At 33.7% G+C, this 57,671-nt stretch carries 55 protein-coding genes and 1 other annotated feature (1 of these 56 running past the window's edge); of the genes, 24 read left to right on the top strand and 31 right to left on the bottom strand.

Annotated elements, in window-relative coordinates; all coding sequences use genetic code 11:
- The 17 genes from RV15_RS09070 to RV15_RS08990 form a co-directional block, all read left to right on the top strand.
- On the top strand, positions 1 to 1,420 hold the 3' portion of the coding sequence (locus tag RV15_RS09070) for a hypothetical protein (RefSeq protein ID WP_071877733.1). Its footprint begins 308 nt before the window's first position; 1,420 of the gene's 1,728 nt are visible here — the last part of the coding sequence; its start codon lies off the left edge, out of view; it ends in the stop codon at positions 1,418 to 1,420.
- 157 nt (positions 1,421 to 1,577) lie between these two features.
- Entirely contained in the window at positions 1,578 to 4,172 is a 2,595-nt protein-coding gene (locus RV15_RS09065) for a SpaA isopeptide-forming pilin-related protein (protein ID WP_071877732.1), read from the top strand.
- A gap of 140 nt (positions 4,173 to 4,312) precedes the next feature.
- Entirely contained in the window at positions 4,313 to 4,627 is a 315-nt protein-coding gene (locus RV15_RS09060) for a YdcP family protein (protein ID WP_071877731.1), read from the top strand.
- Positions 4,628 to 4,636: 9 nt separating this feature from the next.
- Positions 4,637 to 5,005 carry a YdcP family protein gene (locus RV15_RS09055; RefSeq protein WP_139243004.1) on the top strand — a complete coding sequence of 123 codons (369 nt, stop codon included), beginning with the start codon at positions 4,637 to 4,639 and terminating at the stop codon, positions 5,003 to 5,005.
- Positions 5,006 to 5,017: 12 nt separating this feature from the next.
- Positions 5,018 to 5,800 carry a Mom family adenine methylcarbamoylation protein gene (locus RV15_RS09050; protein ID WP_071877729.1) on the top strand — a complete coding sequence of 261 codons (783 nt, stop codon included), beginning with the start codon at positions 5,018 to 5,020 and terminating at the stop codon, positions 5,798 to 5,800.
- 45 nt (positions 5,801 to 5,845) lie between these two features.
- Positions 5,846 to 7,210, top strand: a complete 1,365-nt coding sequence (locus tag RV15_RS09045) for an FtsK/SpoIIIE domain-containing protein (RefSeq protein WP_071877728.1) — start codon at positions 5,846 to 5,848, stop codon at positions 7,208 to 7,210.
- 177 nt (positions 7,211 to 7,387) lie between these two features.
- Positions 7,388 to 8,587 carry a MobT family relaxase gene (gene mobT / locus RV15_RS09040; protein WP_217265813.1) on the top strand — a complete coding sequence of 400 codons (1,200 nt, stop codon included), beginning with the start codon at positions 7,388 to 7,390 and terminating at the stop codon, positions 8,585 to 8,587.
- Complete coding sequence (locus RV15_RS09035) at positions 8,584 to 8,877, top strand: hypothetical protein (protein ID WP_071877726.1); 294 nt, start codon at positions 8,584 to 8,586, stop codon at positions 8,875 to 8,877. Before mobT ends, RV15_RS09035 begins: the two co-directional genes overlap by 4 nt.
- Positions 8,874 to 9,095 carry a hypothetical protein gene (locus tag RV15_RS09030; RefSeq protein ID WP_010818494.1) on the top strand — a complete coding sequence of 74 codons (222 nt, stop codon included), beginning with the start codon at positions 8,874 to 8,876 and terminating at the stop codon, positions 9,093 to 9,095. The genes RV15_RS09035 and RV15_RS09030 overlap by 4 nt, the downstream gene beginning before the upstream one ends.
- 204 nt (positions 9,096 to 9,299) lie before the next feature.
- Positions 9,300 to 9,848, top strand: a complete 549-nt coding sequence (locus RV15_RS09025; RefSeq protein ID WP_217265811.1) for a hypothetical protein — start codon at positions 9,300 to 9,302, stop codon at positions 9,846 to 9,848.
- 69 nt (positions 9,849 to 9,917) lie between these two features.
- The gene (locus RV15_RS09020; protein WP_217265810.1) at positions 9,918 to 10,412 is read left to right on the top strand and encodes an antirestriction protein ArdA; all 495 of its coding nucleotides are present in this window, start codon (positions 9,918 to 9,920) and stop codon (positions 10,410 to 10,412) included.
- Positions 10,413 to 10,445: 33 nt separating this feature from the next.
- A complete protein-coding gene (locus RV15_RS09015; protein WP_071877723.1) occupies positions 10,446 to 11,492 on the top strand; it encodes a hypothetical protein in 1,047 nt (348 codons plus the stop codon).
- 37 nt (positions 11,493 to 11,529) lie between these two features.
- Positions 11,530 to 11,922, top strand: coding sequence for a conjugal transfer protein (locus RV15_RS09010; RefSeq protein ID WP_071877722.1), 393 nt, complete (start codon positions 11,530 to 11,532; stop codon positions 11,920 to 11,922).
- Positions 11,906 to 14,356, top strand: a complete 2,451-nt coding sequence (gene tcpF, locus RV15_RS09005) for a conjugal transfer ATPase TcpF (RefSeq protein ID WP_071877721.1) — start codon at positions 11,906 to 11,908, stop codon at positions 14,354 to 14,356. Before RV15_RS09010 ends, tcpF begins: the two co-directional genes overlap by 17 nt.
- The gene (locus RV15_RS09000) at positions 14,356 to 16,389 is read left to right on the top strand and encodes a CD3337/EF1877 family mobilome membrane protein (RefSeq protein ID WP_071877720.1); all 2,034 of its coding nucleotides are present in this window, start codon (positions 14,356 to 14,358) and stop codon (positions 16,387 to 16,389) included. The genes tcpF and RV15_RS09000 overlap by 1 nt, the downstream gene beginning before the upstream one ends.
- Positions 16,386 to 17,396, top strand: coding sequence for a bifunctional lytic transglycosylase/C40 family peptidase (locus tag RV15_RS08995; RefSeq protein ID WP_071877719.1), 1,011 nt, complete (start codon positions 16,386 to 16,388; stop codon positions 17,394 to 17,396). Before RV15_RS09000 ends, RV15_RS08995 begins: the two co-directional genes overlap by 4 nt.
- An 18-nt stretch (positions 17,397 to 17,414) precedes the next feature.
- Positions 17,415 to 18,317, top strand: a complete 903-nt coding sequence (locus tag RV15_RS08990; RefSeq protein WP_071877718.1) for a conjugal transfer protein — start codon at positions 17,415 to 17,417, stop codon at positions 18,315 to 18,317.
- A gap of 104 nt (positions 18,318 to 18,421) precedes the next feature.
- Here the strand turns inward: RV15_RS08990 and RV15_RS08985 are convergent, their stop codons facing one another.
- From RV15_RS08985 to RV15_RS08935, 11 genes are all read right to left on the bottom strand, one after another.
- Positions 18,422 to 18,886: a thioredoxin family protein gene (locus RV15_RS08985; protein ID WP_071877717.1), complete on the bottom strand. Its 465-nt coding sequence runs from the start codon at positions 18,884 to 18,886 to the stop codon at positions 18,422 to 18,424.
- Positions 18,886 to 19,689 (bottom strand): hypothetical protein, encoded by an 804-nt coding sequence (locus tag RV15_RS08980; protein ID WP_071877716.1) that lies wholly within the window; start codon positions 19,687 to 19,689, stop codon positions 18,886 to 18,888. Before RV15_RS08980 ends, RV15_RS08985 begins: the two co-directional genes overlap by 1 nt.
- A gap of 274 nt (positions 19,690 to 19,963) precedes the next feature.
- Positions 19,964 to 20,479, bottom strand: coding sequence for a helix-turn-helix domain-containing protein (locus RV15_RS08975; protein WP_071877715.1), 516 nt, complete (start codon positions 20,477 to 20,479; stop codon positions 19,964 to 19,966).
- Positions 20,480 to 21,145: 666 nt separating this feature from the next.
- A complete protein-coding gene (locus tag RV15_RS08970; RefSeq protein ID WP_071877714.1) occupies positions 21,146 to 21,337 on the bottom strand; it encodes a helix-turn-helix domain-containing protein in 192 nt (63 codons plus the stop codon).
- A 68-nt stretch (positions 21,338 to 21,405) separates the two neighbouring features.
- A complete protein-coding gene (locus tag RV15_RS08965; protein WP_071877713.1) occupies positions 21,406 to 21,807 on the bottom strand; it encodes a LuxR C-terminal-related transcriptional regulator in 402 nt (133 codons plus the stop codon).
- Positions 21,808 to 21,827: 20 nt separating this feature from the next.
- A complete protein-coding gene (locus RV15_RS08960; RefSeq protein WP_071877712.1) occupies positions 21,828 to 22,283 on the bottom strand; it encodes a hypothetical protein in 456 nt (151 codons plus the stop codon).
- A 193-nt stretch (positions 22,284 to 22,476) separates the two neighbouring features.
- Entirely contained in the window at positions 22,477 to 23,223 is a 747-nt protein-coding gene (locus tag RV15_RS08955) for a DUF7006 family protein (RefSeq protein ID WP_139243003.1), read from the bottom strand.
- 66 nt (positions 23,224 to 23,289) lie between these two features.
- Complete coding sequence (locus RV15_RS19065) at positions 23,290 to 24,474, bottom strand: class C sortase (protein WP_071877710.1); 1,185 nt, start codon at positions 24,472 to 24,474, stop codon at positions 23,290 to 23,292.
- Between the two features lie 80 nt (positions 24,475 to 24,554).
- The gene (locus RV15_RS08945; protein WP_071877709.1) at positions 24,555 to 26,444 is read right to left on the bottom strand and encodes a SpaH/EbpB family LPXTG-anchored major pilin; all 1,890 of its coding nucleotides are present in this window, start codon (positions 26,442 to 26,444) and stop codon (positions 24,555 to 24,557) included.
- Positions 26,444 to 30,958 carry a SpaH/EbpB family LPXTG-anchored major pilin gene (locus RV15_RS08940; protein WP_139243002.1) on the bottom strand — a complete coding sequence of 1,505 codons (4,515 nt, stop codon included), beginning with the start codon at positions 30,956 to 30,958 and terminating at the stop codon, positions 26,444 to 26,446. The genes RV15_RS08945 and RV15_RS08940 overlap by 1 nt, the downstream gene beginning before the upstream one ends.
- Positions 30,959 to 31,531: 573 nt before the next feature.
- On the bottom strand, positions 31,532 to 33,028 hold the full coding sequence (locus RV15_RS08935; protein WP_071877707.1) for a helix-turn-helix domain-containing protein: 1,497 nt from the start codon (positions 33,026 to 33,028) through the stop codon (positions 31,532 to 31,534).
- A gap of 798 nt (positions 33,029 to 33,826) precedes the next feature.
- Here RV15_RS08935 and RV15_RS08930 point away from each other — a divergent pair.
- The gene (locus tag RV15_RS08930; RefSeq protein ID WP_071877706.1) at positions 33,827 to 34,024 is read left to right on the top strand and encodes a hypothetical protein; all 198 of its coding nucleotides are present in this window, start codon (positions 33,827 to 33,829) and stop codon (positions 34,022 to 34,024) included.
- An 82-nt stretch (positions 34,025 to 34,106) separates the two neighbouring features.
- Positions 34,107 to 35,297, top strand: coding sequence for a site-specific integrase (locus RV15_RS08925; protein WP_071877705.1), 1,191 nt, complete (start codon positions 34,107 to 34,109; stop codon positions 35,295 to 35,297).
- Positions 35,298 to 35,394: 97 nt separating this feature from the next.
- Here the strand turns inward: RV15_RS08925 and sufB are convergent, their stop codons facing one another.
- The 6 genes from sufB to RV15_RS08895 all read right to left on the bottom strand — a co-directional run bounded on the left by sufB (position 35,395) and on the right by RV15_RS08895 (position 42,533).
- A complete protein-coding gene (gene sufB / locus RV15_RS08920; protein ID WP_071877704.1) occupies positions 35,395 to 36,789 on the bottom strand; it encodes a Fe-S cluster assembly protein SufB in 1,395 nt (464 codons plus the stop codon).
- A gap of 266 nt (positions 36,790 to 37,055) precedes the next feature.
- Positions 37,056 to 37,523 (bottom strand): Fe-S cluster assembly sulfur transfer protein SufU, encoded by a 468-nt coding sequence (gene sufU / locus RV15_RS08915; protein WP_071877703.1) that lies wholly within the window; start codon positions 37,521 to 37,523, stop codon positions 37,056 to 37,058.
- Positions 37,510 to 38,745: a cysteine desulfurase gene (locus RV15_RS08910; RefSeq protein ID WP_071877702.1), complete on the bottom strand. Its 1,236-nt coding sequence runs from the start codon at positions 38,743 to 38,745 to the stop codon at positions 37,510 to 37,512. Before RV15_RS08910 ends, sufU begins: the two co-directional genes overlap by 14 nt.
- Entirely contained in the window at positions 38,742 to 40,028 is a 1,287-nt protein-coding gene (sufD, locus tag RV15_RS08905) for a Fe-S cluster assembly protein SufD (protein WP_071877701.1), read from the bottom strand. Before sufD ends, RV15_RS08910 begins: the two co-directional genes overlap by 4 nt.
- Positions 40,029 to 40,042: 14 nt before the next feature.
- Entirely contained in the window at positions 40,043 to 40,813 is a 771-nt protein-coding gene (sufC, locus tag RV15_RS08900; RefSeq protein WP_010763366.1) for a Fe-S cluster assembly ATPase SufC, read from the bottom strand.
- A 181-nt stretch (positions 40,814 to 40,994) separates the two neighbouring features.
- Positions 40,995 to 42,533 (bottom strand): TPM domain-containing protein, encoded by a 1,539-nt coding sequence (locus RV15_RS08895; protein ID WP_167364088.1) that lies wholly within the window; start codon positions 42,531 to 42,533, stop codon positions 40,995 to 40,997.
- 285 nt (positions 42,534 to 42,818) lie between these two features.
- Between RV15_RS08895 and hemH the strand changes: the two genes are divergently transcribed.
- The gene (gene hemH, locus RV15_RS08890) at positions 42,819 to 43,763 is read left to right on the top strand and encodes a ferrochelatase (RefSeq protein ID WP_071877699.1); all 945 of its coding nucleotides are present in this window, start codon (positions 42,819 to 42,821) and stop codon (positions 43,761 to 43,763) included.
- A 63-nt stretch (positions 43,764 to 43,826) separates the two neighbouring features.
- Here the strand turns inward: hemH and RV15_RS08885 are convergent, their stop codons facing one another.
- The 8 genes from RV15_RS08885 to RV15_RS08855 form a co-directional block, all read right to left on the bottom strand.
- Positions 43,827 to 44,375 (bottom strand): hypothetical protein, encoded by a 549-nt coding sequence (locus RV15_RS08885; RefSeq protein WP_071877698.1) that lies wholly within the window; start codon positions 44,373 to 44,375, stop codon positions 43,827 to 43,829.
- Between the two features lie 208 nt (positions 44,376 to 44,583).
- The gene (locus RV15_RS08880) at positions 44,584 to 45,435 is read right to left on the bottom strand and encodes a MetQ/NlpA family ABC transporter substrate-binding protein (RefSeq protein ID WP_071877697.1); all 852 of its coding nucleotides are present in this window, start codon (positions 45,433 to 45,435) and stop codon (positions 44,584 to 44,586) included.
- 35 nt (positions 45,436 to 45,470) lie between these two features.
- Positions 45,471 to 46,100 (bottom strand): methionine ABC transporter permease, encoded by a 630-nt coding sequence (locus RV15_RS08875; protein ID WP_071877795.1) that lies wholly within the window; start codon positions 46,098 to 46,100, stop codon positions 45,471 to 45,473.
- 49 nt (positions 46,101 to 46,149) lie between these two features.
- Positions 46,150 to 47,187 (bottom strand): methionine ABC transporter ATP-binding protein, encoded by a 1,038-nt coding sequence (locus RV15_RS08870; protein ID WP_071877696.1) that lies wholly within the window; start codon positions 47,185 to 47,187, stop codon positions 46,150 to 46,152.
- Between the two features lie 74 nt (positions 47,188 to 47,261).
- Entirely contained in the window at positions 47,262 to 47,411 is a 150-nt protein-coding gene (locus RV15_RS18720; RefSeq protein ID WP_167364087.1) for a hypothetical protein, read from the bottom strand.
- A 164-nt stretch (positions 47,412 to 47,575) separates the two neighbouring features.
- Positions 47,576 to 47,820, bottom strand: a binding site (T-box leader).
- 48 nt (positions 47,821 to 47,868) lie between these two features.
- On the bottom strand, positions 47,869 to 48,204 hold the full coding sequence (locus RV15_RS08865) for a glycine cleavage system H family protein (RefSeq protein ID WP_071877695.1): 336 nt from the start codon (positions 48,202 to 48,204) through the stop codon (positions 47,869 to 47,871).
- On the bottom strand, positions 48,204 to 48,560 hold the full coding sequence (locus RV15_RS08860) for an arsenate reductase family protein (protein WP_071877794.1): 357 nt from the start codon (positions 48,558 to 48,560) through the stop codon (positions 48,204 to 48,206). Before RV15_RS08860 ends, RV15_RS08865 begins: the two co-directional genes overlap by 1 nt.
- 18 nt (positions 48,561 to 48,578) lie before the next feature.
- Complete coding sequence (locus tag RV15_RS08855; RefSeq protein WP_071877694.1) at positions 48,579 to 49,763, bottom strand: FtsW/RodA/SpoVE family cell cycle protein; 1,185 nt, start codon at positions 49,761 to 49,763, stop codon at positions 48,579 to 48,581.
- A 509-nt stretch (positions 49,764 to 50,272) separates the two neighbouring features.
- On the opposite strand from RV15_RS08855, the gene RV15_RS08850 reads away from it, so the two are divergent.
- Both RV15_RS08850 and RV15_RS08845 read left to right on the top strand, forming a co-directional pair.
- Entirely contained in the window at positions 50,273 to 50,878 is a 606-nt protein-coding gene (locus RV15_RS08850; protein WP_071877693.1) for a hypothetical protein, read from the top strand.
- A 63-nt stretch (positions 50,879 to 50,941) separates the two neighbouring features.
- Positions 50,942 to 51,445: a hypothetical protein gene (locus RV15_RS08845; RefSeq protein ID WP_071877692.1), complete on the top strand. Its 504-nt coding sequence runs from the start codon at positions 50,942 to 50,944 to the stop codon at positions 51,443 to 51,445.
- Between the two features lie 104 nt (positions 51,446 to 51,549).
- On the opposite strand, the gene RV15_RS08840 is transcribed toward RV15_RS08845, so the two are convergent.
- The 6 genes from RV15_RS08840 to RV15_RS19170 all read right to left on the bottom strand — a co-directional run bounded on the left by RV15_RS08840 (position 51,550) and on the right by RV15_RS19170 (position 56,241).
- Positions 51,550 to 51,735 (bottom strand): hypothetical protein, encoded by a 186-nt coding sequence (locus tag RV15_RS08840; RefSeq protein ID WP_025868563.1) that lies wholly within the window; start codon positions 51,733 to 51,735, stop codon positions 51,550 to 51,552.
- A gap of 1,367 nt (positions 51,736 to 53,102) precedes the next feature.
- The gene (locus tag RV15_RS08830; RefSeq protein WP_071877690.1) at positions 53,103 to 53,450 is read right to left on the bottom strand and encodes a hypothetical protein; all 348 of its coding nucleotides are present in this window, start codon (positions 53,448 to 53,450) and stop codon (positions 53,103 to 53,105) included.
- Positions 53,451 to 53,702: 252 nt separating this feature from the next.
- Positions 53,703 to 54,203: an N-acetylmuramoyl-L-alanine amidase gene (locus RV15_RS08825; RefSeq protein ID WP_071877689.1), complete on the bottom strand. Its 501-nt coding sequence runs from the start codon at positions 54,201 to 54,203 to the stop codon at positions 53,703 to 53,705.
- A 626-nt stretch (positions 54,204 to 54,829) separates the two neighbouring features.
- The gene (locus tag RV15_RS18530) at positions 54,830 to 55,027 is read right to left on the bottom strand and encodes an ArpU family phage packaging/lysis transcriptional regulator (RefSeq protein ID WP_083429140.1); all 198 of its coding nucleotides are present in this window, start codon (positions 55,025 to 55,027) and stop codon (positions 54,830 to 54,832) included.
- A 945-nt stretch (positions 55,028 to 55,972) separates the two neighbouring features.
- Positions 55,973 to 56,131, bottom strand: coding sequence for a hypothetical protein (locus RV15_RS18865; protein WP_217265809.1), 159 nt, complete (start codon positions 56,129 to 56,131; stop codon positions 55,973 to 55,975).
- The gene (locus RV15_RS19170) at positions 56,128 to 56,241 is read right to left on the bottom strand and encodes a YopX family protein (protein ID WP_425429314.1); all 114 of its coding nucleotides are present in this window, start codon (positions 56,239 to 56,241) and stop codon (positions 56,128 to 56,130) included. Before RV15_RS19170 ends, RV15_RS18865 begins: the two co-directional genes overlap by 4 nt.
- Positions 56,242 to 56,404: 163 nt before the next feature.
- Here RV15_RS19170 and RV15_RS19165 point away from each other — a divergent pair, with 163 nt between their 5' ends.
- Together RV15_RS19165 and RV15_RS08810 are read left to right on the top strand one after the other, a co-directional pair.
- Complete coding sequence (locus RV15_RS19165) at positions 56,405 to 56,710, top strand: tyrosine-type recombinase/integrase (RefSeq protein ID WP_083429145.1); 306 nt, start codon at positions 56,405 to 56,407, stop codon at positions 56,708 to 56,710.
- Positions 56,711 to 56,914: 204 nt separating this feature from the next.
- A partial coding sequence (locus RV15_RS08810) for a transposase (protein WP_139243001.1) occupies positions 56,915 to 57,671 on the top strand: 757 nt, incomplete at its 3' end.

Below are 57,671 nucleotides of genomic sequence, written 5' to 3'. Positions count from 1 at the left end.
GCAAGAAGCTTATGATATTTTAAACGAGTTGGAAAAAAGTTTAAATAACCAAATTTGTAAAGAACTCCTTGAGTACGATAGAGAAACTTGCTTACAAACATTATATACATTTTCTGGTATATTGAGCTACGTCAGCTTACAGAATAAATACTGGGATGACGAATCAGCTATTGCTAAAAATCACCTAAACTTTGTTACCGAGTTATTTAATACTAAATATGCAGAAAAAAAATTTGAATTTGATAATTATACAGGTGAATTAAAAAAATCAATTGAATACGCTATCCATTTTGTTTTAAACTCAGAACAGAGTTTTAAAGATTCTAATAAAAAAAAGATGGATTTTCCTAAGTTGGCTGCCCTAATTATTTTATATATTGATAAAAAAGAATATAAATATTTAATTTCTCAAGTTTATAAAGAAGGAGGCTGTTTTGAGTTCACAGATAGAATCTTTTTATCAGAAAAAATGGCAGAAAAAATTAATCATTTAATGGCTAATAATAGTGAAGTGCTTTATCCTATAACTCGAAGTGAATCTTTAAACATTTATAATGCTTTTTCAAAGGAGTATGGATATTCTCCACAATTTTTAGAAGACTATTTATTTAATTACGATGCTAAGTTTTTAAATACATTAACAGTTATTAATCTAATAGAAGTTACAGCATTTATAAAAGATATTCAGAACAAAACCGGCCAAAATGAAGTTTATATCAAATCAATGCTTGATGAGATCACTCTATCCCCTATTGATATGAAAGATATTTACGCAGCAAGTTTTAGCCCTAAAAATAGGTTATTTCGAACTCCATTAATTAAAATTGGTGGTTATTATTTGCTTTCATATTGGATTTTAAGTGAAACTTCTCAATATTTCAAATATAGAATTTTAAAAAATCAACTTTCATTTACAATTTCAAAGAAAATTAGAAATATGATTACTAATGATTTTGATGAGTTTGAATTGATTACTTTAAAAGATATTATCAAAACTACAAATCTTCCAGGCGATATCAATTTCCAATTAAATAATAATGTTTTCACAAAAAAACTTTTTGAAAATAAAAAAAACCTTCCCCAAGAAATCGATTTTTACGTAATAAAAAATAAGAACCTTTATATTATGGAAATGAAAAATAATGATTTAAATAGAAGTTTAAAGAATGTTCAAAATGATATTCACAACGTTTTAAAAGGAGAAAAAGCATATTTGACTAAATTAAAAAACTTAAAAAAAGTGATGAACTGTAATAAACAATCTATGGTCCAAGCACTAAATGGGGATTTTGACAAGATCCATTTTTTCATAACATTCAATAATCCTCACTACTTAGCAAATGGCTATGACTTTGAAAACGATGTAACTGTGTGTTCAACCTCAGATTTCACTGCATTCATAAGTCAAATGTTATCCTAATCTTTTATACCAACTCCAAAATTAATGTATTTTAATAATACAAAATTTTTTCTGTCACTATTTAAATAAGTAAAGTCTATAGAATATACAGAAGACGTTCCATAATCGGAACGTCTTTTTCATTTGAACAAAATCAAAAATTAAGGAGACAAAATAAATGAATAAGAAAAACAACAAGGTGGTTACGCTGTTTAGTTTACTAACAGTCCTAATAGCTTTTTTTATTTCCCCAATTACCACATTCGCAGCTACTGTCAATTATGAAAAAGTTGCGAACTATATTTCTACATGGCACGTTAAATCATTAGGTGGCTTACACTGGACTGATGAAGGTATCCATATGATTAAAGCGGACAATCAACCTGCTTTCTGTATTGAACACGGAACGCTCCTCACCGGTGGTTCTGGATTCACCCCATCAGAACTAACTATCGCAGAAAAAGAACGCCTTTCATTAATTGCATACTATGGTTATCAAATAAACCCAACTATTGATAATTATGGAATTACTCAAAATATGATCTGGCTCGAATTTGGTGATGAATTACTAACCACAACTATTCCAAATTTTGAGAATCGAAAAAATGAAATATTAAATCAAGTCAAAAATCATAACATTAAACCGACTTTTAATAACCAAACCATCAATCTAAATGTTGGCGAATCTGTTACCCTAGAAGACAAAAACAATGTCTTGTCCAAGTATGTAAAGCAGCTTAGCAATTCCGCTAACCTCAAAATTGAGAAAAATGACAATAAACTAACATTGACTGCTACCAAAGATTCTAAGGAATCTGGAACGATTAAATATGGTATTGCTGATTCCAATTTAGTGGGTCAAAGCTTTGTTTATGCAAAACCTAATGAACAAAAAGTGGCCACCTTTAAACTTTCAAATGCGAGTGAATTCAACCTGAATGTCAAAGTGAAACTAAATGGAAATATCAAAGTAAAGAAAATCGATAAAGATACAGGAAAACCTTTACCAAATGCTAAATTGAAATTTGAGTACGACAATAAAACCAAAGAAGTGATGACAGATTCTAACGGACTTGCTCAAATAAATGATATTACTCAAGGTACAACCGTAACAATTAGCGAAGTGACTGCACCAGATGGTTTCTTCAATCAAGGCGAACTAAAAAAAGTGGTAGTAGAACCAAATAAAACCATTGAAGTAACTTTAGATAATAAACCTCAAAAAGGACAACTTTCCCTCATAAAAAAAGGAAAAGTACCTGTAGGTCTTGAAAAGAAAGAAACTGAATATGGTGATTTATATGAATTCAAATTTGATTACAGACCTCTTGCAGGTGTAACTTATGAAATTCAAGCGACAGAAGATATCAAAGTTGGAAGCACAACTCATGCTAAAAAGGGCGATACTATGGCTACTGTTGTAACAGGTGATGATGGAGAATTAATTGACATGCCTCTTCTCTACCTTGGTAAATACCAAGCTATTGAAAAATCTGCACCTGATGGATTCATTATTGATTCCACTCCGATTCCTTTTGAATTCACTTATCAAGGACAAACCATTGAATTAGTTTCTGAATCCTTAACCACTACAAATGAATTTCAAAAAATAAAATTAACACTTCATAAATCTGAAGAAGTCATCAAAGAATGGAAAGATAACCTCCCTGTTCTTGATGTCCTAGAAGCAAATGATAAAGTATTTGGTTTGTACACAGATCAATCAATGGCGTTTGCTGATCAAGAACTCCCTCAAGACTCTTTAATTAATTATGGAACGGTCAAAGAAGGTCTTTTAACGCTGGATGAGCTTCAGTATCCAGAAGGCAACTATTACTTTAAAGAGCTAGATTCAGGTGCGGATCACGACCTAAATCCCAACAAGTACCCTTTTAGCTTTAAAGCTGAAGACAATGATTCACTGAAAGAAATTACAATCTATGAATCTCCTACCGAAGAAGGTTCTGATATTCCAATCTTAAACAAACTACATTTTAATGAATTTCGTATTAAGAAAACTAATGAACTAGCGATATTAAAAAATAAAAATGGGTATGAATTTAATTATGATGGTCTAGGAACAGGTGCTGAATTTACACTTGAAGATGAAGATGGAAAAGTTTTACAAACCGTTTCGATCGACAAAGAATCCATAGGTACTTTTTCAAATGTTCCTGTAGGGTCGTTCTATCTGAAAGAAAAGTCCCCTTCTTCCGATCATTACCTCCCCCTTGATTCTATTATTCAAATAACTTCTACTAAAGAAGGCATTAAAGCAACCGATTCTGACGGAAAAGTGATAGGGGAACAACTTTCTGAAGATGAAGAAACAACTATTCTACTAGATATCAAAAATGATTTAATAAAAGGAAGTGCTGAATTAACTAAGAAAGATGTTTCTACTGGTGAAATTCTTCCGAACACAGATATCAGAATTCTTGATGAAGATAAAAACTGTATTATTGAAGGAAAAACCGATGAAAAAGGAACCTTCACCTTTAAAGAGTTACCAAAAGGAATCTACTATTTCCAAGAATTTGGTGCGCCACAAGGCTACCAATTAGATGAAACACCAGTGAAATTTGAAATCAAAGAACATGGAAAGGTTGTGAAATGTGAAATGACAAATAAAAGAATAGAAACAAATCCATTGCCACAAACAGGAGAATCACGCAGTTCTCTTCTACTTGGCATTGGGATTGCCCTATCTCTTGGTGCACTAGCTTTTATTGGCGTAAAGAAAGTAAAAAAATCAAAAGAAACTAACGACTAAACACAAGAATCTACTTTCTAAAAGATTCTTGTGTTTTTTATGTCTTCTAGGAGGCTAAGTATGAATCCTATTCGCTCACCAACAACAGACTATTAAAACCAAATAAATTTAAATCAACTAAAAGAAAGAGGTAACTAAAAATGGAATTAAAACACATTATCCCCAATATGGAAAAAACATTCGGTCGACTGGAATATGCTGGTGAAGGAACAGTTGAACAAAGAAGAATCAATGGAAAACCGACTGTACTCTCTCGTAGTTATAATCTTTACTCAACGATTCAACGCGCAGATGATATTGAAGTCATTTTACCTGCCGATGCTGGTGAAAAACATTTTGAAGTAGACGATAAAGTGAAGCTTGTGAATCCAAAAATCACAGCTGAAGGATACAAAATTGGAACGAGAGGATTCACAAATTACATCATGCACGCTGATGATATTGTGAAATTATAGGAGGAAAAAATTATGAGATTAGCTGAAGGAATTGTCATTGAAAAAGAAGAAACATTTGGTAAATTAAAATTTTCGGCATTGCGTCGAGAAGTACGTATCCAAAATGAAGATGGAACAGCTTCAAACGATATCAAAGAGCGCACTTACGATTTAAAATCAACAGGTCAAGGACGCATGATTCAAGTAAGCATCCCTGCTTCTGTTCCACTAAAAGAATTTGAGTATAATTCAGAAGTGGAATTAATGAATCCAATTGCAGATACAGTCGCTAACGCCACTTACCAAGGCGCAGATGTAGACTGGTATATTAAAGCCGATGATATTAAACTAAAGGAAAAAGTGCAAATATTAAAAAAAGAACCTACTAACGGGAAATAGGAAGTATGTTAGATGATTTCTAAATCGCTCGTGATAGAACCTATTCCTAGAGAACAGGCAATATCTTTTATTCGAAGATACCACTATTCAAAAGTGATTCCTAGATTGTGCAAATATTTTCTAGGAATCTATTGTGAAAAGGAATTGTTAGGTGTAATAGAGCTTGGTTGGGGAACTCAGCCACTACAAACGATTCGAAAACTTTTTCCTAAACAGAATTTAGTTACAAAGGATTATTTAGAAATTGGAAAAATGTGTTTTCTACCTAAAATGAATCAAACGAACTACTTTGGCAGTCTTGCTCTTTCCACGCTTGTTAAGTGGCTTAAAGAGAATACAGTCTGCCTCTTTTTATATACGTTAGCTGATGGGATTGAAGGGAAATGTGGCTATGTTTATCAAGCTGCTAATTTTTATTATGGCGGTTACTTCAAGACAAGTGTTTATCGTCATAGTATAACTTCCGAAAAAATCCATCCTCGAAGTGCGCGAATTTTGTTAGAAGAAAACGCCCAGTTTGATGGTGTATCTAAAAGAAATTGGTTAACTCACGACTTTTGTGAGTATAAAGGCATTGAAAAGATTAATGGCCGTATGTTTCGTTATCTTTATCCTTTAACAAAGGATGCTGAAAAACTCCTGAAATGCTCACCGAAATATATGAGAGGCAATTACCCAAAAGAAAATGAACTTCGATTTGAAAAGCGAATCGCTTATCGAAAATACGAAAGAATTCCCCAACCATCTTTTGATAAAAATTGTCATGCATATACCTCACAAAAGTTTACTCTTTAATGAAAGGAGACTCTCAAAATGAACTGAACTTATCGTGGAAAAAGAATTAGACAGAGTGATAAAAATTTACTTTATCATTTTACACTTGTTAGACTACTACCTCTTTTCTTTTTTATTCTTTTGTTGTTCTATCATAAACAACTTCTTCAAACAAACTGGGAAAATGTAAGTCTTATAGATGCAAACATCCAATTAAATATCCCCTATTTAATGAGCAGTCTTCTCACTGCTCTTTTTGTTTGCCTTTTAGTAACTTATCTTTACTATCACTACCGAATTGACCACATTAAACAATTGCAGCACCGTCAAAAACTAGCCCGAATGATTCTGGAGAATGGCTGGTATGAATCCGAACAAGTACAATCAGACAGCTTTTTTAAAGACTTAGGTAGTAGTAAAGCAAAAGAGAAAATCCGTCATTTTCCAAAGGTTTATTATCGTTTAAAAGATGGATTGATTCATATTCAGGTAGAGATCACAATGGGCAAATACCAAGAACAACTTTTAAGATTGGAAAAGAAATTAGAAACAGGTTTGTATTGTGAACTTACAGATAAAATTCTCAAAGACTCCTATGTGGAATACATCCTTCTTTACGATACGATTAACAGTCGGATTGCCATTGATGATGTTCAAGCTCAAAATGGACAACTTAAATTAATGGATAACCTTTGGTGGTCTTATGATTCCCTGCCTCATATGTTAATTGCTGGTGGAACAGGCGGAGGAAAAACTTATTTTATCCTAACGATTATTGAAGCCCTTCTTCAAACCAATGCCACTATTTATGTCCTTGATCCAAAGAATGCGGATTTGGCTGACTTAGAAACGGTTATGCCAAATGTCTATTATAAGAAAGAAGACATGATCGACTGCCTAAACCAATTTTATGATGAAATGATGCTACGAAATGAAAACATAAAATTAATGGATGGATATAAAACAGGTAAAAACTACGCCTATTTAAATTTACCTGCCCACTTTTTAATTTTCGATGAGTATACTTCTTTCATGGAAATGATTGGACGTGACAGTATCGAAGTGATGAGTAAATTGAAACAAATCGTGATGTTAGGACGGCAATCTGGATTTTTCTTGATTTTGGCTTGTCAAAGACCTGATGCAAAATATTTAGGTGATGGTATCCGTGATAATTTTAATTTCCGAGTAGCTCTAGGAAGAATGTCAGAACTTGGCTACAATATGATGTTCGGTGAGAATGATAAAGACTTTTTCTTGAAGCCTATCAAGGGTCGTGGCTATGTTGATGTTGGAACAAGTGTCATTAGTGAGTTTTATACCCCTCTTGTTCCAAAAGAGCATGACTTTTTAGAAGCTATTCAAGAGCTCAATCAACACAAGCAGGCTGTGGCTGCATCGTGCGAAGCGAAAGATGCAGATACAGCCTAGCTTGTTGTTGGTGTGGCGCAAGCCGCACCAACAGGTTTAGCCCCCCTATACCTAACAGGGGGGCACAAAAGCAACTGGAAACAGTTCCTAAAATATCCTGAAGTCCTTACTCACAAGGCTTTTGAAAATACTATGCAGATGTAAACTAAGTACCAAAAGTTTACATCTGTATTTTTTATTGGAGGTTTGCCATTGAACACAAATGAAACTTGGAGAAAAGAACTAAAAAACAAACGATTAACTTATGGTCTCTCACAAAACAAGCTCGCCCTAGCCTCTGGCATTACTCGTTCCTATATAAGTGACATCGAAACTGGAAAAGTAATGCCTACACTTAAGTTAAAAGAAACTCTAAATAGCGCTTTAGAACGTTTTAATCCAGATAATCCTTTAGAGATGCTTTTCGATTATGTCCGAATTCGATTTCCCACCGACAAGGTGGATCATGTAATTGAACATATTTTACGAATCAACATAGATTATATGCTTCATGAAGATTTTGCTTTTTACGGTTACCAAGAACATTTTCGTTTTGGTGATATTGTCGTCATGATTTCTTATGATATTACGAAAGGCACACTACTTGAACTCAAAGGAAAAGGCTGTCGTCAATTCGAAAGCTTTTTGTTGGCTCAACATCGTAGTTGGTTTGATTTTTTCAAGATTTGCTTAGAAGAAAACGCCGTCTTCAAACGACTGGATTTAGCAATCAATGACAAAGTTGGAATCTTAGATATTCCTGAACTAACTCGAAAATGTAAACAAGAAGAATGTATTTCAGTTTTTCGTAGCTTTAAAAATTATCGTTCTGGAGAATTGGTTCATCGTGACGAAAAAGTAGATATGGGAAACACCTTATATATAGGCTCACTGAAAAGTGAAGTCTATTTTTGTATCTACGAAAAAGACTATGAACAATACGCAAAAAACGCTATCCCTATTGAAGAAGCAGCTATCAAAAATCGTTTTGAAATTCGTTTAAAAAATGACAGAGCCATTCATGCTGTTCAGGATTTACTAGCCTTTAATGATGCTGAAAAGACGGCTTTTGATATCATTAACCGCTATTTACGCTTTGTAGATAAAGACGAAACGAAACGCCGAACAGATTGGGAAACCAATGAACGTTGGAAATGGTTTATAGGCAAAGATCGCGGGGCACTAAGATTAACAACAGAACCTGAACCATACTCGTTTGAACGAACGTTAAATTGGTTACGGCATCAAGTTGCCCCAACATTAAAAGTAGCAAAACTGTTGGATACCTTAAATAAAACAGATATTGTGGATGAACTTATTCGTGAGGCTCGATTAAATGAGCGACATGAAAAAATAGTAGAACAACAATCTTACAGTACAGAGGATGTCATTTTATGAATCGTCTAACGAAAGAATTAAAAATGCTCGGATTTTTTTGTTTCAAAGAAAATAAACTGTATATGTTAGATACAGGAAAATATACGTCTTTAATCATTGAAGGTTACAAGAAACCAAATGATATTTACTATCGTTACACCTTTTACAAACAAACTTTTTATAAGTACCACTCTAATAGTGTCACAACTTACGGAACCCATCTAACTCCTGCGAAATTATTAGAACGTGTCCGCAACTATTTATCGAACAGAACAAATTATTTAAATGGAAGGAGCAAAATAGAATTATGAACTTTGGACAAAATTTATATACCTGGTTTCTATCCAATGCGCAATCGCTCGTTTTAATGGCCATTGTTGTGATTGGGATTTATTTAGGCTTTAAACGTGAGTTTTCAAAACTCATTGGATTTTTAATCATTGCATTAATTGCGGTTGGGTTGGTTTTCAATGCTGCTGGTGTTAAAGATGTACTATTAAATATTTTTAATAAAATTATTGGAGCATAACATATATTGAATATCAAAGAAAAGTTTGATAAAATTTTGTTAAACAGAGGTGGTGATTGATTAGTGGATGTTTTCACATTAGATATTATCAAAATTATTATACCTGTATTAACATCATTAGCGGTATGTTATATTACTCTTTATTTCACACACAAAAGAAACAAGGACACTCTCAATCTACAACAAAAAAATCATATGGAGAGCATGAAAATATCAGAAAAAAAATATCAAGAACAGTTAATAATCAATGAAGAAAACGAGAGACTAAAATATTTACCTTATCTATCTATTGTTCCAAAATATAAAAGTAATAGATTTGAAGGTGAAATGGATGAAATAGACAATCTTAATATCAGATCAATCCCTTTTGAATTGATAAATGAAGGAGTAGGAATTGCTTTTTCAATCCATCTTGAATATTTGGATGATAATGAAAAACCTAAAAATATGTTTAATATTGCAGTGGCTTTTAAAGACAACTATAAAAATGGGCATAATATTCTTGGTGTAAGGGCACCAATTGATACAGATGTTTTACGAGTTCAAAGTCAAACTGAGTTTTGCTTGTACCTAACTGCAATTGATGAAAAATCCAATCAGGTTGATCCCACTACTGATATCAATTGGAAATTTAATATTGTATTTTATGATATCCAAGGAAGACAGTACAAACAATCTTATTCTTTTTATACATCAACAGGGAGTAATAAAATCGTTAGAATCAACTCGTATATGCCTCAACTAATAAAATAATTATTTAAAAACAACAAGTTTTTGCTTGTTGTTTTTTTGTTTCAAGAAAGGACATGATGTACGTTGAACATGCAAATTTATATTGCCAATCTTGGCAAATACAACGAGGGTGAACTGGTTGGTGATTGGTTCTCCCCTCCTATTGATTTTGATACAGTTAAGGACCGAATTGGATTAAATGATGAATACGAAGAATATGCTATCCACGATTATGAGCTTCCATTTGATGTTGGTGAATATACACCAATATCAGAAATCAATCGAAAATGCGCATTAATTGAAGAACTAGAAGGAACAGATTTTTATGACAACATCTCAGAATTTATGAATTACTGGTTTAATGATATTGAAGAATTAATAGAAAATAAAGATGATATTATTTATTACCCAGATTGTGATGATATGGAAGATGTAGCTCGTTACTATGTAGAAGAAACTGGAAGCCTTGGTGAGGTTCCAAGTAATTTACAGAACTATATTAACTATCAAGCTCTTGGACGAGATATGGAAATGGAAGGAAATTTTTTAATTACTTCACATGGTGTATATGAATACACTCAATAAATGATATAATTTGTTCTGAAGGAGGTAATGCATATGATAGTACTAGATATTTATGGCAAAATTGATAAAACACTAATTTCTAAAAAATTGAAACTCTACATTGCCAATCTACCAGATGATTGGAGAGAAGGAATTAGAGACGATATTTTTGAAGAGATTAGAAAAATAAATTTTTCTAGGAAAGAGCAACTACTAAAATATGGTGAGCCCCTTACCTCAGAATTTGATTATGAACTTGCAAAAAGAACTGTACAAATAAATGTTAAAGATTTTGATTCCTATAAACTAGAAACTCTTGAAGATTGTATTGAATGTCTTCTAGATAATATGATATTCATTGAGTTTGATTATGAGTATGACGATATGCCATTTTTTGATTGGACGACAAATTGTTTTGATGGAAGGCTTTGTGAAGAAGACTATTCAGAAAAAATTATTACGCTTTTCAATTTTTTAAATCATGAAAGACATGTCCACACTCACTTTAATATTGTTTATTCCAGTAATGAAGACTATTTTAGTATCATCCCAAGAATTACTACAGTACTTTCAATGAGAGTAGAATCACAATTTGAAAACTTTCGTACAAAAGAAGAAGCAATAAATGACTTGATAAAATGTGGCCAATGCATAGATAAATTTTTACAAATAGAAAATGATTTTTTGAAATTGGATTTTATTATAGAATCGTTGAATAAAAGTGATGATTATAAGCATTATCATTTTTTAAAAACTTTCACATTGTTAGAAATGTTGCTTATTAAAAAAAATCAAAAAACAAACGAAATTGATAAGTTTATTAACCCTATTATCAAAAAAATATATGATGACAATTCCAAAGATGCCACTTTCTTATTACGTCAAATGAGAAATAAAATTGGACATGGAGATTTTAGTGGGTTTAATCAAAAAGCAGAAATATTTGCACAGAAATATATGTCAAATTATCAATTTGATTACACTGAATACAGTAGATCAAATTGGATTTTATTGCATACTTGTTGTCTCTTAGATGATATATTAAGAGAAGTACTAATTCAAAAACTCAACATTGATGAGTTTTTCCCAGCAGCATACTAATGTATGCTGTTTTTTATTTTTGAAAGGATATAAAAAAATGAAAAAAATAAAAAGCTACACCAGTATCTGGAATGTAGAAAAAGTCATCTATGCAATCAATGACTTACAACTGCCTTTCCCTATTACCTTTACTCAAATGACATGGTTTGTGGTATCCACTCTTTTTGTCATTCTATTTAGCCATATCCCACCTCTCTCATTCATTGAGGGGGCGTTTCTAAAATATCTTGGGTTACCTGTTGGCTTTACTTGGTTTATGAGTCAAAAGACATTTGATGGAAAGAAACCGTATGGATTCTTAAAATCTATCCTCTTCTATTTTTTCCGACCTAAACTAACGTATGCCTACAAGCCCATAAAGTTGAAATCTCAAAAACTAAATGAATCTATTACAATTGTAAGGAGTGAACTTTATGAAGTATCCGATTAAATATGTCGAAAATAACCTGGTATTCAATCATGATGGTGAGTGTTTTGCCTACTATGAATTGATCCCTTATAATTACAGTTTCCTGAGTCCAGAAGAAAAGTTTCAAGTACATGATAGCTTCCGTCAATTGATTGCTCAAAATCGTGATGGAAAAATTCATGCCTTGCAGCTTAGTACCGAATCCAGTATTCGGGCCACACAGGAACGATCTAAAAATGAAATCACAGGTAAATTAAAAGAAGTCGCAACTAAAAAAATAGACAAACAAACCGATGCGTTAGTTGAAATGATTGGAGACAATCAAGTTGACTATCGCTTTTTTATTGGCTTTAAATTATCCCTCAATGATCAAGAAGTGACAATTAAGAATGTATCCAACGAGTTTTGGATTTCTTTACAAGACTTTTTTCATGATGTAAATCATAAACTTATGGGAGACTTTGTCTCTATGAGTAATGATGAAATTGATCGTTTTTCAAAAATGGAGCACCTTCTTGAAAATAAAACTTCAAAACGTTTTAAGATTCGTCGCGCATCTAAAGATGATTTTGGCTATATCATTGAACACATTTATGGACAAACAGGAACGCCCTATGAAGAATACTCTTATCACCTACCAACTAAAAAACTAAAGAAAGAAACCTTGGTAAAGCGGTATGACCTTTTAAAACCAACCCGTTGCTTAATCGAAGAAAATCAGCGCTATTTGAAAATTGAAAATGAAGATGAAACAACCTACGCTGCTTATTTTACAATTAATTCTGTTATTGGAGAACTTGGCTTTCCTAACAGCGAAATCTTTTATTACCAGCAACAACAATTCTCCTTCCCTATTGATACTTCTATGAACGTAGAAATTGTGACCAATAAAAAAGCTCTTTCTACTGTACGTAACAAAAAGAAAGAACTTAAAGATTTAGACAATCATGCATTTGAAAGCAATAATGAGACGAGCTCAAACGTCGTAGATGCATTAGATTCTGTAGATGAACTTGAAAGTACCTTAGATCAAACAAAAGAGTCTATGTACAAACTAAGCTATGTTGTCCGTGTCTCCGCAAGTGATCCCGATGAATTAAAACGTCGCTGCAATGAAGTTAAAGATTTCTATGATGATTTTAGTATCAAATTGGTGCGACCTTTTGGCGATATGCTTGGGTTACATGGTGAATTTATCCCTGCTTCTAAACGATATATAAACGACTATATCCAATACGTTACCTCTGATTTTCTTGCTGGACTAGGTTTTGGTGCGACTCAAATGCTAGGAGAAACTGAAGGAATCTATGTAGGATACAACCTAGATACAGGAAGAAATGTTTATCTAAAACCTAGCCTAGCTAGTCAAGGTGTAAAAGGGTCTATTACGAATGCCTTAGCTTCTGCGTTTATCGGTTCTCTTGGTGGTGGGAAATCCTTTAGTAATAACATGCTTGTTTATTATGCTGTTTTATTTGGTGGGCAAGCTGTTATCGTTGATCCAAAAGCAGAACGAGGAAACTGGAAAGAAACATTGCCAGACATTGCTCATGAGATTAATATTGTGAACCTTACAAGTGAAGAAACCAATAAAGGGCTACTTGATCCGTATGTCATTTTAAAACGTCCTAAAGATAGTGAAAGCCTAGCGATTGATATTTTGACGTTCTTAACAGGAATATCCAGTCGGGATGGTGAAAAATTCCCTGTCTTACGAAAAGCAATACGTCGGGTTACCAAAAGTAAAACTCGTGGACTCTTACTTGTTCTGGATGAACTACGAAAAGAAGATACGGTTATCAGTAACCATATAGCCGATCACATTGAATCTTTTACCGACTACGATTTTGCCCACTTATTGTTTAGTGACGGAACTGTTGAACAGTCTATTAGTTTGGATAAGCAGCTCAATATTATTCAAGTTGCGGATTTAGTTCTTCCAGATGCTGAAACTGGGTTTGAAGAATATACGACAATGGAATTATTAAGCGTCGCTATGCTAATTGTTATTAGTACCTTTGCTTTAGATTTCATTCATTCTGATCGCTCTATCTTTAAAATTGTTGACCTAGATGAAGCCTGGAGTTTTCTTCAAGTAGCACAAGGAAAGACCCTTTCGATGAAGCTAGTCCGTGCTGGACGAGCCATGAATGCAGGGGTCTATTTTGTTACACAAAATGCGGATGATTTACTGGATGAAAAACTAAAAAACAATCTGGGATTAAAGTTTGCTTTCCGTTCTACGGATATTAATGAAATTAAAAAGACATTGGAATTCTTTGGTATTGATAAAGAAGATGAAGGCAATCAAAAACGATTAAGAGATTTAGAAAATGGTCAGTGCCTCCTTTCAGATTTATATGGTCGTGTAGGTGTAATTCAATTTCATCCCATTTTTGAAGAGTTGCTAAATGCTTTTGATACAAGACCTCCTGTGAGAAAAAAGGTGTCCTAATGAAACCAAAATGGCCTTTAAAGAAAATTATATTATCCATGCTTCTAGTTGTTGGGGTTGTTCTTCTTTCATTAATCTTATTAGGAACTTTTGTAGAAGCTGCTGGGTTGGTAGACGATACCATTAATTCCAGTAATGTTTATTCAAAATACCCTCTTGATAATTATCAATTAGATTTCTATGTCGATAACTCATGGGGCTGGTTGCCTTGGAACTGGGGTGATGGGATTGGAAAACAAGTAACGTATGGTCTTTATGCCATTACCAATTTCATTTGGACAATATCACTGTATCTTTCAAATGCGACAGGTTACTTGATTCAAGAAGCGTACAAATTAGACTTTATTTCTCAAACAACTGATGCAATTGGTAAAAACATGCAAACCATTGCAGGAATTACGAAACATGGCTTTTCCAGTTCTGGATTCTATGTGGGCTTCCTATTGATTCTAATTTTAGTTTTGGGTATCTATGTCGCTTATACAGGATTATTAAAGCGGGAAACTACCAAAGCTGTTCAAGCCGTTATCAACTTTTTCGTAATCTTTATTTTATCTGCTTCTTTTATTGCTTATGCACCTGATTACATTCAAAAAATTAATGAGTTCTCTACCGATGTAAGCAAAGCCAGTTTGGATATTGGGACAAAGATTATTTTGCCTAATTCTGACTCTAAAGGGAAAGACAGTGTCGATTTAATACGAGATAGTTTATTCTCTATTCAAGTGCAACAGCCTTGGCTTCTTTTACAATACGATGATTCCAATATTGACTCGCTAGGAGAATCTCGTGTTGAAAAACTGCTTTCCGTTAGTCCAACACTTAATGACGGAAAAGACAGAGAAACAACTGTTAAAGATGAGATTGAGAATAAGAAAAATAACAATTTGAGTATCACCAAAGCCATCAATCGACTGGGGACGGTCTTCTTCTTATTTTTCTTTAACATTGGTATTTCTATTTTTATCTTTCTACTCACAGGGATCATGATTTTCTCTCAAGCCCTCTTCATTGTCTACGCCATGTTTTTACCAATTAGTTTTCTGCTAAGTATGATTCCTAGTTTTCAAAGTACCAGTAAAAGAGCCGTTATGAAACTCTTTAATGTCATCATGACTCGAGCAGGTATTACATTGATTATTACCGTTGCCTTTAGTATTTCTACCATGTTGTATTCATTATCCGCAAGTTCGCCCTTCTTTATGACGGCGTTCTTACAGATTGTTACGTTTGCTGGTATCTATTTAAAATTAGGCGACTTAATGAGTCTATTTGCGTTGCAAAGCAGCGATTCTCAAGGTGTTGGAAAACAAATTTTCCGTAGACCTAAACACTTAGTTAATCGCCAAACAAGAAAAATCCAACGCCAACTCAGTAAAAATCTTACTTCAGAAGGCTCACCTTCTAAAAAGAAAGCAACAGCTAATAGTAAATCTGTTCCTCAAACTCACGACAGACAAAATAATGTTCCTTCACTTATTAAACCGAAGCAACCATTATCAGAACGACTTGGGAAAACAACAGGCAATGTGTTAGATATAAAACAACGAGCAAGTGATAAAACCAAACTGTTAAAAGAGCAAACAAAAGATTTACCGACACAAGCTAAATATGCGGTTCATAAAAAGAAAGTTAACTTAAAAGAAGGGATTCAAAACTTTTCTGATACAATTAAAAATACACCACAAAAAAATCATGGCGAACGATTGAAACATCACCAGCAACATAGAAAAACAATTGCACAAAAACGATTAGAAATGGAACAAGCAAAAACAAATCGTAAAACTAGATCACCTAAAACTCAAAATAAAACGAATTCAAAAACACCAAATCATCAACGTCCGCTTACAAAAGATACTATCAAGCCCTATCCAAAATCAGAAAAAGTGAATGTATCAACTACACCAAACATCCGTGAAAATAGCCCCTCTAAAAATAAGAATCCTCACCCTAAACAATTAAAAGATAATCAAGCCCCGAGGAACACGACACTGGAAAGAAAGCAACCAAACAAACGAGGTTCTAAAAAATGAAAATCTTAAAACTAAAGTTTACTCTACTACTTGGTAGTTTATTTATGATCCTATTTGGCTTAATTTTCTGCGTCACTCTTTTTTTCTCAGATGATGACAGTAGCGCTCAAGACTCTTCTGATATAGGTGGGTTATCTGTTTCAAAAGAGGTTCTTTCTCATAAGAATACAGTTGAGAAATACTGCAAGGAATATGATATTTCAAAATATGTTCGCTATATTCTTGCGATTATGCAGGTTGAGTCTGGTGGGAAAGGTCAAGATGTAATGCAAAGTAGTGAGTCTCTAGGACTTCCTCCAAATACCTTATCTACTGAAGAATCAATTAAACAAGGTTGTAAGTACTTTAGCGAACTTTTGAAATCCTCCAATGACTTAGGCTGCGATGTTGATTCAGTCATTCAATCCTATAATTATGGTGGTGGCTTTCTACAATACGTTGCTTCTCACGGAAAGAAATATTCTTATGAGCTAGCAGAAAACTTCTCAAAAGAAAAATCAGGTGGAGCTAGGGTTAGCTATCCCAATCCAATTGCCATTCCTATCAACGGTGGATGGCGATACAACTATGGCAATCAATTTTATGTGAAATTAGTTTCTCAATATCTAACGGTGACTGAATTTGATAATAAAACTGTCCAAGCAATTATGGATGAAGCGTTGAAGTATCAGGGCTATCCTTACGTCTTTGGTGGTGCCAGTCCTGAAACAAGTTTTGATTGCAGTGGTTTAACGTTATGGTGTTTTGGAAAAGCTGGTATAAGCCTTCCTAGAATTGCTCAAGCACAATATGACGCCACACAACACATTCCATTAACTGAAGCAAAAGCTGGGGACTTAGTTTTCTTCCACTCAACTTACGATACATCGGACTATGTTACACATGTTGGCATCGTCGTATCTCCAACTCAAATGTATCACGCAGGAGATCCTATTGGTTATGGTGACCTTACTTCGACCTATTGGCAGCAACATCTGATCGGTGCAGGAAGAATCATTACTAAATAAGAGAAAGGAATCACATTCATGAAAATCAAACTAGAGAGAAAAGAAAAAAGAAACAAAGTCAAAAAAGTTCCTACAATAAAAGTAGGAACGCATAAAAAAATGACAACAGCATTATGGATTTTACTGCTAGCAAGTATTACTTTTGGAGTTTATAAAAACTTTACAGCCATCGATCAACATACGACTCATGAAAAAGAAGTCATTGAACAACGAGTCATTGATACAAATAAAATCGAAAGCTTCAGTCGAAACTTCATTACGATTTTTTATTCTTGGGAACGTAATCAAAAAGCATTAGATCAACGTACTGAAAAATTAAAAGATTATCTCACAGAAGATTTACAAATCCTAAATGCAGATATGGTGAGGACTGATATTCCTACAAATTCTACAGTTGAATCCATTCAGTTTTGGGGAATTGAGCCAATCGATAAAAACAACTTTGAGGTTCTATTTACTGTTAACCAAGATATTACTGAACAAAAAAAGAAACAAACCACTCACTCAGCCTATACTTTTACTGTCCATGTGGACGATAAAGAAAATATGGTTATTATAAAAAATCCAACGATTAGTAGCATCCCTACTAAATCAAAGTACAAGCCAAAAGTTAGTGATAGCGGCGGAACCGTAGATGCCAAAAATACAGAAGAAATTGATTCATTCTTAAAAACATTCTTTAAACTTTATCCTAAAGCCAATGAAAAAGAACTGTCTTACTACGTTAATAATCGAGCATTAAAGCCTATTAATAAAGAGTATCAATTTTTGGAATTAGCTTCTGCTAATTATTCATTAAAGGATGGCCAAGTCATTGCACAAATATCAATAAAATATCTTGATCCATTAACTAAGACTACTCAGACTTCTGAATTCAATCTGGTTTTGCAAAAATTTCAAAATTGGATGATTATGAACTAATAAATATGAAAAGGGCTCGGAAAATATATCCTGAGCCCTTTTATATTTCGAGAAATCTCTACAAATACAGATTTCTCATTCTCTTAGTTAGTGACAGCTAAATTTCAGAATTCAAACAATTTTTCTACTTCTTCTTTGTTTTGATAACCGACACTTTCCTTAGTAATTTTTCCTTCTTCCAAATGAATGACCGCGGGAACAACCTTAATATCTAAAATATCAAGTATTTCAAGCATTTCTATTTCATCTTTTTCTCGCTCTAGGTCAATGTCATAATAGTATACTTGTTTTTTATTTTCTTTAAGAACACTTTCCAGTACTGGAGAAAAATCTCTACATTCTTCACAAGTCGATCTTCCTATATATACCCAAATGTCCTTCTTTTCATTTAAACTCGAAGAAAAATCTTGACTGTTAAGAGAAATAAAAACTGATTCTGTATTTTTTGATTTTGAATGAACAGTAAAAAAAGTAACTACAGCTAGGCTAAATAATAATCCAAAAATGATAGAAAGTATCTTAATTTTCTTATTTAAAATATCTACTCTCTCCTTATTTTTACGATTCACTAAAGATTAAAACACGCTATGACTGCACCAATATCAGCAGCACCTATCGTCGCTACTGCACCAATACAAGCTACGCAGATAGGAACTACTGCTGGGCATGAGGCAATACAAGTTCCTGCAATTAAATATGCAACTACTCCATTTACACCAGCTACAGCAGCAATACATCCTGCAATGGCTCCTATCCCACGTGTTTCAATTTTTTGTGCATCTGCTTTTAGTCCATCAAGCCCTTTTTGTATTTCATTGTCACTAATGTAATCAATATTTGTTTTATTACTTTGAATCAATTGTCCATCGATATATGACGAGATAATAAACTTGTCACTAGAACTTTTAGTAATTAACGTCTCTGAAAAAGACACAAGTTCATTGCTTTCACCATAAACTACGGTTAAATTACTAATTAAACTGTAACCTTCTCCGCTGATAGGTATAGAAATTGATGTGTAATTTTGACTATTTTTAGTGATATTCAAGAAAGTAGCATTTTCAAGATCTAAATTTGCATTTGAACTATTTAATAAAATGTTTTCATTTGAAATATCACGATTTACAAAATTTTTAATTTCTTCAGTCTTTTCTGAATCTTTAATTTCACTAGAATTATTCGCTAGTTCCATCATTTTTCCGAAAGATTGATTTGCATTTTTGTCTTTATAAACTGACTCACTATTAATTTTGTTCCCGTGGCTTTCAGCTGCTATGGCTATAGCTGGGGAAAAACACTGACTTATTGTCATGACTATCACCGCTAACAAGACCATTTTAACTAATAAAGAATTTTTTGCTTTTTCTAACATAATAAACCCTCCTCCAAATTAAAAATATTTTTGATCATGTTACTTTTATAAGTCTAAAATATTAAACCAAACACCTCCTCAACAAATTAAATTTATATAACAGTTCATAGAAGTAAGAATAGTTTTTAGGAAGATACTATAATTTACTACTATGAAAGTTAAACATAATTAATTAACATACATTAACTTTACTGTTAATGTTAAAAATAACATTGTGATTATTTGAGCATATAGGAATAAAAGTAATTGTATCTTAAAAATAGCTATACAGTATTTAATTTGTAAAAAGACTTGGGATCAGAATAATTAAAGAAATTGCAAGAACAACAACTAGCACAAGTAATGGAATGACTATCCAACTTTTACCTACCTTTTTCTGCAATGTATCGGCTCTTTTTTTAAAATAAAACATCGGTACAAAATTTGAAAATATACTTACTGTAACAATAATAGTTGCTTGTGCTGACAGATGACCCCACCATTTTTGACTTAATAATAAAACCACTAAGCTGATATTTGTAATTAAAGGTGGAAGAGAAAGTTTTCTCATCATATTTAGTTCTGCTTGATCTTTAATGTCTCTCACAATATCTGATCCCTCCAATAATAAATGATCCAAAGACAAGTCATACAAATGAGCTAAGCGAATCAAGCTCTCTATATCAGGATATGTTTTCTTAGTTTCCCAATTTGAAACTGATTTCTGGGATACAAAAATTTTTTCTGCAACTTGTTCTTGTGTCATTGATAATTCTTTTCGTCTTTTTTTTAAAACTTCGTTGATTTCCATATTTTTTACACCCTCACTTTACTATTAATTTATAATATTTCTCTACCCAAGCTACTTACTAAACTAAGAAAAGTCCATAGAAAATCATTACTAAAGCTGATATATCAAGGTTTTCCCAACAATTTAATTTCTATAATTAAAATCTTAATTATAAATCACATTACTCATTTAGAAAAAAATACCTACTAAAATTTATATCCCTTAAAAACCTCTTCCCTCACATATATATAAAATACATTCGGTGGAACGTTAGTACAAGTATAGTTGAATCACGATTGCCTCAATAACCTCATAAACTCCATCCCAAACCGAAAGTAACATTGACTCATAGATTTATAATTTTTTTCTTGTCAACGGTATTTTTGTTCTCTTGAGAGTGTAATATAAGTGGAAATTAATTTTAGTTTACTACTTATAAATTTACAGGCTTATCGAATAGTGAAACGTTTCATATCAATTTGTTAAAATAACATACCATCACTAAATTTAACTATTCCAACTAATAACCTTTTATGCGTTGAACATAGTAGGTATTTTGATTTCATAAAAACTTTTACAAGTTTTTATGTTAGCTATCTTTAATTACAGTTAAAAAAAATGACTGAGAAACTAATCCCAGTCATCGATATATTTTAAAGATCAAGGAATTGTATAACAAACATTTAATTAGGGTCGAACTTTAAAATCCAGTATCAATCTAATAAAATGCTCCGATAGTTCCTGATAACAGTCTAAATCTAGTTCACCATACCTTGCTGATTCTTTTAATAATAATGGTCGAAATTGTTGATATAATTGTTCCATTGCTTTTTTATCTCCTCCTTGTGCCTCTATTACTAGAGAAGTAATTGTTTCCATGTCCCATTCCTCCTTTAAATTTTCTTCTGACATATTAAGGAGGGGCCCTGACGTAAATGGATTTATTACTATCTTTTCATTAACACCTTTAACTTTTTTAATAGCCTTTTTTTGTAAATTGAAATAGCTTGTTGAGATAAGTTTTTTTCCTTAGCAATGACTGTGTCACTTTTTCCAACAATAAACTTTTCAAATAGAAAATTTTTTTCTTTTTCACTCAATTCTTTAACAGCCTGTATTAATTGCTCATTATCAAAATACCCTTCAAGATTCTTCTTATCTATCATCTGTATATTAGTTAGCACAAAATAGCTATCGATTGAAAAATTTATTGGATCAAAGTCTTGAAAATCCGTCAAAATTGCTCTAGCTAAATAGCTATTCTTTTTCCGGTAATAGTTGTTTGCATGATAGTGTATTCCAATATGAATGTACTTCTTTAATTTATTATCATTTGGAGTATTTGCCACGTTAACTAGCTCCTTTGCATTTACTTGGTTTCTGCTCGTCTATACTGCCAAAAACCTCTATAAACTTTTTCAATAGGTAAATGATTGTCTTTCACCATTTTCGGCAAAATATTATTTACTAAATTTTTATAATCTAAATTGAAGTGTAAATTTTTGGTAATAGTGGAATGAATTTGTGAAGCGTTCATAGGTCTTCCAGAAGTTTTCAAGATGTAGCAAATATCTTTAGAAATAATATCGTAAGGGATAGAAGAAGGTTTTATTTTATGATCGTAAAATTTTACTCGGTCAATTTCTTCCTTTGGAATAAGAGTAGTCTTAGTGGTTGATTGGCCTTCAGAAATAACATTTTCTATTTCTTCTATCCGTTTTAATCTGTTCTCAATAGCTTCATAAAGTTGCGTAATTGCTTTTCTTTCACTAATTAATTCAACAATCAATTTTAGCAGTTCTCTTTTTTCTTCTAATAAATCCAAAATAATCACCTCTTTACTAATAAGAGGTTTCGGCATTATCAAATAACAACAAAAAAGCTATCAAATTATTTTTGATAGCTTCTTTGAAAAAACGTTTGAATAAATTTAGTTAAACTATAATATTTTGTTACTTAACTTCATGAAAATTAACACTATCTTAACAGACAAGAAGTACTTTAGAAAAACATATTAATTAGACAAATATTTCTTTACAGTTAACATTTGGATCAATCTGTAATCGTAAAGAATTGATTTCAGAAGTTTCATATTGAAATAAAAAATTATTAAAATAGGTCCGATCAATGTCTGAATTAACAATTCGTAAATATTCATTTGATGTCAAATGAAATTCTTTTTGAAGATTAGCATCTTCTATAAGTTCTTTACATTTGCAGTCAATTACTAGCAATTTTGGAAATAGAAGTTTAAACGTTTTATCACTCAAGTTTCGTATTATTTTTCGTGCCAATTGACGTTGTTCATAAAAATAGACAATCCAATCTTGATAGTGATGAAGCACTTCTGAAGCACTTAATCCAAGTACTTTTGTTAATATTTGTGTGATATTTCTTTCCCAAATAAAACATTCAACTGGCTTATCAATAGCATATAATAAAGACGATTCTAGAATCTCTCTAACTGGAGATATTTCCACTTCTTCGTAAAAAGTCCTTATATAATCATGCTCAATTGCTGGTATGATTTCAACCTCTTCAAATAGAAATTCATTCTGTTGGGTATAAAAAAACAAAAGTTTCATTTTTTCATTGATCAAGTTTAATTGAGGAATAATAACCCTGAGCTCATCTCGATTAACAGAATCTATTAATTCAACCGCATATTTTTTGTTTTTATTAAAATAGTTAATTAGTTCGACCTTACTAGTTCTCATTTTGAATTCAAAAGTTGAATAATCCCAATAGTATCTAACTTTCATCATAAGTCTTCTTTCATATTAGTCTAGTATAGTTTAGAACAAGTGCATGAAGTAGAATTCTTGATTAGTTTAAGAGTGTTTTGAATACCGTTTTATCTTTTTTAAAACCGTATGTTCTTTATTATCAAACCGATAGGCTGAATTTAGAGGAATCACATTTTGGAAATGAGAATCTTTTATTCTCTTGATTTTTAGTTTGATAATCACATTTTTCTCTTTGTTAACTAAGGTGTATTTTCCCCCGCTTAATTTGTAGTTAATCAGTCTTCCTTCGTTGCTTGTTTTAAAGATTAAATTATCCCCTGTACTTGTTTTTATGGATCTTTTTCCTTTTTTATTTATAACAGTCAATACCAATCCTTCTATAGGACGATTTCTTGAGTCCACAATTCTCAAATGGACATCATAGCTTTTTTTTGAAATTTTATTTAGCTTATATAATCGATAAATCACAAATATTAATATGAAAAGAATTAGCAATCCTAAGAGGCCTAGTAAAATAAATTTGATAGTTTGATACTTACCAATAGTTTCAATATCCTTATCCATTTCCTTAGCAACATAAGGTATTCTATGTCCTCTGACTAAAAGCCTATGCGAATTAATCATATAAGGAGTACATGTAATTAAAGTAATCATATCTTTCCCTTGTTCAATTTTCAGATAATCTGTATCAGTTGGTAATACAGTCTTTATCTGATCAACTTCATATGCATGAGTCTCATTATTTATTTCAATATAAAAATTATCTTTTGTTTTCAGCTCTGGCAATCGTGTAAAAAGAGCTGCCTCTGGTAATCCCCTATGACCTGTTATGACCGAATGAACACTTTCCCCGCCTATAGGGTACGAAGTACCGCTGAGAAGTGTGGTACCTTTAGCTAATAATTGTTCATTGGTACTATCAAATATTGGTAATTTTGCTTTAATTTTAGGGATGTTTATAACACCAATAGTGTGTTCTTTATAGTAATCAATTGATACTTTCTTCTTGTTTTCAGGTTCTTTGTTAGAAAAAGGATCTGCTCCCGGATTAGACCCTTTTGCTGCTAAATCTTCATTTTTCTTTTTCATTTCAGACTTAACATTTTCCATAGCTTCATCATTTTCTTTATTTGCTTTTCGTTGATAATAATCAATGATTTGCTGATCGAGAACCGTATTTAATGCATTATTAACTATAGGATATAATAAAACAGCAATTCCAAATAGTAGAACGACTATCATTATCGAATCCATAATTTTCTTTTTCATATGGACAACCTCATTTTAAAAATAGGAGGAAGACGACATGTCCCCTCCTACTCTATAATTCATATCAATTTATATTAAAATTATGCTCGTTTTGCATTACGACTATTAACAAAGTAGAAGCTTGCACTAACTATTGCAAGTAAGCCAATAACAATAAAGATAACAATTCCTTTTCCACCTGTTGAAGGAAGTGTCCCTTTATGATGGTTAGGTATTTTTTCAGGAGAAACTAATTGTTCAGGTGTTCCATAAGAATCTTCATCAACTGTAAATTCAATACGGCTTCCTAATTTCACATAATCGTTTGGTGCTTCAGTTTCTTCAAGAAAGTAAGTCCCATAATCTAAACCTAATATCGAAAGCAACCCTTGATCATCAGAAGTGAATTCTGTGGCTGCAGACTCATCAGTTGTCCACGATACAGCTTTTGTAGTAGGATCAATTACTAGATAGTTTGCATCATCTTTATCAGCATTACGGACAACAAATTTAGCTCCCTTTAATGGTGATTGTTCATTAACATCAGCATCCACTTTTACAAAACGTTTACCACCAGTTACAACTTCTGGAGTTGGAGGTGTTTTATCTACTGTATGTCCATTATCAACGTTTGCTTCATTTTTAAAACCTTTGGTTGGATCTGCTTTTTCATTCAAGTGCATATAGTAATTAAATTTAAGTGTTCCACCAGGTGTTAATTGAGTAATGTATTCAGGATCAATGGCAACGATAAAACCATTTTTATTTTCTGTGATTGTGTAATGCGACTGATCAATTAATTGATCTCCATCATATAATGCATAAGCTGTTGGACCATTAGGAGTGTTGTTAAATGTTAACTCTTCATCGTGTTTATCAATTAAGTTAAATTTAGTATATTTATTTACTTCGCCAACTTTGTCTGCAATCCCTTCTGGAATATTTGTTTTGATTTCATACTTAATTGCTTCACCGATTGCTACATCATTACCGTTTAATTCTGGAGTAGTTTTTTCTACATTTGTTGTATCATTTTTAACTGTAATTTCTGTAGCTTCTGTTTGATCTTCTTTGATTTCTATCTCATGTTTTGTTTGATCTTCAATTAACTCTGCATTGTCAGGTGCTTTTACTTCTTCAACAATGTATTTTCCAACTTCTAAATCACTTACTTTTATTTGTCCTTTAGTCCCATCATTTTCTTTAATAGCGTTATCTGAAGCAACGTAGTCTTTACCCGTTACAAAATGGAAAGCAGTATCTTTATTCTCAGACCACGTATATAAACCATCTTTTGCAGATTGGATATATTTAGTAACGCCACCTTCATTTTTTGAAATAACAAATTCTGCACCATCTAATGCTTCATTTTCAGCAGTACCTACTTTGCTAATAACTAAGTCACCAGTAGAGCTGATTGTATTTTTAGGATAAATATGAACAGGATTTAATTCAACATCTCCATACTTAAAACTACCATCGTCCTGTTTAATCATCTCGTACACTGGAAAAGCAACGACCATATTTGCAGCAGCATTCACTCCAGCTTTAGGAGTCTCAGCAATTGTATATACGGCATCTTTTCCATTTGATTTCTTAGGTAAATTTAAAACTAAATTCCCCTCTGAATCAGTTTTTTTAGTTTCAACAGGTTTATCTTTTGTATTATTCTCGACAGTAGCTTTGGCTTGGTCAATCGTTTGCCCCTTAGCCCGTGCTTCATAAAAATCAACTGTGACATCGTAAGCTTTAAATTCAATATCAGCTAAGCCTTGATATTTATCAAAATCTGGCATTTCTTTACCTGTATTTTGAATCGTTGGATCAGGTAGTGTCATCATTTTTTTCTTGTGGATAATAACCTGATTAGTATTTTCCTCAGCAGCAAATACTTGTTGTTCTGTTAATACAGATAAGTTTAGAAAAATTGGTAATATTAGCAGTAAAGCTGTCATAAAGGTTTTAATTTTTTGTTGTTTTTTTGTATTCATTATTTTAACTTCTTTCTATTCTTCATTTTTGTATAAATTCCTAGAGCTCCTGTAACTATGATAAAAATAGTTCCAATAGCTTCAATAAATTCCAGTACTTTTTCACCAGTTTTAGGTAGTAATCCTCCAACAAGAGGCTTTCCTTCAGATGAATCATCTATAGGTTCTTTGGGTTTGTCTTGATGTTTATTTACAACTTTTAAAGGATCTGCCAATTGTCCATTAACTAGATAGCTTCCTCTTGATATTTCAAAAGGTATTTCAGTAGTACTTAACATATATCCATCTGGCGCATGAATTTCTTGTAATTCATAACTTCCAAATTGCATCCCCTTAATCGTAAATTGACCATTTTTGTCAGAGGTGAGCTTGAAAATATTATTTGCAGTCTTATTTTTTGTCCACGAAAATCCATGAACATCTTTGACAAGATACATTTGATTATCATTTTTTACTAAAAACTCTGCACCAGGCAAATAGATAGCATTATTAGTTGAATCCATTTTTATAAATTGTTTACCACCTGTCATTACATTTTGGTCCTTTGTAATTGAATCATGAGGACCAGGATGAAGAGTAACTTCATTTGTGAAATCAGTATCGGGTTCAGCATTGTCCTTAATTATCATTTGATAATCTATTTCAATTTTTTTACCAACATGTTCAGAAAGTTTATTAGGATCGAAATTTATTCTAAAAGCATTTTCTTCATTTGAAAATATTGGTCGCTCATAAAATTTCTGATCAGTTAAACCAGCGATAGATATCTTGAATGTTTCTTTTAAATACTCAAGAGAGGCGTCTGCTTTATCTTCTAAATAATAGTGGTCATACGTTTCTATATCCTTTGGTATGATTGTCTCTATATGATAATTAATCTTTTGTCCATAAGCGAAGTCGTTACTGTCTGAATCTATTCTTTTACTTAACGGAATATCTACATATTCATTTTTGGGATATAGATCAATCGTTGACAGTAATTGGTTTTTCACATAAATGGGAAGTACAACTACTAGATTATGTCCTTTGAGTATATTTGAAGGTGTTTTAGTTTCTTCAAAGAGATAAGCTTTAAATTTATTATCATTTGTTTTACTATCTAATTTAAATCTAGCTAATCCATTACTATCGGTTATCTGAGAAGTAATTTTATTCTTTGATTTACTATCACTTGCAGCTAATTTTCTTTGAGCTTCTTCAACCGTTAGACCTTGAAAACGAAGATCATAAAATTCATCAGTAACGTCATAAGCAGTAAATTCAACTCCACTTAAAACTTCTGAATTTTCCAATATAGAATTATTTCCCTCTATCGGCAAACCTGTATTTGGAATCATTTCTGGTAAAGTATCTTGTTTAAATACGAGTTTATGCAAATTTATGATTACTACGTCTTCATTTTCAATAGCATATACATAATTAGTATTTATCGTTCCAGATAGACATAAAAATAGTGACCCGATACCGAAAAACAATATTCTTTTCTTTTTTGGATTTATAAAATAGAAAGCAGCGATGATAATTGATATAAATCCAATTAAGATAAATGATAATACCCCATTACCACCTGTCTCTGGTAGAGGAACTTTAGCTTTATTATCAATTTTAAAAATAATGTCAATTTCATCTTCAGAGCTACTTCCATTAGCTACTGTTTCATTTTCTTTTTCTACCTTCCATTTTTTCGAATTATTATCAAAAGTAATTTTATATTCATCTTCAGAAAGGATATAGCCGTCTGGTGCTTTCGATTCCTTTACATAATAAACTTTAGAAATATCTAAATCTGTCCATTCTATACTTCCATCATTTTCTGTTGTCTTTGATGAAATCAAGTCGATATTTCCAGTCTCATCCTTAGTGTATAAATCAAATACAGCTCCATTTAACTGCTCTTTGCTGTGTTCATCCTGCTTAAATACCTTAATGGACATTTTTTTTATAACCGCATCATTTATGGCGATATAGTTACCTTCATTATCTTGATTCAAACCTATAATCTTAGCATCGTCAGTCACTTTAAATTTAAAATCTTTTTTCTTAAATCCTTCTGGTGCTTTCGTTTCTGATAATAAATAATATCCTGGTTTTAATATAATATTATTGAAATCAAATGAGCCGTCTTCACTTGAAGTAGTTGTAGAAATTACATTTCCAATTTTATTTCCTGATTCATCTGAATGATACAATTCAAATTCTGCACCAGGTAAAGTATTCCCCTCTGTATCTTCTTTTATAAAATTATAAGTTGGTGCTACACGAGTTTGAACTTTATTTGAATCGACAGTATATCCACCATCTTCAACATCTTCATAAATAAATTTAGTAGATGCAGTATTAGTCATTAGATCATCTATTTCATCTTTACTAGTGTTATTTACTTTTACTTTGACCCTTAAGCTAAAGTCAGAATCATAATAATCCTCGTCCTGTGAGAGATCATTGATTAATTCTGTAGCATGATCTGCCAAGGTTAAATCAAATTTATTCTTAGTCATTTGAGATACTGAATTTTTCGTAAAGGGATTTTTTATTTGTGAACCATCTAAATTGAACAATGTAAAATTTCTACTTAGATCATTTTTGTCTGATAGCTCCATTCCTGGTGGAAGACTATCAAGTATCTCATACCCATCTGGCAAAACCTGACTTTGTGAAACTAAATTAATCACTTTCTGATTGATAAAGTAGTAGTACTCTTGACCATCACTAACATATCTGTCCTCTTTTTTTGGAATACCTGGAAGTAGTCTATCAGGCAAGTCAGCATTATGCCCTTCAACTCTATACTTTTCGTTAAGATCCCAAGGGCCTCCACCATCTTTATATCTATCAAGGTCATTATAAAAACGTTCATTGAATCCAACCTCGTCTCCACTAGGGGAATTCCAGGTATCACCTGCTTGAAATTGATTCAATGGTTCAACTGTTTTGGCAGGCGCTTTTTGTCTACTTGCAATGATTGATGAACTAGCAAAAGTAAACCACATAAAAGCATAGTCACCGCCACCTGTACCTATTTGAAAGCCATTTTCAGTGCCTTTTAGATCAAATGAAACTGAGGCATTAGGAAATTTAGAGTTTCCAAGTTTATCAATTGATTCTGGAAAATCATCAGCACCATAATAAACATCTTCATAATGTTTTTTAGTCCCATCAATTACCTTAACAGTCCCAAATTCAACAATAGATTTTCCTGTTGTATAACCTTCTGTACCATTTTTTGGTCTGACAAATTCACTATAAATATAATCTCCTTTGTTCTTTTTTTGATAACCATTTAAAGAACTAAAGGTCAAAAATGGATTTAAATACTCTCCTGAAGAAAAATCAATTGGCTCACCAGTTTCTTTATCAAAAAATTGAATATCCCAGTCAGCACTATTTATCCCCGCTGTAACAACACCTGAAAACATATTATTAGATAGATCAATGATTGGAGATTTTTCTGGATAGCCATCATCATCCCAACCTCCTCCTAGTGATTTATCAATGTTAGAAATTTTTATATTAGCTCCTATCTCAGTTATGTCTCCATTTTTAGTAACAATCGAACCAATATTGTCATAAGTGTATTCAATTTCAACTTTCGATAACTTCTTTTCTGATATTTTTTTATTGAAGCTAATATTAACTTTTCCTGATTTTCTTAGGTAGTTAGAATATACAGTTGATTTGTTTTCATCTGTATCATCATAAGCAGATCGTCCACTTCCTCGTTCGACTGCTTTTATTTTGTAATCATCAGTACCACTTATTTTTATACTGTTTTTGATGTCATCCACTGAATTGAAAATATCTTCACTAATAACCAAACTACCAGGTTCCGCATTAGTTGCTCGGCTAGTAACAGCTTTAGATGCTACTGATGAATCTTCGCTCTCATCAGTTTCACAACTTTCTTTACTAGAGTCTTTCAAACTAGTTGTTTCTTTTTCACTACTCGATTTTAGCGTTGTTTCTGTTTGTTCGGAACTTTCAGTATTGGTTGACCCATCAGTGTCTTGAGACTCCATATTTTCAGATGAGTTTGATGAATTTTCATTGGATGCCTTATAATCATTAATAATAGTTAACGGTTTTGATTTATATTCCGTACCATCATTTCTAGTGATTTTTGCATATATCGTATTTTTATACTCATTTTCAACTGTAACGCTTCTTAAAAATAAAATAGCTTTATTATCTGATTCTTCCCCAAAAGTGATATTCACTTTACTATTTTTATTTTCATATTTAACACTTTTATTGGTATTGTTTTGATCCGTTCTTTCTTGATCTAAAGTTACAGTATCAGGCAATATTATTTCTATATTTTCATCTGACTTATTTAAATCTACCAGTTGAATAGGATAGGACTCTTCACTATTTAAATGAACTTCACTAACTTCAGTGTCATTATCTAACCAGTAAATATTACTATCTTCATTAGGTGGAAATGAAACTTCTGCAGCCACAATAATAGAACTCAAGGATTGAACTACTAAAATTATTATCAGTGAAAGTATGGTCATTTTTTTTATCCAGCTCACATTTGTTTAAGCCCCTTTCTTAAAAGAAATAATAAGTTTCTACCTCCTCTTTCAGATTTAGTAAAACTAAACAATATCCTAACTACGATTTATATATTACTCTCTTATGAAAGAGCTGTTTACGAATCTTTGAGACAGCCAGTTCCAATAAAATAAAAAATGAACCTCTTTATTGCTTAGCTCATTAGATTTCTTTACATTGAAACAATTTTTATATTTATTTAGAATGTTAAACAGATAGTTGAGTTACATCTGATATAAGAGCAAGAAAGGCTTTATTAGTAATTGGGTGAATTATATAAAATAAAAAATCATAGAAATTAAACTACACAAAAAGACATCTCAAAATCGAGATGTCTCATTGAATTTTATCGATATGTTTTGATAGCTGTGCAAATAAAAATAAGACATCAACTTTTTTCAAAAGCATTTACAAGAACTATAATTAAATATACTTGGACTTGATAGATAGGCTTTTGGAATAAGAAAAATCAATACTATTATACTTTGTTAATATTTTTATAGACTATATTTCCAATAAATAGTTGCAAAAATTTACAGAGCTTTATAAAAATTTTTCTCAAATATATACTTACTTATATAGGCAAACAAATTCTCCCATTCAGAAGTTTCTAAAACTGTTTTAAAATAAAAATAATTATTTGGAATCTCATCTCCTTCATTAGTTGAAGATATGACGATATCACTTTCATCAATATTATCAACTACAGTTACAAGATTCGAGTTAAAAGTTTCTTCAATCATTCTTTTAACTGTAAGCCCTGAATAAATAGTTCTATTTTGGATATATATTTTCACTGTGTTCATATCAACATGGTAATCATATATAGAGTATAAAATATATACGAACTCATCGATAGCTTTATCATTGATAGGTAATTCTTCTTGTTTAACAAATTCAGCAAAAAAATCACGAAATTGTTCTAGGGTTTCGTCTATTTCGGGTTGCATGTTATATACCCGTTTATCCACTATCAATTGATTTTCATAGAGTTCACTATAATTAATTGGTACATGAATAAAATAAATGAAATAGCAAAGGACAACATAGTAACTTTCAATATAGTAATCGCTAGAATACGCTATATTAAATTTTTTTGAGAATGCTTTTAAAAGAAGTTCAACTTTATTAGCTATTTCTAAATTTGATTTTTTATATAATTCAACTATCTCTTTTCGCTTTTTGAAAGTATCAATATTGTATATACTTGATCTTACTAAATATGCAAATACCTTACTTTCTTTCGCAACAACCTCCGAAGATATGTTAAGTCCATCTATTTCTAATAAAAAGTCCTTTTCAGAAAAATACTTTATATCCTCTAAAAAGTCATCGGACACATCAAGATTCTGATGTCTGTATGACAATCTATACGTACATATTCCGTGAATTATTGTTAACTTTATACGTTGTGATCTAGATAAGTTCTCTATCGAAATCAAATTAGATTTCACGTTTGATATCTCGGTAAACTTTTCTGGAATCTTTTTAAATGGAATTTCATATATGGTCTTAAATATTCCCCAATAAGTTTGATATATTAAAATACGAATACCAAGTTCATTACCTTTAACACTTCCTGGAACATTAAATGACACTGAGCAATCAAACAAATGAAATAGTTTTTGTAATTGTGTAATGTACTTATATGTTGTTGATGGGCTAACATTCAAATATTGTGATAGGTTTTCAATTGACGGAAAGTCTCTTTTTAATACAGTTTGTAGGACTAAAAAAGCTCCACTATCATTAACATATTTGGACCTCAATATATCAAAAACTAGTCCTGATGACTTAACTCCTTTATTGATTATTGTTAATTTATTTCCATCATCACTCATAAAAACATTCTCAGAAAAATATTTTTCTACATCTAGTTTTAACTCATTTACATATCTAAAACCTGTACTTTTATTCAAGTTGAATTCTTTAAAAATATCGGATAAGCTAGCACCATTCTTTGAAAAAAGAATATATCTAAAAATAGCAATTTTTTTTAATTCTTTAGTACTGAGAAAAAATTCATACATTAAAATCATCCTTTAGCTTTTTATTGGTGAGTGAATTGAAACCCTTGATAGTTTTTATTGGTTTACAATTTATTCTCAAATTTTTACTTAACCACTAAAACAAGAAGAAGAATGATGAAAAATCTTTAATAGTCTTTTATCCTAATTCTTTTTAACCATTTAGCTTTCTTATAGTATAGTAAAATTCCAATGGAATCAATATTTTTTACAGATATTTCTTATATATTATTAGAACCACTATATTCTTCATATATTTTATCTACAAATAAATACAGATAACTGTAAAAAACACCTCTGAAAATCGCACACAAATGTTGTTATTCCTTACTCCCAAAACTTCTTATTAGTATATAACTAAAATTGCTCTTTGAAAACTTAATAACCTATTCAAATACACTTTTGATTACAACGAGCTGTGCAAACAAAATCGCGATGACTTCCGAAAAATGAGCGATTCCTTTTGATTTACACTCTTCATTTTAGGAAATTGAAGAAGCCACGACTTGTATTCAATATAATGATACTCCTACCTTGAACGCTTCACAGCATTGGGTGGCTTCTCCGAGTTTGAGTTGAGGTGAAACTCCTGTGGACTTTTCTAAGTCGTTTGAATATGTACAAAACAATCCAGTAAATGAGATACTTTTTACAATTTTATATAGAAAAAAAGTACTACGAGTCCTATAATTAAGGTATGTATTTGATTCTAGCTCGCAGCACTTTGGGGCAAATACTCTATTTGTAAAAAGAAAGGATGAATAAATAGCCTAACTATCAAGAAAAGAAAGGTGATTTTATATGGACACACCTAATAAAACATCATTAATTCTAGGAAGATATGTGAACCAACAAACTCTAATGCAAGAGTTGCATATTGGCTATGATACTTTAAGAACACTTCGTCTTAACGGATTAGAAGTCATTATTATTGGTAGGCAACATTTGTACGATATTGAAGATGTAAAGGATATTTTCAATCAATTAAAAAATGATTGACCTATTTAAAACCTCAAATATTAAAATCTTGCTAAAGACAAAAATATCCTAATCCAATGAATGAATTAGGAGGAAGATTTATATGTCTGTTTCTTTTAAGCAATATACCAAGTACAACCAAAAACTCTGGAAATTTCAATGCTATTTTGGAAAAACTGAGTTTGGTGAAGAGATTCGCACAACTAGAAGTGGCTTCCTGACAAAAAAAGAAGCCCAACAAGTATATAGGCAACTGCAACTAGATTTCGATAAGAATCTACTGAAAATGAATGGTAATATCACTTTTGAGGAGTTATATGAGGAATTCATTGAACAGTACCGATTAAAAGTCAAACCATCTACTATCATGATTACGAGAAGAGCCATTGAAGATCATGCGCTTGAATATTTTGGAGAAAAAAAGTTGAATGATATTTCAGTACGTTTCTGTACTCAGGTCAATCGTCGTTGGATAAGAGATGGATACAAGCAAGCTTATTACTTTCGTCGCGCAGTTGCTCAGATTTTACAATACGGTGTTCAACAAGAACTTATCAATGAAAATCCCATGCGCAAAACTGAAGCTATTAAACGTCAAGAAATTGATGAAAATTTAGTGGCTACTGAAACAATGAGTGTTTACACTCCAAAGGAGCTTGCTATCTTCTTGGATTGCTGTAAAAAGCATGGAAACAAGAAAATCGAAACTTATTTTCGAGTCTTATCCTATACAGGTGCTAGGAAATCGGAAATACTTGCTCTTGAATGGAATGATATTAATTTTGAAACTAAGAAATTAATTATCAGTAAAACATTAGCTGAGGTCGAAAGTGATCCTAATACTAAAATAACCAAAGTAGCTAGTCAAAGTGCCAAAACAAATGCTGGTAAAAGAACCATTTCAATTGATTCAGAAACAATGGCTATGTTACAGGAATGGCAAACTAGACAGCAGTTCGAGTTTAAGGTTTTAGGAATTAGAGCAACGAATAAGCATCAACTTGTTTTTCCTAACAAAGAGAATAAATTTTGTCGTCCTGGTCAAGCGAATGATTGGTACGATGTCATCGCGACTAAATACAAATTAAAACGAATTACACTTCATGAATTCCGCAAAACACATGTCTCACTTTGTGCAATGGCAGATATGAACTTAGAGGATATTATGTACCGTGTCGGCCATAAAGATTCCAAGATGACTCGACAAGTATATAACTACTTTTACCCCGAACGTGAGGAGCGTAGCGCTGACCAATTCGCTCAGTTTATTGAAAAGGAAAAATATCTTTTCTAAAAGAAATTGTAGTTAGTTTTGTAGTTAGTTTGCTTTTTCGAAAAAAAGAAGCACCAGAAACATTGATAAATCAACGTTTCTAGCGCTAAAAAAGGCTTTACCCCACACTGCCTTCCATCTCATAACTAATCAATCGATTCAACTCAACCGCATACTCCATCGGCAATTCCTTCGTAAACGGCTCCACAAATCCCATAACGATCATCTCAGTCGCCTCAACTTCAGTCAACCCACGACTCATCAAGTAATAAAGCTGCTCTTCCGAAATTTTCGAAACCTTCGCTTCATGCTCCAACGCTACTTGACTGTTATGAATCTCATTAAACGGAATCGTATCTGATTTCGATTTATCATCCATAATAATCGTATCACACTCAATATGTGAAATCGAGCCAGCACTATCTTTCCCAAACGTTACTTGACCACGGTAATTCACTTCACCACCGTCTTTGGCAATTGATTTAGAAACAATCGAACTTGACGTGTTTGGCGCATTATGAATCATTTTCGCACCTGTATCTTGGATTTGGTTTTCCCCAGCAAATGCAATTGAAAGCATTGTGCCACGAGCCCCTTTTCCATCAAGATAAACACTTGGGTATTTCATCGTTGTTTTGGCCCCTAAGTTCCCATCGATCCACTCAACTGTAGCACCTTCATAAGCTTTGGCACGTTTTGTTACCAAGTTATAAACATTATCAGACCAGTTTTGGATCGTTGTATAACGTGTATACGCATCTTTATGGGTAAAGATCTCAACGATCGCTGCATGTAAGCTATTACTTGTATAAGTAGGTGCTGTACAGCCTTCTACGTAGTGAACACTTGCGCCTTCATCCACAATGATCAGCGTACGTTCAAATTGTCCTGTGTTTTCCGCATTGATTCGGAAGTATGTTTGTAATGGTACATCCACACGAACTCCTTTTGGTACATAGATAAACGTTCCACCAGACCAAACTGCTGAGTTTAATGCTGCTAATTTGTTATCTGTTGGTGGGACTAATTTTGCGAAGTATTTTTTAAATATATCTGGATATTCTTTCAACGCTGAATCGGTATCTGTAAAGATGATCCCTAATTTTTGGAATTCTTCTTTCATATTGTGGTAAACCACTTCTGATTCATATTGCGCCGAAGCTCCAGCTAAATACGCACGTTCTGCTTCTGGAATCCCGATTCTTTCAAAGGTTTCTTTGATTTTATCTGGCACATCGTCCCAGTCACGAGCAGGTTTGTCGCTGGCTCTTTGAAAATATTTGATTTTTTCAAAATCGATATCAGATAAATCTGGTCCCCATTCTTGCATGGCCATTTTGTTGAATTGTTCCAATGATTTCAAGCGGAACTCCAACATCCATTCTGGTTCTTCTTTTTTACGTGAAATTTCTCTAACAACGTCCTCTGTTAGTCCACTTCCCGTACTGAAAATTGGTTTCACATCATCATGGAAACCAAATTGATATTCTTCTAACTCAGGTACAGTACTCATAGGCTCACGCTCCCTTTCTTAGGTTGAGAATCAGGCGTTTAGGTTCGAGCTGTTGGACTAAAATAAACACAATCCATTTTTTGGATTTTGATTATTTTGGGAAACAGCCGAGAACCTGCTTGACTTCTCACTGATTACTTAGGTTGAGGATCAGGTGCTTTGATTTGAGCAACTGGACCTAACAGCTTTAAATCCGCTTTTTGGATTAAAAGATGGTAGGGAAGTTGCCGAAAATCAGCCTGATTTCTCACCGCTTCAACTTATTTCTATTCTTCGCAGTGTAATTGTCCTGCGGTTCCTTGTCCGTCATTTTCAACTGCTTGTTCTAAGGCTTTCCAAGCAAGTGTTGCACATTTGATCCGTGCTGGGAATTTTGCCACGCCGCTAAGCATCGCCGCATCACCTAATTTTTCTTCTTCTGCTACGTCATTTCCTTGCACCAATTGAGAAAAATCTTCAGCTAATTGTTCTGCTTCAGCTAATGTCTTCCCAATCACCGCATCGGTCATCATACTAGCACTTGCCGTACTAATCGAACAGCCACTTCCACTAAAGGCAATATCTTTAATAACATTGTCTTGGATAGCCACTTGCAATTCGATCACATCGCCACAAGTTGGGTTATTCATTTCGATTTTCTTGCTTGATTCTGCCAATGTTCCATGATGATGAGGATGACTTGAATGATCTAAAATCACTTGACGGTATAAATTATCTAATTTAGATAGAGCCATGTTGGAAAAACTCCTTTGTCGCTAAAATTGCTTCGATCAATCGATCTGCATCTGCTTTGGTATTATAAAGATAGAAACTCGCACGAGCCGTCGCTGGAACATTTAAATATTTTAGTAATGGCTGCGCACAATGATGTCCTGCACGAACCGCCAGCCCTTCCATATCTAAAGCTGTCGCTGTGTCATGCGGATGTAAGCCATCTAAATTAAACGCCAAAACGCCTGTATGATGGGCTGGATCTTGCGGTCCGTAAACCGTCAATCCTTCAATCGCTAATAATTTTGGCAAGACATAAGCCACTAATTCCGCTTCATGTTGATGAATTTCTTCTAATCCGATCTCTGTTAGAAAATCGATGGCCGCACCTAAAGCAATTGCTCCAGCAATATTGGGGGTACCTGCCTCAAATTTCCAAGGCAGTTCTTTCCACGTACTGTCATACAAATTCACGAAATCGATCATTTCACCACCAAATTCCACGGGTTCCATTTGATCTAGTAATTCACGTTTTCCATATAATACACCAATTCCAGTTGGACCACACATTTTATGCCCGCTAAATGCGTAAAAATCAGCATCAATTGCTTGAACATCTACTGGCATATGCGGTACCGCTTGGGCACCATCGACAACTAAGACAGCACCATGACTATGAGCTAGCTCTGCCAACTCTGTCACTGGATTGATCACGCCTAAAACATTCGATACATGCGCGATAGAAACAATCTTGGTTTTATCCGTGATTTGTTGTTTTGCACTTTCCATATCTAAAAAGCCATCTGCTGTGATCTCGATATATTTCAAGGTAGCGCCTTTACGTTCCGCTAGTTGTTGCCAAGGGATAATATTAGAGTGATGTTCCATGTAAGAAATCACGATTTCATCCCCTACTTCAACCGCTAAATCACCATAACTTTTTGCGACCCAGTTTAAACTAGTCGTTGTGCCTCGGGTAAAGAGCGTTTCGGCTGTTTCTTTCGCATTGATAAAGGCTCTAACTTTTTCACGAGCTTCTTCATACTCTTTCGTGGCACGTTCGGCCAAGGTATGCACACCACGATGGACATTAGCGTTATCATGTTCGTAATAATAAGTCAATTTATCTAAAACTACTTTAGGCTTTTGAGTTGTTGCTGCATTATCCAGATAAACAAGCGGCTCGTCATTTACTTCTTGAAACAAGATGGGAAACTGCTGCCGAATCTTATCTGCGTTTATCATGCATTCAACTTCCCTTCAATTACGTCTACAAATTCTTTTTGCACATCTTTCACAGGAATCGCCGTAATAACTGAACCTAAGAAGCCACGGATAACCAAACGTTCCGCATCATCTTTACGTAAACCACGGCTCATTAAGTAGTACATTTCTTCTGGATCAACACGACCAACACTGGCAGCGTGTCCTGCAGTTACTTCATTTTCATCGATCAATAGAATTGGGTTGGCGTCGCCACGGGCTTTGTCAGAAAGCATTAAGACACGACTTTCTTGTTGGGCATCTGCCCCTTTAGCTCCTTTTAGAATATGACCAATTCCGTTGAATGTTAATGTTCCACGCTCACGGATAACACCATGTTGTAAAATGTGTCCCACTGAGTGAGAGGCTTTATTGGTTACACGCGTATCGATCCCTTGCGTTTGTTTGCCAGCACTGATTGCCACGACTTTGACTTCTGAGTGAGAGCCTTCGCCTACTAAGTCAGAATCAAAATCAGCAACCACGTCACCATCATTCATTACACCTAGCGCCCAATCAACTGATGCATCACGCATAATGTGTCCACGACGATTCATATACGTTGAAACATTCACACCTAATTGATCTACAGCAGAATATTTCACTTTTGAACCAGCTTTTGCAATCACTTCAACGACGATATTCGCAGAAACTTTGACTTTTTGCTCACCGATTGTTTGGAATCGTTCTAAATAGCTAAACTCACTATGTTCGTCCGCTACGATCAAGACATGTTTGAAGAACGATTCTTCACTCGCTGAATCTTGGATAAAGATTGCTTCGATTGGTTCTTCGATGACAACATTTTTCGGTACGTATAAAAACACTCCACTATTCATAAAGGCTGTATGGAACGCTGTTAATTTATCTTCATCCATTTCAACCGCTTTATTCATATAATATTCTTTGACTAAATCGCCATGCTCTTGCAAGGCTGTAAACATGTCAGTGAAAATCACCCCTTGATCGGCTAATTTCGCTGAAAGTTGTTCAAATGCTGTGATCGATCCTTGTTGCACGATCACGGGATTGTCTTTCATTGCGTCAAAGCTTGGGATGTTCATCGTTTCAGGTGCATACTCTTCAGTATTCACGTTAAACAAAGGCCAACGGTGAAATTTCACGCGTTCGATCTTTGGTAATTCTAAGTTTTCAGCTTTTTCTAAAGCCGCTACACGTAAGTCGGTCATCCAAGTAGGTTCTTCGTTACGGGCTGAAAAAGCGTTGATGTTGTCAAGATAATTCGCTGTTGTTATTTCCTTCATTTATCTTGTCCTCCTTATGCTTCTTCTTTGTATTCGATACCTAATTCTTGGCTGATTCCTGCATAGCCTTCTGCTTCCAAACGTTTTGCAAGTTCAGCACCGCCAGTTTTCACCACACGGCCCTCCATCATGATATGCACCACATCTGGTGTGATGTAGTTCAATAGACGTTGGTAGTGAGTGATGATCAAAGCACCGAAGTTTTCGCCGCGCATTTCGTTCACGCCTTTTGAAACGACTTTCAAGGCATCGATATCTAGACCAGAATCGATTTCATCTAAAATAGCAAATGTTGGTTCCAACATCAATAATTGTAGGATTTCGTTCCGTTTCTTTTCTCCACCAGAGAAGCCTTCGTTTAAGTAACGTTCAGCCATTTCTTCTGGCATATTTAGTAGATCCATTTTTTTATCTAATTTTTTGATGAATTCCATAACTGAAATTTTGTCGTCTTCATCACGTTTGGCGTTGATTGCCGCACGCATGAATTCAGCATTTGTGATTCCTGGAATTTCACTTGGGTATTGCATGGCAAGGAATAGACCTAAACGGGCACGTTCGTCCACTTCAAGTTCTAATACATTTTCTCCGTCAAACAAGATTTCGCCTTCTGTGACTTCGTAATTAGGATTTCCCATGATGGCCGCAGATAAGGTTGATTTACCTGTTCCGTTAGGCCCCATGATTGCGTGGATTTCACCTGTTTTCATGGTCAGGTTAACCCCTTTTAAAATCTTTTTATCTTCGATTGATACGTGTAAATTTTTAATTTCTAAAACGGACATGTACAATTCCCTCCAACTTAAAATAATTATTTTATCGTTCTCATTCATTTTATCCTAATTGAGAATGATAAGCAATCTCTTTACTAGAATAATTCTTATTTAATCTAGGTTTTGTTTGTGAAAAAATGGACTTAATTAGAATCTTTCTAAAATGGGTACCATTTTTAATCAACACATTCAGCTACCAGCCGCCAGAAAATCCGCCACCACCTGATGAACCGCCACCTCCTGTTGATCCACTGCTAGAACTTGAACCAGAGCTTGGCCCGTCGTAATGGGAATTTGAGGCACTTCCTAGCAAGACACTAAGGAAATCCAAGTAAGTCATGATTCCTAAATGATTCATATATTTGTATTTTTTCAACTCTACACCTGAAAGTTCTGTGATAAAAAGCATATCATAGATATCTTTACTGACCTCTTTGTAATATGAAGTATCAATGTATTTAATTCTTTTTCTGGCTTTCCTATATGCTTTCGGAATCTGATCTGGCAACTTTTGGGTTAAACGTTCTGAAAAATCGCTTGCCAATGTGTTTTCTTTTGCTAATAAAAAATAGAGTGTCAGCATAATCAACAAGTGTTCTTGTTGTGGCTTCTTAAGCTTTTGTGCTTTAACGAACTTTTGAACAAGTCTTTTCACTTTATCTGTATTTTGCCGAGCGAGCAAAAAGTTTGCCAATAACTGCTTCATCTCTTCGTACTTTTCCATAAGCCCACTTTTAAGTTGCTCATTTGCTCGTTCTAATTGTACTTGATCAAATAAACTATTCTGTGTCATCAGATAATAATCTGGCCAAAGTGGCGCAGCCAGTTCAATGGACATTTCAAAATAAGTTCGTCTGTTTTTCTGCGGGATTCGCTCAAGATTACCTTTATTGATTTTTCGGCCTAGATCGATTATCGTATCTTCAAAAAAACATTGTGCTATTTTCTTTTCTAAGCGCTCGTATCGATTAAAATGCGCAAAGAACATTGGAATTAAATAGCTACCATCGATTTTCTCGAAAAACGATACTTTTGTTGAATCACTTGGAATAAACACTTTTTTGTTGCGTAACGGTTTAAAATAAGCGTTATTTTTAGCATCACTTTGTATTAAATAAATTGAGCCGTAATAGATTACAACCATTAGTATAACAAACGCACTCAAATAAAGGCCCCATTTTAAAACCAACACGATCGAATCGACTATCCCCTGATCTGGCTCTCGAGCTGTATTCACTTGCTCTTTCACTTTTGTTACTTCCTGCTTAGAAAGCTCGTAATTGCCATATCTTTGTTTCACTGTATCTATCACATTTTGGCTGATTTTACTTATACCTTCATCGTATTTTTCTGCTCTGAAAAGCGCCTCTATCTCAAATGGTACAAGCTCGCTTTTCATACTATCAGTGATTATATCCTCTACGCCATACCCTACTTCCAAACGATATTTCCGATCATCAAGGGCCAAGACAAATAAAAAACCATTATCCAATTCCTTACTTCCAATTCCTAGCTTTTCAAATGTCTCTACAGCATATGATTCAATGGATTGATCTTTGGGTAATCGTTTGATTGTTTTTACAACAAATTGAGGCGCTCCTGTTAGTTGTTGAAGGTCTCGTTCATTCGCTTGAATAATCAATTCTTTTGTTTGTCCTGATAAAAGCTGTGCTTGATCATCGACAAAAAAACTGTCTGCTATTGCATCTTCTGTAAAATAACATGTCCCCACTATCAAGACCAACAGAATAAAGATCCTGTTGCTAATTCTCTGTAGTTTTCTTTTCATAAAATCCTGATTCACTGTTCAAACTCCAATACTTATTTTTTCTACTCCTAATCAATTATTTCATATCCTTTTAACAACTGCAATCTGAATCTGGCTTCTCAAAACAGAATAATTCGTTTTTTGATTTTCCTTGTTAAGTGTGAGATAATTTACCACGATTTCGGAATAAAAATTTGACTAGAACAAAATCATTCGTTTTGTCCCAGCCAGCCAAAGAGAGGTCTTTTTATGTCTAAAAAAGGAATCGTCATCGTCAATCTTGGTACGCCGGATAAACCAGAAACCAAAGAAGTTCGAACATACCTTAAACGTTTTTTGGGAGATAAGCGTGTCATTGATACAAATCGTTTTATTTGGTTACCCGTGTTACACGGTATTATTTTACGCACTCGACCTAAAAAATCTGCTGCTTTGTACCAACAGGTTTGGCAAGAATCAGGTTCTCCTTTACTAATCTATACGAAGTCCCAAGCGGAGCAATTACAAGCTCGTTTTCCTGATTATGTCGTGCGTTATGCCATGAGCTATAGCCAGCCTTTGATTCCGGAGGTGTTAAAAGAAATGCATGATCTAGGGGTCACTGATTTAACGATTATTCCCTTGTATCCCCAATATTCAACGACGACCACTGCACCTATTTTCGATGAAGTGGCTAAGTTTTATTTGAACGCTGAAGCTATTCCTAGTTTGCACTTTATTCAATCATTTTATGATCAACCATTATATATCGATGCTTTATCTGAACAAATCAAACAAGCTTTACAGGCCCAACCGATTGATAAAATTGTTTTTTCTTATCATGGTATCCCGCTTTCTTATATTGAAAAAGGAGATCCTTACTTAGATCATTGTCAAAAGACAACACAAGCGGTGATGGAGAGGGTCGGAGATATTTCTTTTATCAGCACCTTCCAGTCAAAATTTGGCCCAGCTGAATGGCTGACTCCTGCAACAGATCAAACCTTGAAAGAATTGCCTAAACAGGGGGTTAAGAATATTTTGATTCTAACTCCTGGATTTGTTTCGGATTGTTTAGAAACAATTGAAGAAATCGAAAAAGAGAATTATGGTTATTTTATGGAAAATGGTGGCGAACATTTTCACTATATTCATCCGTTTAATGCTGATCCGATTTTCGTGGATATTTTAGAACAGCTTATAAATACTAATTAGTTAGATAAAAAAAGACTTGATATCTCTCTGTTCAGTAGAGATATCAAGTCTTTTGGTTGTTAACTATTGTAGGTTCAATGAGATATAAGAAGGTTCGATAATTACTTTCGACATATTTTCTACATTAGGTAGCACTGTCCAATTTGGAACGATACTACGATTTGCTCTTACAAATAAAACCGTTCCCCCATAAAGACCTTCATTAATTGACATCGTTGTTTTGTACACTGGAGCCAGACCATTCACTTTTTCAATGTTAAAGCTCCAAATTTTTGTATCGCCATTAAAATAAGATTCAGCAGGTGAATATGTCCCTACGAAATCAAAAATACGATCTTTTACGACGTAGGCAGCTTGAATACTATTTGTATCTGCCGTTACATGTGCATATTGAACTTCACCTGAATAATCAGCGTAGCTCATGCCTGTGCTATTACTTCCATTATAAACACCTGAATTAATTCTCTTCCACGCACCATTAGCATTAAATGTAAACGTCGCACCCTGATCCAAATCAAAGCTTTGTGCCTCAGCTTTCGAGCTATTTGCACCAACAGCAAAACAAACAGCAAACAATGTCATACAGATCAAAATAATTCTACTTTTTTTCATTCGTTCCATCTCCTTATATATAAATTACTTCTCAACATTAACATAATTATGTTTATTTTTCAACACATTGTTAATTATTATTATTTTTTAAAATTAAATACCTTACAAAAAATAGATCTTTTTTGTAAGGTATATTGACTCAAATAGTAAATAAAAAAAACTGAAAACAGCTGTTGTTCCAGCCACTTTCAGTTTCTACTATAACGTTTTATTTATCTACAGGTTTTACAGATCCATCCCATTTTTCAAGGATCCAATCTTGAATGTCTTTACTGTGTAATGCATCTACTAATTTTTTGATTTTATCACTGTCTTTATCTTCTGAGCGGACAGCTACGATATTTACATACGGAGAGTTGTCTTTTTCTAATAATAATGAGTCTTTCAATGGATTCAAGCCGGCACCGTAAGCAAAGTTAGCATTGATAGCCACGAGATCAGCTTCATCATTATTATAAGTCGTTGTTAAAACTTCAGGGTTAATATTATGGATGAATTTTAAGTTTTTAGGATTTTTGTCAATATCTTCAAATGTCGCAGTTTCTAAATCAACACCCTCTTTAACTGTTACCAAATCAGCATCTTGTAAAATCGTAATAATACGACCCCAATCAGATTCTGAATTTGAGGTAATGACCGTTGCACCCTCTTTTAAGTCTTTGATATCTTTGATTCGTTTTGAGTAAAGACCCATTGGCTCAATATGGATACCACCAGCGTTAGCAAAATCATACTTGTTTTCTTTGACTTGTAAATTAAAGTAAGGAATATGCTGGAAGTAATTCGCATCGATATCGCCTTCAGCTAAGTTTTTATTAGGTAAAATATAATCATCGAATTGAACGATTTCCAAATCGACACCTTCTTTTTTAAGGATTGGTTTCACTTGCTCTAAAATCTCAGCATGAGGTGAAGCGGATGCGCCAACCTTTAAGACTGAGGATTCTTTATCAGATCTCGCTGACTTACTATCGTCTGTTTTGTCTTTTGCTCCACCACAAGCGACTAATCCAAACGTAACAACTGCTAATGCTGCTAAACCGAATAATTTCTTTTTCATATTTATTTCCTCCAATTGTTTTCTATTTTGAATGTTTATCGTTTATCAGAACGTTTGACTAATTGATCACCGACAAACTGAATGATAAACACAATAACCAAGATTAACACTGTTGCAACTAATGTAACGGTATTATTGTTGCGGCTAAATCCTTCTTGATAAGCTAAACCACCAAGACCGCCACCACCGATGATTCCTGCCATTGCAGTAAAACCAATCATCGTAATTGTCGTAAGCGTCACACCCGATAGTAACGCTGGGGTGCTTTCTGGAATCAGTACTTTAAAGATTTTTTGGATTCTAGAAGCGCCCATCGCATCTGCGGCTTCTAACACGCCACTATCTACTTCACGAAAGGCAATTTCAACTAATCGTGCATAGAACGGTGCCGCTGATACAATCAATGATGGAATGGCTGCTTTAGCACCGATTCCCGTACCAACCAGTTTTCTTGAAAAATCCATCAACAAGATAATCAATACGATATAAGGGATCGAACGAAAAATATTGCTGACGACTGATAAAATACTATAACAAATTTTAGCAAAAGGGGATTTGTTCCGGCTTAAGCTATATAATAATAAACCTAATAAAAAACCAAAAATAATAACAAAAATCATCGCAACGACCGTCATAAACAACGTATCGATCGCCGCCTGTTGCATTGATTCCGGATTCACTCGGCTAAAGTTCAAATATTTCTCTGCAAATGTTTCATTCGCCACGGTGAATCACCTCCAAACCAACTTCTTTTTCTTTGAAAAACGTCAATGCTTTTTCTACTTCACTTGCCGTTCCAGTAATCATAACGGTTAATGTTCCAAATGCGCCTTCTTTGGCTTGCTGAACTTGTCCTTGAACCACATTGATATCTACCGCGAATTTACGAATTGCTTGTGAGATCACAGGTTCATTGGCATTATCACCACTAAATTGCAGCGCTGCGACAAGTCCTGTTGGATTTTCTTTGATCAGTTCCTGTAATAACTCTTCTGTGTCTTCTTTTGGTTCTAATTCTTGTTGAACAAAGCGTTTTGTGACAGCTTGTTTAGGGTGTCTAAAGACTTCTAAAACATCGCCTTCTTCCACGATTTGACCAAGTTCCATTACAGCAACTTTGTTACAAATCTTACGAATGACATGCATTTCGTGGGTAATCAATACAATCGTCAAATTCAACGTTTTATTGATTTCTAACAGCAGATCCAGCACTTCATCCGTTGTTTGTGGGTCTAATGCGCTCGTTGCTTCGTCACAAAGTAAGATTTCAGGATTATTAGCTAAGGCTCTGGCAATCCCCACACGCTGTTTTTGTCCACCAGATAATTGACTTGGGTAAGCCTCGCCACGACCTTCTAAACCAACTAAACTTAAAAGTTCTTGTGCACGTTCCATTCTTACATTCTTTGGAACATTCGCTAATTCTAAAGGTAACATGATATTTTCTAAAACTGTTCGCGACCATAATAAGTTGAAATGTTGAAAGATCATCCCAATTTTTTTACGAAATTGACGTAGCTCTCGGTTCGCCATTTGTGCTACATTCTGTCCTTGGATGATGACTTCTCCGGCTGTTGGCAGTTCTAAACCGTTTAATAAACGAACTAAAGTGCTTTTCCCTGCCCCAGAATAGCCGACAATACCATAAATATCACCCTGATCGACTGTTAGTGAAACATCTTTAACAGCTGTTACTTGTCCGCTTTTACCGGAAAATTGTTTTTGTACATGGTGCAATTCGATTAGAGGCATTTTGTCCCCTCCACTTTCTTTGGTTTTGCTTCTTTTTTATTATACTACATGGTTTGCGCTGTGTTGTGAAATAATTACAGATTCTTTTTATCATCTGGCTCGCTTATTTCTTGTGCTACTCGTCTACCTTTTATTGACGTGGTAACTTGATAGTGACTTACTAGTATGGAAACTTCTCTCACTTCGCTCGCCAAGTACTGTTCAACATCTACTCTGGCACGCATACTTCTTGTGCTACTCGTCTACCTTTTATTGACGTGATAACTTGATCGTGACTCACTAGTACGGAAACTTCTCTCACTAGGTTCGCCAAGTACTGTTCAACATCAGTTTACTTTGTAAACTGTGTTGAACATGCAAAAAGCCTCCGCCCCTGTCATTGATCTGACATAAGGACGAAAGCTTGTCTTTCGTGTTACCACCTTGATTTACCATTATTTCACAATAATAGCCTTATACAGTACTTGAATTCGCATACTGTCGTGCTGTAACGGGCACGCCCGTAATAAGTTCACCTCTGCTCACTTATTCCGCTCAAAGACCATCTTCCATCTCAATCATGTTACCCATTTTCAGCGAACAAGGCTCTCTTCAAACACTTTCGATATGTACTCTTCTTTTCAAAGCTTTTACTTTTATTGATGAAATTATAGCAATATCCAAATCGCTTGTCAATTATTATTACGCTTGGTTCAATTCTGCTTCATCAACATCTGTTAAAATTGCGATCCAAGCATTGGTTTGATCTGCATCATCTAATACGCTGGGATCTTGTTCGGCCGCTTCATTAATAGCTACAATCGTTCCGCTGATTGGCGTACTAAATTCACTTACAGCTTTTTCAGCTTCCAATTCGATCAGTGAATCTCCTTTTTGCAGTGTTTGACCGACCTTTGGCATTGTTGCAAAAGTAATCGTACCTAAATCTTCTTGTGCTTCATTGGTTAACCCGATTTTATAACCATCACTCGTTTTTAAAACCCATAAACTGTCGATTATTTTCAATTCTTCAGCCATTAGTTAATAGCTCCTTCATAATCAGATTCTTTAAATCCGTTTGCTAAAAATTGATCTCCTTTAACAAAAATCGGACGTTTGATCAACATACCGTCAGTCGCTAATAATTCACTTGCTTCTTTGATTGAAAAATCATTGACTTTATCTTTCAACCCTTGTTCTCTATAACGAATACCGCTTGTATTAAAGAAACGGCGAACGGGTAAATCACTTTGCTCCATCCAGCTTGCTAATTGTTTTGCAGTTGGCGGATTTTCAATCATATCGATCGTTTCGTATTTTACCTGTTTAGCATCTAACCAAGCCTTTGCTTTCTTACAAGTTGAACATTTTGGATACCAGAAAAATGTGTACATTTTAACGCCTTCTTCCATTTAATATTCTTCGATCGTTGCTTCTTTTTGATATTTCATAGACATAATCAAGCCCACACCTAGCATGTTTCCTAAAATCGAGGAGCCACCTTGACTGATAAACGGCAACGGAATCCCAGTTAATGGTAATAATCCGATATTGGCGCCGATATTCTCAAATACGTGGAATAAAATCATCATGATAATCCCCGTTGCGATATAAGCATAAAATTCATTGTTTGTATCAAAACAAACACGGATCATGCGGTAAATCAAGATAAAGTAAAGCAAAATGATGAAACAGCCACCAATAAAGCCATAATTTTCTCCGACAACAGTGAATATCATATCTGATTCTCTCACTGGCACATACACATCACTGACATTGAACCCTTTACCAAACAGACCGCCAGAGCCAATAGCAATCAAAGCCAAAGCTGGTTGCTGTGACCGATCTGGATCGTGGTGAAATGGCTTCATCCATAAATCGATCCGTTCAAATTGATACGGTTTAAACCCAACTGAATAAAGAAATTCACGCCCTGAAGTTGTTGTTACAAGGTAGATGGTTCCTGCACCAATCAAGAGTGCAATTAAAAATGTTGGTAAAATAATTTTCCAGGAAATGCCTGACATTAAGAATACACCGCCGAAAATTGCAAGGAAAACTAGCATTGTTCCAAAATCATCTTGTAGTAAAATCAGGATGATCACAGGCATCGTGACTAATAGCATTTTACCAATCAGCCAAAAGTCTGATTTTATTGTGCGATTGACATTCTTCACATTATGCATTGTTACAACATAAGCCAACATTAAAATAAACGCGACCTTCATTAATTCAGAAGGCTGAAATGTCGTTCCACCGATACTGATCCAGTTTTTAGAACCTGTTTGTGCTTCCAGAAAAGGATCATAAAATTTTAACAAGAGCCCCATCATGACCAAACCTATTGCATAGAAAATCGGTGTTAAACGCCATAGTAATTTTGAGCTAAAATTCATAACAACAACAATGCTAACACCGCCGACTAAATACCAAAGTCCTTGTTTCATCAGCATATTGCCTATCTCTGGACGCATCGGGTCATTACTTAAAGCAACATATAATGACAGTATACCGATGATCGAAAGGAGAAATACAGGTAAAATCACACCATAGTCAATTCTATTATCTAAATTACGCATTAGTTTATTTTTATTCATTCGTCATCCCTTTTCCTTAAATCATACGCTTTTTATTATAACTTTCTATAAGAAGAAAAGAAAGTATAGACTGGATGATTTTGGAAAAACTTTAGAGAATAGCAACGACTTGCTTTTTTCACTACCAAGGCAAAAAAGATCGATCAAGTCAAAAATAAAGCGAATGAGTGAATTTTTATTTTAGTCTTTTTTAGATTTGAAAAATCGTTAGCTTCTATCATTTAAGCAATTATTTCAATTTACAATAGTAAATTTATTTTAAATAAATCTATAATTCAACTAATTTCGACTAATTATTAAGATAAACTTAAGAAGCAAACTTTAATGTTACAGAAAAATGTTTTTACATTACAATTATTACATAATAATTACAGAGAGTGAAAAATGGAAATTGGTTTGATCCGTTAAACTCAGGAGCCTATATTTGACTATTCACTAGGTACCTAATGATTTTTATTTGTTAGAAATTAATGTTTATACTTAAGTAAATGTTGGGAGGTGAAATAAAAATGAAAAAAGCAGTTGGTCTTATTCTGATCTTATTATTTATAGCTGGATGTTCAAAACAATCAACTGATACTACAACAAAAGAAACTAGCTACACTTCAACAAGTAGCACTCATAGTGCCTCTTCAGTTGAAAAGAAACAAACGAAAAGCGATACTTCAACTGCAAAAATCAGCACTTCCAACAGCACCGAGACGACTCAAACAACAAGTGTAGAGTCGACTAAATCATCAAGCTCAGCTCCAGCTGAACAAGAGAATGCTCAATCATTTGATCTCGTTAGTTATCTTACAGCAAACTACCCGATCACCGGCGCACATTATACCGCTTCTGAAGATTCCTTTAATAAAGAAACAGGTCGTAAGGAGTATTCCGTAACAATCTTACCAGATACAATCGAAAGTGATCAAACGATTACTGGGTCTTTTAAAGAAGATCATGGCGTAAGTGGGATGTCAGCAGCCGTGATAGATGCTGCAAACCGATTAATAGCTGATTTACCAAAAGTTGATACTTCACTGCATATTCATCATGTAGCTTGGATTTCGTATGATGGTAGTTACGACTTAATGCTCGTTCAAGATCGCGCTCAAGACACACTTAAATAGATAAATGACTAATTTACCAGCCACTTACTCATAAAAATAACCCTGTTAGGAAGGTAAGTTAAAATGAAAAAAATTATGATGCTTATTACGATCTTATTATTTACGGCAGGATGTACCAAGCAAACAACCGATTCCACAAAAAAAACGTCAGATAGCTCAACTACAGCAATCAGTTCTACGTCCGTTTCTTCGTCTAGTGCGTCTGCTGCTCCAACGTCGACTGAAAAACCCGTTGAAGCCACAGTGCCCTCAGAACCAGCAAAAGAAACAACTGAGCAATCTGTATCCGTATCTGAACAACCAAGCGATACCACTCCTCAAAGTTTAAGAGGAACATGGGTAGGAAATAATGGCGAACAAGATCTTGAAGTAACTATCACTGCAAACTCGATCATTACTAACGGACAAACCTACAAAATAACTAGCTATACTGAAAGCAATAACACGTTCACGCTACTGTGGGATACTACTGACATGGTTTCTTCTGGAAACCCACAACCATTTATCTATACCTACGTTCCAGAGACTGATGGAATGACAAATGGGCTTGATTTCCACAGAAAATAATTATTCCTTAGTGATGTAAAAAAAATAGTGACGTTTAAGAAACTGTAGTCAGTTTTTTAAACGTCACTATTTTTTTACTGATTTTTACTATTAATGATGAAAAACTATTTTACAATATCCAATACTTTTTCATAAGCCTCGATTTGAGCATATAAACGTTGGACTTGCAGTTCATTTTCAATATAGTTGATAGAGTTACCTAAGTTTTCTTGACGTTTATCCTCTAAACGTTCGACTTCTTTCTTAGCTTCATTAGCTAATTTTGTGATTGTATCGACTTTTTCTGACATGATGCATTCCTCCTATATACTTAGTTATAAATCCAGTTTAGGCTTTTTTTTGAAAATACACAAAGATTATGTACGGATTCTCTTTAATGGGGGAAAAACGATAAAAAAACTCAATACCTTCAGTCAAGATGGTTTTGAATCTTCGCTCGATTCGAATTAACTATTTTTAAGGGAATTATCCTTAAGTAATTTCTGAATAAAATATCTTATTTCTTAATTGCCTACTATTGTTCAATTATCAGAAGTATAAAGCTTTATTCATATTATTTTTTATAATCGGCAGACCACAGATTAAAATTATAAGTATACCATTCAAAATTAAAGATAGTTCTTCATATTTGAAGACCTGCGTCATATACTCCAATTGTAAAATAGTCAACTAAAAAATTTTAGCCTTTTTTAACTGACATTTCTTAAAACATTCCCCATCCATCTGCAGCAATAGTTACATAGCGTTATTTTTTTACGTAATTTCCTCTCAATTATCCTTAACAATGAAGTTTCCAATGACCTAATTATATCCCTCTTTTAGTGCCTTATAGTTTCTAATAATATACAAATCACTTTTAGAAGCCTCTTATATTTAACTATTAAAGTACCATGAACAGCTATACGAAAAGTCAAAACAGACAATCAAAGATTATTTTCTTAGAGATATAATGTGATCGATTACGTACAGTTTTAGTACATACTAAAAGCCCGTCACACCAATGTCTAAGAACATTGATATATCAAGTTTTATCGCAATGCCAGCTGTAGGAATCGAACCTACGACCTATGCGTCACGAGTTTTTTCTATACGTTATTTTTTAATAAAGAAACGAGTAATATCGACCATTTCAATCTTTATAATATCGCATTAAATCAAACGTATTTTGACGTACTACCCACACTTGTACCCACAAACAAATTCTAAATACGTTATTTAATAAAAAATGAAAACTATCTTATTCTAGATAAAGAGGAACGATAGTTCGTATAATATTCCCAAGGTGATTAAAATGAGATATGTTAAAACCGTACATTTAAAAGAACATATACGACCAGTACAATATTTTTACTCGTTGCATCTCATGCCCTTTCGGAAAGCATCTTCCAAACGCCTGAACATCGAAGGAACGATTTACAATCTGCGGTCCCTTTCCCAAGATAAACAAAAGAGATTATTTAGCAGTTTTCCCCTTGAAAAAATCGATCATTTTATCGTTTTGGAATATACAGATCCGCATCAATATTTGACTTTATCAAGTAAAAAGGTTTATAAGAAGATAGACTTTAATTAGAATTGCGGAATTGTGTGATAAAAGTGTATATAAATAAACCTACCTCATATTAAGGTAGGTTTATTTATCCAAATGACTACGAATTTACCATACCCAGCCTGAAACGTATCCTGATATACTTCCGCTATAGGTTACATTTCCAATACCAGTTCCAGAAGGTCTGTGAGATATATTTAATGAACCCGAGAGATTGCCAGAAAGACCACCTTGAAAGACATGTCTACTTACAAAAATTGTTTGAGGGGGATTCGCAAGGTCAACCCAACGAGTTTCGCTCACCCATTGACTGGCATACCTAGAAGTGAATCCATAAGTACTGACGTTTGAATAAGTTTCAGTTTCAGCTGCATCTACCTCACTGCTATTACCCAAAAGACCGACACCTAATACCGAGAAACCGACAACACATAAAATCGCATAAATTTTTTTCATGTTAACATCTCCTTCTCTTTATTTAGTAACTGTTAACATACTCATTGTAATATTAATAATACTATAAGTACATTGGTTTTAATTGGATATTTATTGATTTTAATCACATACGGTATATAAATCAAGTTAATTGTGAAGGCTTTTTCTTTACACAAAAATACCGACCGGTTAGGGTCGGCGTTTTATATGGAAACAACTATTCTAACTCTTTATTCTTTACAGAGTCATTTTTTACCAGATGACTAAGTTAATCTATTCTTCGTTCACTCTTTTTATAATTTCAGGTAGGCGAGGAATCAAAGACGGTCCTGGACATTGGGTAGTAGCTGACGAATTTCCTTCCGCACATTGATGCCCTACTATTTCCATTTTCCTACCATAGCGTTGATTGATATCTTTAATCAATTTTACCAAGGAATCCACTGTTTCATCGCTAACTTCCCAATCTGGTTCTTTAGTAATATCACAATTTTCAATACCTATAGAGTATCCATTTGCTGCTCGTGCATGCCAAGCCTTTTTCTCTTCCCCAACATACGCTCGAATTTCTCCTTTAGGACCAATACCATAATGAGCTGAGGCTTCTCTTTCTCGCCACACTTCTGGAACACCATCATAATTTGTCATAGCCATATGATGTATTACAACTGTCGTAATTTCTTTTCCGTCCCTACTGCTCCATCGTTCATCTCCAGGATTCGCAAAGCTTTCGAACTCATAAGGTGTTGCTAACGGGCTAATTACTGGTTCCATGTCTTTATCCTCCTTAAAATTTTTTGTATGATAGTACAGTTTTAATATAGCACAATACTCTATGAAATTCCTGTCAAATATCTGTCGAAGTTCTCCCAATGTAAACCACCCACAGGCAAGAATGTAAATTATCGAGGAGATGGTATCACATCTTTTTATAATTTATTTGTTGTCTACCTGTGAGTGCCTTAAACCATCCGCAACAATGATCACTCTTTTAAATTGGGAAAGATAGTTGTGTAATTGTTTGCTTTGGATGGTTTATTCAATTTGTTGATACTACCATAATACAACGGATTTCGAACTCAAAACCCTACTATTTTCCTAAAAAAGCCTATTTTTTAAAAGCTAATAAATTACCACTTCTATAAGCTTCAGCAAATTCGATTAACGCTAATGATTTTAGTTTCTCGTTATTTTTAATACTGTAAGTGATCTCTTGGATTGATCCTAATTTATTCTCTTTGTAAACTCTGATCATTCGACTCAGTTTCACAGTGCTACAAGGGTTGACGACTAAATATGAGTAGTACAGTATATCTCTTGATACATCAGATAAAGATTTCAACGCACTGACGACAGCCTGTAGCTTTTATTGAGACTGCTTGGCTGAGTCTATATGATACTTAGATACCAAACTTAAGTTTAATCATCTTTCTCTCAAGCTTGTTTGTATTACTAGTGTTTCGAGGCATATCCGTTATTACTGGTGACTCCAAACTAACAGAGATACCGCTCATACGTTGCCAACTTCTACATTTTTTTAAGGTTGATCGTGCATTGTCTTTAGTCTGCTTATAATCAAGCTCTGGTATCAATGTCATTACCTCCCTCCTGTATTATTTACTTTCTAACTTTGTATAAAGCCGATGAATTGAAATTGTTATAAAATGATATTGGTTTTGACAATCATTTATTTAGTGATATAGTGAAAGTTGAAAGAAGGTTAGTATATGACTAAAAAGAAAGCCAATATTGGAATTATCATTTCTTCTTCTTTTCTGATGTTTTTCTTTTTCTTTTCACTTTACACATCTAATTGGAGATTTTTGATTACTTCAAGTCCTACACTTGGTCTGTTTTTTTATTACCTTGCCAATAGATTGAAGACACCATCTCATAAACAATAAACAAAATATTATTTTGCAAGCGTTAGTCTAAATTGTTAACGCTTTTTTGTTTTCTTGTCGCTTTTGGGTTTAACTTTCTGTCACACATCGGACAATATTTAGCCGAGATTATAACTTCGTCGTTAAAATATTCGCTTTCTGTACATAATCTCAATTGGTTATCTATAATATACACATGTACAAACGTTTCATCTTCGTACTCTAAGTCTATTCAAGCTAAATCTTTTTCTTTCTCGCAATACTCACACATCAGCTATCACCTGCTTTTTTGAACATTTCTCTAAAGATTGCCATCAATACTGCCTTAACAATTGAGTTACCAGCTTATTTATATAATTGACTATTGCTACACACAGCTTGAGCTGAGTTATTTCTTTCTGAATTATCAGAAAATTCAAATTATATATTGACATTATTTCACATAGTGTTATTATTAAATTACATTAAATATTTATTACATTATTAAAGGAGTGATTTTATGACCGTGGCTTTGGTAGTTATTTGCTTATTGATTCCAATAGTTTGTTATTAGTAAATCTAAATTTACGGAAGGAGTGATTTTAATGTTTGAACTATTTTATGTTTATCTGCCAAACTTTTTAAGACCATAAAACACCTTACAGTTCAAACGCTTAGTCGTTAGTCTTTTTTATTCCGCCAATTTAGTAATTCTGTATTTGCGTGGATGTTGCCTTGTACTTCCCGATGCTTATTCAAATCTTTGTAATTTCCCCAAAGCATACAATCTTCGTCGTATTCTAAATCAATGAGTAAAAAGGCTCCGTTTTTGGAAATCACTTTATATATACTTGCGCCGTTAGATCCGCTATACCTGATATAGTCCCCTCATAAATCTCCACACCATTTTTGTCTTTTAGTCCGAGGAAAAAACACTTTGACTTTAAAATAATAAAAATGTTTTGAACAACGAATTGTTTTAAACGATAAAAGTTATATGAGAGTCGATGGTTTAAAAGTTGGCGATTAGCGAATTTTAGATGTTTCTAACGATTATTTAAAATTTATGAATAATTATATTCAAACTAATGAAAAGCTCGTGAGCAACTTAATATCGACCCAAAACATAAATATATTTTTGGATCAGTAGACGGGAATTTTGAGAGGCAGACTTCGCTTTATCGTAATTTTAGAAGATTTTTAGAAAAGAATGAATTACGACTTATTAGGTTTCATGACCTAAGGCATACGACTGCCTCTTTTCTTTTAAGCGATCCAAACATTACTATTAAAACTGTCCAGGAACACTTAGGACACCAAGACTACCGCACTACAGCAAACATCTACTCTCACGCTTTAGAAGAATCAAAAAAAGCAGCCAGCTGCAAATTCGGTTCCTTGCTGAACAAAAACGGTTAATTGTTATTTTATATTTTTTACGCATTTTGTGTCCATGAACGTGCCCATAAAATAAAAAAATCGGCTCTATAATATATTGTGTTGGTGGAAATCAAAAAAGATTTTCTACCAGCACTTTTTTAAGCATTTAAACAACAAAAAGGAACAACTAACTGATAAAATGAAATCGACAAAAACCACAAATCATCAGAAAGGTTGTTCCCTATGGATAAGAATACCAGATTATTGCTCGGACTTACAGACAAAAACCTCCGGTTTGAAGAAAATTGGTTGGAACAAAGGCAAGTAAAAGGAGTACAAGCTCAAGTGATTAAAGCCAAGCTGACCTATTCACCTACTCATTGCGAGAAATGTGGGAGCCTCAATCATGGACAAATCATCAAAAATGGCAGTCATACAACAACAGCTCAATTGCCTGTTTTTAATGAGCGCTTCACTCTATTAGAACTAAAACGGACACGTTTTCTTTGTCATGCATGTGGTGCTACTTTTCACGCTCATACAGAGCTGATTGAAGAACATCATCACTTATCTAAACAGCTTCAATACCAAATTATGCTTGACTTAAAAAAGAATGTTTCAAGAAAAATGATTGCTCAAAAACACTTTGTTTCAGACATAACAGTCCTTAGAATGATGGAGAGACTATCAAAAAATTATCGAATAAACTGGAACTTCCTCCCTAAAATTCTATGTATCGATGAATTTAAATCCATGAAATCTTGCCAAGGAAGTATGAGCTTTATTTGTGTAGATGGGGAACGGAATCAGTTGTTAGAAGTGCTGGAAGATAGACGACTACACAAATTGACCGCTCATTTCATGCGCTTTACACGTGAAGCTCGGCTACATGTAGCGTATCTCGTAACCGATATGAACGCTAGTTACCATCAACTTCTTCGAACGGTCTTTCCGAATGCTCAATTAGTGACGGATCGCTTTCATATCGTCCAACAAATGA

The organism is Enterococcus silesiacus, from assembly GCF_001886225.1.
Classification (GTDB): Bacteria; Bacillota; Bacilli; order Lactobacillales; family Enterococcaceae; genus Enterococcus_L; species Enterococcus_L silesiacus.
The sequence above is the reverse complement of the archived record's forward strand: the minus strand, read 5'-3'. Positions and strand labels throughout refer to the sequence as shown.

Excerpts from the sequence above, each read along its gene's own strand:
- RV15_RS09065 (WP_071877732.1), top strand. The coding sequence starts at position 1,578 with ATGAATAAGAAAAACAACAAGGTGGTTACGCTGTTTAGTTTACTAACA.
- RV15_RS09060 (WP_071877731.1), top strand. The coding sequence starts at position 4,313 with ATGGAATTAAAACACATTATCCCCAATATGGAAAAAACATTCGGTCGA.
- RV15_RS09050 (WP_071877729.1), top strand. The coding sequence starts at position 5,018 with ATGATTTCTAAATCGCTCGTGATAGAACCTATTCCTAGAGAACAGGCA.
- RV15_RS09035 (WP_071877726.1), top strand. The coding sequence starts at position 8,584 with ATGAATCGTCTAACGAAAGAATTAAAAATGCTCGGATTTTTTTGTTTC.
- RV15_RS09030 (WP_010818494.1), top strand. The coding sequence starts at position 8,874 with ATGAACTTTGGACAAAATTTATATACCTGGTTTCTATCCAATGCGCAA.
- RV15_RS09025 (WP_217265811.1), top strand. The coding sequence starts at position 9,300 with ATGAAAATATCAGAAAAAAAATATCAAGAACAGTTAATAATCAATGAA.
- RV15_RS09020 (WP_217265810.1), top strand. The coding sequence starts at position 9,918 with ATGCAAATTTATATTGCCAATCTTGGCAAATACAACGAGGGTGAACTG.
- RV15_RS09015 (WP_071877723.1), top strand. The coding sequence starts at position 10,446 with ATGATAGTACTAGATATTTATGGCAAAATTGATAAAACACTAATTTCT.
- RV15_RS09010 (WP_071877722.1), top strand. The coding sequence starts at position 11,530 with ATGAAAAAAATAAAAAGCTACACCAGTATCTGGAATGTAGAAAAAGTC.
- tcpF (WP_071877721.1), top strand. The coding sequence starts at position 11,906 with ATGAAGTATCCGATTAAATATGTCGAAAATAACCTGGTATTCAATCAT.
- RV15_RS09000 (WP_071877720.1), top strand. The coding sequence starts at position 14,356 with ATGAAACCAAAATGGCCTTTAAAGAAAATTATATTATCCATGCTTCTA.
- RV15_RS08995 (WP_071877719.1), top strand. The coding sequence starts at position 16,386 with ATGAAAATCTTAAAACTAAAGTTTACTCTACTACTTGGTAGTTTATTT.
- RV15_RS08990 (WP_071877718.1), top strand. The coding sequence starts at position 17,415 with ATGAAAATCAAACTAGAGAGAAAAGAAAAAAGAAACAAAGTCAAAAAA.
- RV15_RS08980 (WP_071877716.1), bottom strand. The coding sequence starts at position 19,689 with ATGTTAGAAAAAGCAAAAAATTCTTTATTAGTTAAAATGGTCTTGTTA.
- RV15_RS08975 (WP_071877715.1), bottom strand. The coding sequence starts at position 20,479 with ATGGAAATCAACGAAGTTTTAAAAAAAAGACGAAAAGAATTATCAATG.
- RV15_RS08970 (WP_071877714.1), bottom strand. The coding sequence starts at position 21,337 with ATGGAAACAATTACTTCTCTAGTAATAGAGGCACAAGGAGGAGATAAA.
- RV15_RS08955 (WP_139243003.1), bottom strand. The coding sequence starts at position 23,223 with ATGATGAAAGTTAGATACTATTGGGATTATTCAACTTTTGAATTCAAA.
- RV15_RS19065 (WP_071877710.1), bottom strand. The coding sequence starts at position 24,474 with ATGAAAAAGAAAATTATGGATTCGATAATGATAGTCGTTCTACTATTT.
- RV15_RS08945 (WP_071877709.1), bottom strand. The coding sequence starts at position 26,444 with ATGAATACAAAAAAACAACAAAAAATTAAAACCTTTATGACAGCTTTA.
- RV15_RS08940 (WP_139243002.1), bottom strand. The coding sequence starts at position 30,958 with ATGACCATACTTTCACTGATAATAATTTTAGTAGTTCAATCCTTGAGT.
- RV15_RS08935 (WP_071877707.1), bottom strand. The coding sequence starts at position 33,028 with ATGTATGAATTTTTTCTCAGTACTAAAGAATTAAAAAAAATTGCTATT.
- RV15_RS08930 (WP_071877706.1), top strand. The coding sequence starts at position 33,827 with ATGGACACACCTAATAAAACATCATTAATTCTAGGAAGATATGTGAAC.
- RV15_RS08925 (WP_071877705.1), top strand. The coding sequence starts at position 34,107 with ATGTCTGTTTCTTTTAAGCAATATACCAAGTACAACCAAAAACTCTGG.
- sufB (WP_071877704.1), bottom strand. The coding sequence starts at position 36,789 with ATGAGTACTGTACCTGAGTTAGAAGAATATCAATTTGGTTTCCATGAT.
- sufU (WP_071877703.1), bottom strand. The coding sequence starts at position 37,523 with ATGGCTCTATCTAAATTAGATAATTTATACCGTCAAGTGATTTTAGAT.
- RV15_RS08910 (WP_071877702.1), bottom strand. The coding sequence starts at position 38,745 with ATGATAAACGCAGATAAGATTCGGCAGCAGTTTCCCATCTTGTTTCAA.
- sufD (WP_071877701.1), bottom strand. The coding sequence starts at position 40,028 with ATGAAGGAAATAACAACAGCGAATTATCTTGACAACATCAACGCTTTT.
- sufC (WP_010763366.1), bottom strand. The coding sequence starts at position 40,813 with ATGTCCGTTTTAGAAATTAAAAATTTACACGTATCAATCGAAGATAAA.
- hemH (WP_071877699.1), top strand. The coding sequence starts at position 42,819 with ATGTCTAAAAAAGGAATCGTCATCGTCAATCTTGGTACGCCGGATAAA.
- RV15_RS08885 (WP_071877698.1), bottom strand. The coding sequence starts at position 44,375 with ATGAAAAAAAGTAGAATTATTTTGATCTGTATGACATTGTTTGCTGTT.
- RV15_RS08880 (WP_071877697.1), bottom strand. The coding sequence starts at position 45,435 with ATGAAAAAGAAATTATTCGGTTTAGCAGCATTAGCAGTTGTTACGTTT.
- RV15_RS08875 (WP_071877795.1), bottom strand. The coding sequence starts at position 46,100 with ATGCAACAGGCGGCGATCGATACGTTGTTTATGACGGTCGTTGCGATG.
- RV15_RS08870 (WP_071877696.1), bottom strand. The coding sequence starts at position 47,187 with ATGCCTCTAATCGAATTGCACCATGTACAAAAACAATTTTCCGGTAAA.
- RV15_RS18720 (WP_167364087.1), bottom strand. The coding sequence starts at position 47,411 with ATGCGTGCCAGAGTAGATGTTGAACAGTACTTGGCGAGCGAAGTGAGA.
- RV15_RS08865 (WP_071877695.1), bottom strand. The coding sequence starts at position 48,204 with ATGGCTGAAGAATTGAAAATAATCGACAGTTTATGGGTTTTAAAAACG.
- RV15_RS08860 (WP_071877794.1), bottom strand. The coding sequence starts at position 48,560 with ATGTACACATTTTTCTGGTATCCAAAATGTTCAACTTGTAAGAAAGCA.
- RV15_RS08855 (WP_071877694.1), bottom strand. The coding sequence starts at position 49,763 with ATGAATAAAAATAAACTAATGCGTAATTTAGATAATAGAATTGACTAT.
- RV15_RS08850 (WP_071877693.1), top strand. The coding sequence starts at position 50,273 with ATGAAAAAAGCAGTTGGTCTTATTCTGATCTTATTATTTATAGCTGGA.
- RV15_RS08845 (WP_071877692.1), top strand. The coding sequence starts at position 50,942 with ATGAAAAAAATTATGATGCTTATTACGATCTTATTATTTACGGCAGGA.
- RV15_RS08840 (WP_025868563.1), bottom strand. The coding sequence starts at position 51,735 with ATGTCAGAAAAAGTCGATACAATCACAAAATTAGCTAATGAAGCTAAG.
- RV15_RS08830 (WP_071877690.1), bottom strand. The coding sequence starts at position 53,450 with ATGAAAAAAATTTATGCGATTTTATGTGTTGTCGGTTTCTCGGTATTA.
- RV15_RS08825 (WP_071877689.1), bottom strand. The coding sequence starts at position 54,203 with ATGGAACCAGTAATTAGCCCGTTAGCAACACCTTATGAGTTCGAAAGC.
- RV15_RS18530 (WP_083429140.1), bottom strand. The coding sequence starts at position 55,027 with ATGACATTGATACCAGAGCTTGATTATAAGCAGACTAAAGACAATGCA.